This is a genomic window from Acinetobacter sp. ANC_7588, from assembly GCF_056783995.1.
Genome location: NZ_JBWYIU010000004.1, coordinates 1 through 57671, shown reverse-complemented (window position 1 = coordinate 57671; position 57671 = coordinate 1). Strand labels below are relative to the sequence as shown.

59 protein-coding genes, 9 tRNA genes and 2 pseudogenes are annotated in these 57671 nt (G+C 38.2%); 48 read left to right on the top strand and 22 right to left on the bottom strand.

What is annotated here, in order from left to right:
- Positions 1 to 237: 237 nt before the first annotated feature.
- The gene (locus AC1M9J_RS05345; protein WP_180028470.1) at positions 238 to 609 is read right to left on the bottom strand and encodes a hypothetical protein; all 372 of its coding nucleotides are present in this window, start codon (positions 607 to 609) and stop codon (positions 238 to 240) included.
- A 172-nt stretch (positions 610 to 781) separates the two neighbouring features.
- A complete protein-coding gene (gene tenA / locus AC1M9J_RS05340; RefSeq protein WP_481952004.1) occupies positions 782 to 1456 on the bottom strand; it encodes a thiaminase II in 675 nt (224 codons plus the stop codon).
- A gap of 317 nt (positions 1457 to 1773) precedes the next feature.
- Between tenA and AC1M9J_RS05335 the strand changes: the two genes are divergently transcribed.
- From AC1M9J_RS05335 to AC1M9J_RS05320, 4 genes are all read left to right on the top strand, one after another.
- Positions 1774 to 2859: a DUF475 domain-containing protein gene (locus tag AC1M9J_RS05335; protein ID WP_179999088.1), complete on the top strand. Its 1086-nt coding sequence runs from the start codon at positions 1774 to 1776 to the stop codon at positions 2857 to 2859.
- Positions 2860 to 3031: 172 nt separating this feature from the next.
- Entirely contained in the window at positions 3032 to 4396 is a 1365-nt protein-coding gene (locus AC1M9J_RS05330; protein WP_481608651.1) for an MFS transporter, read from the top strand.
- A gap of 51 nt (positions 4397 to 4447) precedes the next feature.
- The gene (gene ssb, locus AC1M9J_RS05325; RefSeq protein ID WP_481591864.1) at positions 4448 to 5023 is read left to right on the top strand and encodes a single-stranded DNA-binding protein; all 576 of its coding nucleotides are present in this window, start codon (positions 4448 to 4450) and stop codon (positions 5021 to 5023) included.
- Positions 5024 to 5176: 153 nt separating this feature from the next.
- On the top strand, positions 5177 to 5581 hold the full coding sequence (locus tag AC1M9J_RS05320) for a hypothetical protein (protein ID WP_481952003.1): 405 nt from the start codon (positions 5177 to 5179) through the stop codon (positions 5579 to 5581).
- Positions 5582 to 5703: 122 nt separating this feature from the next.
- On the opposite strand, the gene AC1M9J_RS05315 is transcribed toward AC1M9J_RS05320, so the two are convergent.
- The 4 genes from AC1M9J_RS05315 to kynU all read right to left on the bottom strand — a co-directional run bounded on the left by AC1M9J_RS05315 (position 5704) and on the right by kynU (position 10391).
- The gene (locus AC1M9J_RS05315; RefSeq protein ID WP_481952002.1) at positions 5704 to 6765 is read right to left on the bottom strand and encodes a porin; all 1062 of its coding nucleotides are present in this window, start codon (positions 6763 to 6765) and stop codon (positions 5704 to 5706) included.
- Positions 6766 to 6929: 164 nt separating this feature from the next.
- Positions 6930 to 7679 (bottom strand): alpha/beta hydrolase, encoded by a 750-nt coding sequence (locus tag AC1M9J_RS05310; protein ID WP_481607223.1) that lies wholly within the window; start codon positions 7677 to 7679, stop codon positions 6930 to 6932.
- A gap of 17 nt (positions 7680 to 7696) precedes the next feature.
- Positions 7697 to 9097, bottom strand: a complete 1401-nt coding sequence (locus AC1M9J_RS05305; protein ID WP_481952001.1) for an amino acid permease — start codon at positions 9095 to 9097, stop codon at positions 7697 to 7699.
- A 40-nt stretch (positions 9098 to 9137) separates the two neighbouring features.
- Positions 9138 to 10391 (bottom strand): kynureninase, encoded by a 1254-nt coding sequence (kynU, locus tag AC1M9J_RS05300; RefSeq protein ID WP_481591876.1) that lies wholly within the window; start codon positions 10389 to 10391, stop codon positions 9138 to 9140.
- 141 nt (positions 10392 to 10532) lie between these two features.
- Between kynU and gigD the strand changes: the two genes are divergently transcribed.
- The 8 genes and pseudogenes from gigD (at position 10533) to ahpC (ending at position 17462) form a co-directional block, all read left to right on the top strand.
- Positions 10533 to 10985: an Lrp/AsnC family transcriptional regulator GigD gene (gene gigD, locus AC1M9J_RS05295; protein WP_092766480.1), complete on the top strand. Its 453-nt coding sequence runs from the start codon at positions 10533 to 10535 to the stop codon at positions 10983 to 10985.
- 518 nt (positions 10986 to 11503) lie between these two features.
- Positions 11504 to 11580: transfer RNA gene (locus AC1M9J_RS05290), tRNA-Met, on the top strand.
- 241 nt (positions 11581 to 11821) lie between these two features.
- Positions 11822 to 12034: a cold-shock protein gene (locus AC1M9J_RS05285; RefSeq protein ID WP_035267602.1), complete on the top strand. Its 213-nt coding sequence runs from the start codon at positions 11822 to 11824 to the stop codon at positions 12032 to 12034.
- A 542-nt stretch (positions 12035 to 12576) separates the two neighbouring features.
- Entirely contained in the window at positions 12577 to 12798 is a 222-nt protein-coding gene (locus tag AC1M9J_RS05280) for a hypothetical protein (RefSeq protein WP_035267598.1), read from the top strand.
- Positions 12799 to 13116: 318 nt separating this feature from the next.
- Entirely contained in the window at positions 13117 to 15201 is a 2085-nt protein-coding gene (locus AC1M9J_RS05275) for a catalase (RefSeq protein WP_481952000.1), read from the top strand.
- 252 nt (positions 15202 to 15453) lie between these two features.
- Positions 15454 to 15869 (top strand): annotated as a pseudogene (locus AC1M9J_RS05270) (uroporphyrinogen decarboxylase/cobalamine-independent methonine synthase family protein); the annotation flags it as partial.
- A gap of 112 nt (positions 15870 to 15981) precedes the next feature.
- A complete protein-coding gene (locus AC1M9J_RS05265) occupies positions 15982 to 16476 on the top strand; it encodes a flavin reductase family protein (protein WP_035267597.1) in 495 nt (164 codons plus the stop codon).
- Positions 16477 to 16898: 422 nt separating this feature from the next.
- Positions 16899 to 17462 carry an alkyl hydroperoxide reductase subunit C gene (ahpC, locus tag AC1M9J_RS05260; RefSeq protein ID WP_481595768.1) on the top strand — a complete coding sequence of 188 codons (564 nt, stop codon included), beginning with the start codon at positions 16899 to 16901 and terminating at the stop codon, positions 17460 to 17462.
- Between the two features lie 45 nt (positions 17463 to 17507).
- Here the strand turns inward: ahpC and AC1M9J_RS05255 are convergent, their stop codons facing one another.
- Positions 17508 to 18431, bottom strand: a complete 924-nt coding sequence (locus AC1M9J_RS05255) for a LysR substrate-binding domain-containing protein (RefSeq protein ID WP_035267593.1) — start codon at positions 18429 to 18431, stop codon at positions 17508 to 17510.
- A gap of 122 nt (positions 18432 to 18553) precedes the next feature.
- Positions 18554 to 19180, bottom strand: coding sequence for an isochorismate family cysteine hydrolase YcaC (gene ycaC / locus AC1M9J_RS05250; protein WP_035267592.1), 627 nt, complete (start codon positions 19178 to 19180; stop codon positions 18554 to 18556).
- A 300-nt stretch (positions 19181 to 19480) separates the two neighbouring features.
- Here ycaC and AC1M9J_RS05245 point away from each other — a divergent pair, with 300 nt between their 5' ends.
- From AC1M9J_RS05245 to AC1M9J_RS05235, 3 genes are all read left to right on the top strand, one after another.
- A complete protein-coding gene (locus AC1M9J_RS05245; RefSeq protein ID WP_035267590.1) occupies positions 19481 to 20350 on the top strand; it encodes a pirin family protein in 870 nt (289 codons plus the stop codon).
- Between the two features lie 448 nt (positions 20351 to 20798).
- Entirely contained in the window at positions 20799 to 22097 is a 1299-nt protein-coding gene (locus AC1M9J_RS05240; protein ID WP_481591878.1) for an FAD-dependent oxidoreductase, read from the top strand.
- An 8-nt stretch (positions 22098 to 22105) separates the two neighbouring features.
- Positions 22106 to 22945 carry an SAM-dependent methyltransferase gene (locus AC1M9J_RS05235; protein ID WP_481595769.1) on the top strand — a complete coding sequence of 280 codons (840 nt, stop codon included), beginning with the start codon at positions 22106 to 22108 and terminating at the stop codon, positions 22943 to 22945.
- 49 nt (positions 22946 to 22994) lie between these two features.
- On the opposite strand, the gene AC1M9J_RS05230 is transcribed toward AC1M9J_RS05235, so the two are convergent.
- From AC1M9J_RS05230 to AC1M9J_RS05220, 3 genes are all read right to left on the bottom strand, one after another.
- Positions 22995 to 23070 (bottom strand) — tRNA-Thr (locus AC1M9J_RS05230).
- 177 nt (positions 23071 to 23247) lie between these two features.
- Positions 23248 to 23475, bottom strand: coding sequence for a hypothetical protein (locus AC1M9J_RS05225; RefSeq protein WP_035267585.1), 228 nt, complete (start codon positions 23473 to 23475; stop codon positions 23248 to 23250).
- 207 nt (positions 23476 to 23682) lie between these two features.
- Positions 23683 to 23773, bottom strand: a tRNA-Ser gene (locus AC1M9J_RS05220).
- 123 nt (positions 23774 to 23896) lie between these two features.
- Between AC1M9J_RS05220 and AC1M9J_RS05215 the strand changes: the two genes are divergently transcribed.
- Positions 23897 to 25777, top strand: a complete 1881-nt coding sequence (locus AC1M9J_RS05215) for a potassium transporter Kup (protein WP_035267583.1) — start codon at positions 23897 to 23899, stop codon at positions 25775 to 25777.
- A 69-nt stretch (positions 25778 to 25846) separates the two neighbouring features.
- Here the strand turns inward: AC1M9J_RS05215 and AC1M9J_RS05210 are convergent, their stop codons facing one another.
- Entirely contained in the window at positions 25847 to 26209 is a 363-nt protein-coding gene (locus AC1M9J_RS05210) for a hypothetical protein (protein ID WP_228133254.1), read from the bottom strand.
- Between the two features lie 300 nt (positions 26210 to 26509).
- Between AC1M9J_RS05210 and AC1M9J_RS05205 the strand changes: the two genes are divergently transcribed.
- Positions 26510 to 27553: a DNA/RNA non-specific endonuclease gene (locus AC1M9J_RS05205; protein WP_481595770.1), complete on the top strand. Its 1044-nt coding sequence runs from the start codon at positions 26510 to 26512 to the stop codon at positions 27551 to 27553.
- Between the two features lie 72 nt (positions 27554 to 27625).
- Positions 27626 to 27871, top strand: a complete 246-nt coding sequence (locus tag AC1M9J_RS05200; RefSeq protein WP_179999072.1) for a hypothetical protein — start codon at positions 27626 to 27628, stop codon at positions 27869 to 27871.
- A 39-nt stretch (positions 27872 to 27910) separates the two neighbouring features.
- On the opposite strand, the gene AC1M9J_RS05195 is transcribed toward AC1M9J_RS05200, so the two are convergent.
- A complete protein-coding gene (locus AC1M9J_RS05195; protein WP_481595771.1) occupies positions 27911 to 28921 on the bottom strand; it encodes an AraC family transcriptional regulator in 1011 nt (336 codons plus the stop codon).
- A 199-nt stretch (positions 28922 to 29120) separates the two neighbouring features.
- On the opposite strand from AC1M9J_RS05195, the gene AC1M9J_RS05190 reads away from it, so the two are divergent.
- Complete coding sequence (locus AC1M9J_RS05190) at positions 29121 to 29756, top strand: sterol desaturase family protein (RefSeq protein ID WP_180028773.1); 636 nt, start codon at positions 29121 to 29123, stop codon at positions 29754 to 29756.
- A 265-nt stretch (positions 29757 to 30021) separates the two neighbouring features.
- Here AC1M9J_RS05190 and hisF read toward each other — a convergent pair whose 3' ends face one another.
- Complete coding sequence (hisF, locus tag AC1M9J_RS05185; RefSeq protein WP_035267573.1) at positions 30022 to 30780, bottom strand: imidazole glycerol phosphate synthase subunit HisF; 759 nt, start codon at positions 30778 to 30780, stop codon at positions 30022 to 30024.
- A gap of 114 nt (positions 30781 to 30894) precedes the next feature.
- On the opposite strand from hisF, the gene AC1M9J_RS05180 reads away from it, so the two are divergent.
- The 4 genes from AC1M9J_RS05180 to AC1M9J_RS05165 are packed head-to-tail and all read left to right on the top strand — an operon-like array spanning position 30895 to position 33257.
- Positions 30895 to 31845: a homoserine kinase gene (locus AC1M9J_RS05180; RefSeq protein WP_481591883.1), complete on the top strand. Its 951-nt coding sequence runs from the start codon at positions 30895 to 30897 to the stop codon at positions 31843 to 31845.
- 25 nt (positions 31846 to 31870) lie between these two features.
- A complete protein-coding gene (locus tag AC1M9J_RS05175) occupies positions 31871 to 32494 on the top strand; it encodes a DUF1294 domain-containing protein (protein WP_481595772.1) in 624 nt (207 codons plus the stop codon).
- 29 nt (positions 32495 to 32523) lie between these two features.
- Positions 32524 to 32916 carry a DUF4870 family protein gene (locus AC1M9J_RS05170; protein ID WP_035267567.1) on the top strand — a complete coding sequence of 131 codons (393 nt, stop codon included), beginning with the start codon at positions 32524 to 32526 and terminating at the stop codon, positions 32914 to 32916.
- Between the two features lie 26 nt (positions 32917 to 32942).
- Positions 32943 to 33257, top strand: a complete 315-nt coding sequence (locus AC1M9J_RS05165) for an antibiotic biosynthesis monooxygenase family protein (RefSeq protein ID WP_035267565.1) — start codon at positions 32943 to 32945, stop codon at positions 33255 to 33257.
- A gap of 2 nt (positions 33258 to 33259) precedes the next feature.
- Here AC1M9J_RS05165 and AC1M9J_RS05160 read toward each other — a convergent pair whose 3' ends face one another.
- The 3 genes from AC1M9J_RS05160 to AC1M9J_RS05150 form a co-directional block, all read right to left on the bottom strand.
- Positions 33260 to 34147 (bottom strand): DMT family transporter, encoded by an 888-nt coding sequence (locus AC1M9J_RS05160; RefSeq protein ID WP_481591884.1) that lies wholly within the window; start codon positions 34145 to 34147, stop codon positions 33260 to 33262.
- Between the two features lie 53 nt (positions 34148 to 34200).
- Positions 34201 to 34932, bottom strand: a complete 732-nt coding sequence (hisA, locus tag AC1M9J_RS05155) for a 1-(5-phosphoribosyl)-5-[(5-phosphoribosylamino)methylideneamino]imidazole-4-carboxamide isomerase (protein ID WP_035267561.1) — start codon at positions 34930 to 34932, stop codon at positions 34201 to 34203.
- A gap of 129 nt (positions 34933 to 35061) precedes the next feature.
- A complete protein-coding gene (locus tag AC1M9J_RS05150; RefSeq protein WP_179999052.1) occupies positions 35062 to 35823 on the bottom strand; it encodes a hypothetical protein in 762 nt (253 codons plus the stop codon).
- A 541-nt stretch (positions 35824 to 36364) separates the two neighbouring features.
- Between AC1M9J_RS05150 and AC1M9J_RS05145 the strand changes: the two genes are divergently transcribed.
- Positions 36365 to 36808, top strand: coding sequence for a helix-turn-helix domain-containing protein (locus AC1M9J_RS05145; RefSeq protein ID WP_481951999.1), 444 nt, complete (start codon positions 36365 to 36367; stop codon positions 36806 to 36808).
- A 50-nt stretch (positions 36809 to 36858) separates the two neighbouring features.
- On the opposite strand, the gene hisH is transcribed toward AC1M9J_RS05145, so the two are convergent.
- Both hisH and hisB read right to left on the bottom strand, forming a co-directional pair.
- Positions 36859 to 37476, bottom strand: coding sequence for an imidazole glycerol phosphate synthase subunit HisH (hisH, locus tag AC1M9J_RS05140; RefSeq protein WP_481951998.1), 618 nt, complete (start codon positions 37474 to 37476; stop codon positions 36859 to 36861).
- A complete protein-coding gene (hisB, locus tag AC1M9J_RS05135; protein WP_035267557.1) occupies positions 37476 to 38069 on the bottom strand; it encodes an imidazoleglycerol-phosphate dehydratase HisB in 594 nt (197 codons plus the stop codon). Before hisB ends, hisH begins: the two co-directional genes overlap by 1 nt.
- Before the next feature lie 93 nt (positions 38070 to 38162).
- Here hisB and AC1M9J_RS05130 point away from each other — a divergent pair, with 93 nt between their 5' ends.
- The 4 genes from AC1M9J_RS05130 (at position 38163) to AC1M9J_RS05115 (ending at position 39908) form a co-directional block, all read left to right on the top strand.
- A complete protein-coding gene (locus tag AC1M9J_RS05130; RefSeq protein ID WP_481588832.1) occupies positions 38163 to 38540 on the top strand; it encodes a GNAT family N-acetyltransferase in 378 nt (125 codons plus the stop codon).
- 172 nt (positions 38541 to 38712) lie between these two features.
- A tRNA-Phe gene (locus AC1M9J_RS05125) sits at positions 38713 to 38788 on the top strand.
- 136 nt (positions 38789 to 38924) lie between these two features.
- Positions 38925 to 39000, top strand: a tRNA-Phe gene (locus tag AC1M9J_RS05120).
- Positions 39001 to 39131: 131 nt separating this feature from the next.
- The gene (locus AC1M9J_RS05115) at positions 39132 to 39908 is read left to right on the top strand and encodes a class I SAM-dependent methyltransferase (protein ID WP_481595776.1); all 777 of its coding nucleotides are present in this window, start codon (positions 39132 to 39134) and stop codon (positions 39906 to 39908) included.
- A 6-nt stretch (positions 39909 to 39914) separates the two neighbouring features.
- Here AC1M9J_RS05115 and AC1M9J_RS05110 read toward each other — a convergent pair whose 3' ends face one another.
- Positions 39915 to 40337, bottom strand: a complete 423-nt coding sequence (locus AC1M9J_RS05110) for a GNAT family acetyltransferase (RefSeq protein ID WP_179999046.1) — start codon at positions 40335 to 40337, stop codon at positions 39915 to 39917.
- 270 nt (positions 40338 to 40607) lie between these two features.
- Here AC1M9J_RS05110 and AC1M9J_RS05105 point away from each other — a divergent pair, with 270 nt between their 5' ends.
- A complete protein-coding gene (locus AC1M9J_RS05105; protein ID WP_481612709.1) occupies positions 40608 to 41075 on the top strand; it encodes a hypothetical protein in 468 nt (155 codons plus the stop codon).
- Between the two features lie 216 nt (positions 41076 to 41291).
- Here AC1M9J_RS05105 and AC1M9J_RS05100 read toward each other — a convergent pair whose 3' ends face one another.
- Together AC1M9J_RS05100 and argH are read right to left on the bottom strand one after the other, a co-directional pair.
- The gene (locus AC1M9J_RS05100) at positions 41292 to 41561 is read right to left on the bottom strand and encodes an oxidative damage protection protein (protein ID WP_035267550.1); all 270 of its coding nucleotides are present in this window, start codon (positions 41559 to 41561) and stop codon (positions 41292 to 41294) included.
- 28 nt (positions 41562 to 41589) lie between these two features.
- Positions 41590 to 43020, bottom strand: coding sequence for an argininosuccinate lyase (argH, locus tag AC1M9J_RS05095; protein WP_051586571.1), 1431 nt, complete (start codon positions 43018 to 43020; stop codon positions 41590 to 41592).
- Here argH and AC1M9J_RS05090 point away from each other — a divergent pair.
- From AC1M9J_RS05090 to AC1M9J_RS05000, 19 genes and pseudogenes are all read left to right on the top strand, one after another.
- Positions 43011 to 44165 (top strand): sensor histidine kinase, encoded by a 1155-nt coding sequence (locus AC1M9J_RS05090; RefSeq protein ID WP_481951997.1) that lies wholly within the window; start codon positions 43011 to 43013, stop codon positions 44163 to 44165. The genes argH and AC1M9J_RS05090 overlap by 10 nt on opposite strands.
- 52 nt (positions 44166 to 44217) lie before the next feature.
- A complete protein-coding gene (locus AC1M9J_RS05085) occupies positions 44218 to 44955 on the top strand; it encodes a LytR/AlgR family response regulator transcription factor (protein ID WP_481590125.1) in 738 nt (245 codons plus the stop codon).
- A gap of 95 nt (positions 44956 to 45050) precedes the next feature.
- Positions 45051 to 45971: a hydroxymethylbilane synthase gene (hemC, locus tag AC1M9J_RS05080; RefSeq protein WP_481952036.1), complete on the top strand. Its 921-nt coding sequence runs from the start codon at positions 45051 to 45053 to the stop codon at positions 45969 to 45971.
- Positions 45972 to 45980: 9 nt separating this feature from the next.
- Complete coding sequence (locus AC1M9J_RS05075) at positions 45981 to 46763, top strand: uroporphyrinogen-III synthase (protein WP_481951996.1); 783 nt, start codon at positions 45981 to 45983, stop codon at positions 46761 to 46763.
- Positions 46760 to 47599, top strand: a complete 840-nt coding sequence (locus AC1M9J_RS05070; RefSeq protein ID WP_481951995.1) for a hypothetical protein — start codon at positions 46760 to 46762, stop codon at positions 47597 to 47599. The genes AC1M9J_RS05075 and AC1M9J_RS05070 overlap by 4 nt, the downstream gene beginning before the upstream one ends.
- A gap of 2 nt (positions 47600 to 47601) precedes the next feature.
- Positions 47602 to 48795: a heme biosynthesis protein HemY gene (locus AC1M9J_RS05065; RefSeq protein ID WP_481590122.1), complete on the top strand. Its 1194-nt coding sequence runs from the start codon at positions 47602 to 47604 to the stop codon at positions 48793 to 48795.
- Positions 48796 to 48804: 9 nt separating this feature from the next.
- Positions 48805 to 49221 (top strand): acyl-CoA thioesterase, encoded by a 417-nt coding sequence (locus tag AC1M9J_RS05060; RefSeq protein ID WP_035267539.1) that lies wholly within the window; start codon positions 48805 to 48807, stop codon positions 49219 to 49221.
- 126 nt (positions 49222 to 49347) lie between these two features.
- Positions 49348 to 49671 (top strand): H-NS histone family protein, encoded by a 324-nt coding sequence (locus AC1M9J_RS05055; protein ID WP_035267603.1) that lies wholly within the window; start codon positions 49348 to 49350, stop codon positions 49669 to 49671.
- Positions 49672 to 49837: 166 nt separating this feature from the next.
- On the top strand, positions 49838 to 50581 hold the full coding sequence (gspN, locus tag AC1M9J_RS05050; protein WP_092766456.1) for a type II secretion system protein N: 744 nt from the start codon (positions 49838 to 49840) through the stop codon (positions 50579 to 50581).
- A complete protein-coding gene (locus AC1M9J_RS05045; protein WP_481595780.1) occupies positions 50581 to 51417 on the top strand; it encodes a type II secretion system protein N in 837 nt (278 codons plus the stop codon). Before gspN ends, AC1M9J_RS05045 begins: the two co-directional genes overlap by 1 nt.
- A 42-nt stretch (positions 51418 to 51459) precedes the next feature.
- Positions 51460 to 53847 (top strand): type II secretion system secretin GspD, encoded by a 2388-nt coding sequence (gene gspD, locus AC1M9J_RS05040; RefSeq protein ID WP_481951994.1) that lies wholly within the window; start codon positions 51460 to 51462, stop codon positions 53845 to 53847.
- Positions 53848 to 53916: 69 nt separating this feature from the next.
- Complete coding sequence (locus AC1M9J_RS05035; protein WP_481951993.1) at positions 53917 to 54591, top strand: FHA domain-containing protein; 675 nt, start codon at positions 53917 to 53919, stop codon at positions 54589 to 54591.
- 59 nt (positions 54592 to 54650) lie between these two features.
- A complete protein-coding gene (locus AC1M9J_RS05030) occupies positions 54651 to 55322 on the top strand; it encodes a phosphoglycolate phosphatase (RefSeq protein WP_180028791.1) in 672 nt (223 codons plus the stop codon).
- Between the two features lie 117 nt (positions 55323 to 55439).
- Positions 55440 to 56933: an anthranilate synthase component I gene (gene trpE, locus AC1M9J_RS05025; protein WP_481951992.1), complete on the top strand. Its 1494-nt coding sequence runs from the start codon at positions 55440 to 55442 to the stop codon at positions 56931 to 56933.
- 98 nt (positions 56934 to 57031) lie between these two features.
- A tRNA-Thr gene (locus tag AC1M9J_RS05020) sits at positions 57032 to 57107 on the top strand.
- 53 nt (positions 57108 to 57160) lie between these two features.
- Positions 57161 to 57244 (top strand) — tRNA-Tyr (locus AC1M9J_RS05015).
- 34 nt (positions 57245 to 57278) lie between these two features.
- Positions 57279 to 57354 (top strand) — tRNA-Gly (locus tag AC1M9J_RS05010).
- Between the two features lie 14 nt (positions 57355 to 57368).
- Positions 57369 to 57443: transfer RNA gene (locus AC1M9J_RS05005), tRNA-Thr, on the top strand.
- A 148-nt stretch (positions 57444 to 57591) separates the two neighbouring features.
- A pseudogene (locus tag AC1M9J_RS05000) lies at positions 57592 to 57671 on the top strand (hypothetical protein); the annotation flags it as partial.

Here is a 57671-nt window from a genome sequence, read left to right as displayed (position 1 = left end):
GCTGAGTGAAGGTGATATATGATAGCGATTTAATTTTGTTCAAGCACAAATGAAGAATAAAACACGACAAATTATGTCGGTAAAATTTCATTGAACAGCAAAAGTCCAATGTAAAGTGCTTTGAGAGCTCCTGCAATCTGATTTTAAATAGATGAACAAGACAGAATCAATTCGCAAATTTGATGTCATGATGAGCCATAGGATGTTAAGTATAAGTGAATTTCGGGTGAATATTGATCAGCAAGCACGTGAATAGTGACGTTCGAAAATAGAGTCCACCTGTTCAAAACATATATGTCTTTCAATAGCATGATGTTGACGTGCGTAAAAATTTACTTCTTTTTCTAAGTGTTGAAGAAAATCGTTATATTCGGCTTCGAAATGTTGTAAATCTAGAAAATCAAAACGTATAGAGCTTGAACAAGAGTATTGTGCAATGAAGTCGAGCATTAAATTTTGAATATGATGATTGGTAAAATAAATGAGATATGTGGCAGCAGATCCACAGTGTGTACATCCTTTTTCTAAATAAACTTCTTCATTATTTAACCAACAGCATTGTAAAGTGAAATATGCACGGATTGCTTCTGTTCCCAGTGAATGTTGCATAGAAAACCTCAAGTAAATTTTATTTATGATAATGAGAATTATTATCAATAATAATTGTGCTTGAAGTTTGCTTTAAAATCCAGTCTTAAATCCATTTAAATCGAAATGAGCCTGAAAGTCGGCAATGCAGTTTAGATCACCGACCTTTAATTTAGTTATACAGGTGATAGCATCATGAGTGATCTAGGCTTAACCATTGACGTTGATGATAAGCACTATCCCAGAATAAATATTCGAGTTCAGCTCCCCGTGTGTAAGCTTGATGCATTTTTTCAATGGTATGTTGATCGCTTTCTGCCGCAACTCGGTCAATAATTTCAATGACTTTGCGTACTTCTTCGTTGAAATGCTCGCCAGCATAAGTGTCAATCCACGCTTGATAAGGATTATTTGCAATATTACGTTTAAGAATGTCTTTGCCCACTTCCGCATAAATCCAATAGCACGGCAGTAATGAAGCTAAAACGACAGGATAACTCTCTGACCATGCAGTAGCTGTCAGAAATGAGGTGTAATGATGGCAAGCAGCAGTCAAAGGTGTATTTTCAAAATCAGCTTTAGTGATGCCAAATTCGTGCATAAAACCATTGTGCAGTTCACGTTCAACCACAATTGCTTCATTAGCGCCTTGCGTAAATTGAATAATGGCATCGGAGTCATATGCTTTAGCACCACAAATAGCCAATGCTCGACCATAGGCAACCAGGTAATGCGCATCCTGAATGACGTAATGGCAGAAAGCTTCTCGATCGAGTGTTCCAAGCGCCAGTTCTTGGTTAAAAGGGAGTGCTAATGTTTTTTGATATAAATCGTAGTTTCGTTGCCAAATGGCTTCTGAAAAACGCATAAATCCATCCTGAATAAAATCATCTCTAGGTATCAGCTAAGATCATATCAATTTGTCGTTACAAAACTAGCTTGAGCGATACATCATCTTCAACAAAAAAATCATACGAAGAACTTTGGATAAATTTTGAAAACTCGTCATAATTAGCACAGTTTAATTGAGTGTCTTTTAGCGCTAGAGATCAGACATTCAATTTATAGAATTTTTACAAATCACTAAGCACAGACTTCACTTAATATTCGTCATATAAAAATCCTAAGTTTATGTTTTGTAAAATTTTTATTGATTCACCTCATTTTTTATAAGGTCGCTAGATTATGTGGAAACATTTTGGTTTCTCTATCGTATTCACGATCGTGTGTCTTGCGCTGTCTGCCTATTGGGGTTATACCCATGGTCCAGAAGCTGGCCTCAAGACCATGTTCACCGTACTGACCATCACTGCAATTTTAGCTGTGATGGAGGTTTCACTTTCTTTTGATAATGCTGTCGTCAATGCTTCAGTGCTTCGTCATTGGGATCACTTTTGGAAAATGCTTTTCCTGACTGTGGGTATTCTCATTGCAGTATTTGGTATGCGTTTAATCTTCCCAATTGTGATCGTCGCGGTCACAGCGGATATGGGCATGATGGAAGTTGTCAATTTGGCATTAAATGACCCTAAAGAATATTCGGCACGACTGATGAATCATCATCCTGAAATTGCAGCATTTGGTGGTGCATTCTTATTGATGGTATTCCTTAACTTTTTCTTGGATGATGGTAAAGACACGCATTGGTTCAAATGGATTGAGCGTCGTTTAGCGAAATTGGCATCTGTACCTGCACTATCTGTATTTGTTGCTTTAGTGGCTTTACTGATCATGGCTGCTAATGTTGATGAAGCTAAACGCTTAGTCGTGACTATGGCGGGTATTTGGGGCATCGTCATTTATATTGGGGTACAAGTACTGAGCCATTTGCTGGGTGGTGAGCCTGAAATTGATGAAAATGGTAATGCAATTGGTCACGATAGTAATGGTGTGCCAACAGGCGTAGTCAAAGCAGGTATCGGCGGGTTCTTGTATTTAGAAGTATTGGATGCATCATTTAGTTTTGATGGTGTGATTGGTGCTTTTGCGATTACCTCAGATGTTGTGGTGATTATGTTAGGTCTTGCGATTGGTGCTATCTTTGTTCGTTCTATTACCATCTATCTCGTTGAGAAAGGCACTTTAGATGCTTACATCTATTTAGAACATGGTGCGCACTATGCAATTGGTGCATTGGCTTTCATTATGATTGCGAGTGGTACAGGCGTACATGTTCCTGAGGTGGTTACAGGTCTGATTGGTGTAGCATTTATTGTTTGGGCAGTGATTGCATCTATTCAATATAAGAAGCGTCAAGCGCTACAAGGCTAGATGAATAAATCAAAAAAGCACAGCACAAGCTGTGCTTTTTTTGGCTTAAGGCTTTTGCCCTAGGGAAAACAGATGGTGTTGATCTTTATTTCAAATAAAATTCATGCCTGTTCATCAGCCGAATATTCTATAATCAAAGTAGACATAGAAATCACGCGATTACCTAAATTTTATGATGAATGCCTTAGAACGCCGTTCCACATTTGCATTGAGCAGCATTTTTGCATTGCGAATGTTAGGTCTGTTTATGATTGTCCCGGTCTTTTCTGTTGCGGGACAGGCTTATGAATATGCAACACCTGCTTTGATTGGTTTGGCCGTAGGTGTGTATGGTTTGACTCAGGCAATACTACAAATTCCTTTTAGTTTGATTGCAGACCGTTATAGCCGAAAGCCGCTGATCGTATTGGGTTTATTGTTGTTTGCCTTGGGTGGTGCAATCGCAGCAATGTCAGACACAATCTATGGTGTGATTATAGGGCGTGCAATAGCTGGGGGTGGAGCTGTCTCTGCTGTCGTCATGGCGTTATTGGCAGATGTTACGCGTGAAGAAAATCGTATGAAGGCGATGGCAATGATGGGGATGAGTATTGGTCTCTCTTTCGTTATTGCATTTAGTTTAGGGCCATGGTTGACCAGCGTGGTGGGTATTTCAGGCTTATTCTGGGTGACCACACTCATGGGATTACTTGCCATTGCAATGCTATTTCTTGTTCCCAAAACAACACGTCATCATAAAAATTTTCAGCAAGGTTATCTCACTCAGCTAAAACAAGTTTTGAAAATGGGCGATTTAAATCGCTTACATGTTTCTGTGTTTGCTTTGCATTTATTGCTGACGGCGATGTTCATTTATGTGCCTTCTCAATTGATTGACTTTGCAGATATTCCTTTAGCTCAGCATGGTTTGATCTATCTTCCCTTATTGGTAATCAGTTTATTTTTTGCTTTTCCTAGTATCATTCTTGCTGAAAAATATCGAAAAATGCGAGGTATTTTTCTGACTGCGATTGCTGGGATCATCGCCGGTTTGATCGTGATGATTTTTGGATTTGAATCGAAATACATTTTGTTGCTTGGTTTAGGTCTTTTCTTTATTGCCTTTAATGTGATGGAAGCACTACTGCCATCTTGGTTATCGAAGGCAGCACCTATCCAATCCAAAGCGACAGCAATGGGTGTGAATGCCAGTGGTCAATTCTTAGGTGCTTTTTTTGGCGGTATACTGGGTGGGCAATTGCTGATGTTAAATAACACTGCTCTAGGCTGGGGGGTACTGACAGGAATTGCCATTCTTTGGCTGTTCATTAGTTTTGGATTAAAGCAGCCACGTTATTTATCATCACTGATTTTGAGTTTGCCCAAAGTCCAAGAAACAGATGAATGGACTTCTCAGTTACTGGCAATTCGTGGTATTGAAGAGGTCGTGGTGATGACTGATCAACAAGTGGTCTATGTCAAAGTTGATAAGCAGCAGTTAGATGACACTGCGCGACAACATTTAACGCACTTGTTGGGTAAAGAGGTAGCCATTTAATCATAACTCTTATAAAGTAAAACATAGAATCGAATAGGAAGATTAGAGCACATGCGCGGCGTGAATAAAGTTATTTTAGTTGGTACTTTAGGTAAAGATCCTGAGACAAAAACATTTCCCAATGGTGGTTCATTAACGCAGTTTTCAATTGCAACAAGTGAATCTTGGACAGATAAAAACTCAGGTGAACGCAAAGAACAAACAGAATGGCACCGTATCGTCTTACATAATCGTTTAGGTGAAATTGCACAGCAATATTTACGTAAAGGTTCAAAAGTTTATATTGAAGGCTCTTTACGTACCCGTCAGTGGACAGACCAAAATGGTCAAGAACGTTACACGACTGAAATTCGTGGCGAACAAATGCAGATGTTAGATTCTAATAATCGTCAGCAAAGTGAAAATGGTGGTGAAGGTTATAATCAACCACGTTTTAATAACAACCAAGGCGGTGGTTATGGCAACCAAGGTGGTTATAACAATAATAATCAAGGTAGCGGTTATGGTAACCAAGCTAGTTATGGTAATAACAACGTTAACCAAGGCTTCCAAAAGCCACAAAATCAACCAGCGCCGAAGCCAATGGCGACAGCACCATCTGATTTAGATGATGATTTACCGTTCTGACACATACCTGAGAGTAGTTTTTGTTAAATTTTAATGTTTTTTATTATTTAACAATGAATTAAATAGTTAAAAACCCTTTGTATAACAAAGGGTTTTTTGTTTTTATGGTGATATAGTAAAACGTTTGTTCATAGTTGAATTAGGGATAGTTGAATGAAACACGGGATTATATTTTTAACTTGTGTGCTGTGTAGCAGCATGAGCTTAGCACAATCACCACAATGGACCATGTTTGATCGGGATGATGGGGGCTGGTCTTATATTGATAAAACGACCATTAAATCACTCGATCAAGCCTCGCATATTTTTGAAATTGATTATAAATATGTTTATGAGCATGGCGTACCCTCATTAAACATCAAACCCAAGGGCTACATACAAGCCGTTCATCAAATTGATTGTCAAAATAAAGCCAGAGCCTATGTCAAAAGCCAGCGTTTTACGCCGCAAGGTAAAGCCGTAGATGATAATAATTCATTCGATACGATTTATTTTGAACCCATGTCAATGCAACTTTCTAAAAATATTAAGTTAATTGAAATGTTATGCATTAAATAAAATTTATTAAAGACTTTGTATAACGCTACAACTTATTGAGATTTGATGCGAATCCATGAGTGATCCTTCAAAGCCTTTTTAAATAACAAGGCTTTGAAGGATAGTTAACCTAAAATTAGAATTTACCATTCATAACGTAAACGGAATAAATGCATATCTGGGGTTTGGAACGTATCATGTGTATATAAACGTTCATAATCAAATCCAAAACCATGGTTAAATCTAGCTGCTATACCAACACCGAGATCACGGCGTTTAAACTCTGAGCCACTGGTATATTCAAGTTGATTTCCCATGATATAGGGCTGAATGAATTTGATACCGTATTCTTCAATCTTGAAGTGCTGTCCCGCATAAAATTCAACGCCATAAGCCTCAGTATTCAGCAATGATTGAAGTTGAAAATCGCTCGATTCACTGTAAGCATCAAAATTTGGAACTAGATTTTTATACCAACCAGCGCCAAAGCTAAGCATCCATTTTCCATCAAAATAAAATAATGAACTTGCCCAAATTTCTTGCTTTAAATCATGTTTATCTTGTTGATTGTTCAGACTAGCATCGTTGTACTTCCATGAGGTCGCCCAACTTAAATTTTTATTTAAATGCACATCAACTGCCAATTCGGCACCATTTTTACGTTGATATTGCACATCCGTATCTGCGACCGTCGTACTATCCTTGAACAAATAGCTGGCATATAAGTTTGCTTTATCCGTTTTGAGCTCATAACGTAAAGTTTTATGAGCTGCTTGCGTACCATCTGTATAAGCGACAGGGCTCCACGTTTGGGGCTGAGCCAAGGTTGAGTAATTCCATAGGTCAGTTTTGGCACCTACAATGTCGTAATAAATACTATAGATTTTTCCAAATTTAACGGTACCGTACGCTGAATCACGCAGACCAATATACGCCTGTTCGGTGGTGATGTTTTCATCAGAGGAACGGTAATGACCGTTCCAATCCAGCATCTTGGGAAGATTGATATAGTTTTGATAGCCTGCAATTAAATGCAAACGTTCATTCCATGCATAATCAGCATTGGCATACATACGGCTATTTGAGCTATAGCCATCTCTGCGATATTTCTGATTTTCGTTAGATCGATCGTAATGATCGAAATTTAAGGCTTGTAGGCGAATACTACCAGACGTGGTGAGTTTTAAACGATCGGATTCACTCACAATTTGCTGTTCATCAATGAGTGTTATCTCGGCAAATGTAAGATTTGAAAAAATAAAGGTGCAGGAAAGCAATAGCTTGTAAAAGCATGGTTTTGACATAGTAACATCCGTGTGACTAAATATAAATTAAGCTGGTGATTCTGCTGATTAAAGCTGAGTAGAAATTAGGTGGTCATTGTCGATTTAAAATATCGTTCCAAAATGGAGTAGTGGTTAGTGTCTACAAAACTCAATAGATGCGTGAATTCAGGCTCTAGTTGCTGTCGAATTTGATAATATTTTTGGCTCTGCCATTTCAGTTCTGGTAACTCATCGAGTCCATACGCAATCGTACAGGGCTTAGCAAAGTGCGTAGAATGTTCAACTGGACTTAAGTTTTTAATGTCTAGCTCAGATAAATTTAGCGCCTTGTTTAAATGTGTTTCTTGAATCGGTTTTAGGTCATAGATCCCACTGAGTAATACTGCTGAACCAATCAGGGGGTGATCTAAATTTAAAGCAGCTAAATGGGCACCGGCAGAATGCCCAACCACAATGACATTGGAGCTGATCCAAGTTTGTTTGTGGATATAATCGAGCGCTTTGCGAATTTGTAGATTAATCAGATTTAAACTACTTAGAGGTGCTAAATCATATTCAACCAACACACATTGAGCATTTTGCTTTAAAACAAATTCAGCAACAAAGGCAAAATCCCTTTTTTCACACCATTGCCAATAACCACCATGTATAAAAATAACAGTAGTATTGGTGGCAACAGGCGTGGGGAAAAAATCCAGTGTAGATCTTCGCTGAAAGTCATACTGTAAATCGGCAATATGATGGTGTTGTTCATAAGTTGCTTGGCTCATTTTTTTAAAATCAGACAAGATCTGATTTTCATCCACCACAGTTTTCGAGTTGTCATAGAGCATGATTTACAGCTCCTTTACTAGGCTTGTTCATTTTCAGTTAATTGATGCTTTAACGATGATTTCTTCATTTGATAGAAAATGATTAACATCACGATAAAAGGCACGCCAAACTGGAGAGTTGATTTAAATTCTTGCGTAAACCATGTGGTAAGCGTGATTGCAAGAATGGCAAACAAACCAATAAAGGAAATATAACGACTACCAGGAATGCTGTATTTGAGGTGGATATTATTTTTTGCTAAGTTCTTTCTAAAGAAATAGTGTGTGGCAAAGATCGCCCCCCAAGTAAATAAAGCTCCAAACATGGACAGTGCAATCATGATTGGAAATGCTGATTCGGGATTAATGCTATAAACAATACTCGCCACGGCAATACCTGTTGCCGAAAGTAGCAAGGCATTGATGGGCACCCCATTTTTACGAATTTTACCAAACAGCTTAGGTGCATCTCCTGAACGTGACAAACTGAATAACATACGCGTTGAGATATATAACATGCTGTTCATTGCGGACAGTGCTGCCACAATCACAATGAAGTTTAAAATATGATCAGCAAAAGGAATGCCGACAATTTGCATAACAGACACGAAAGGACTGGTTGCACCTGGTGCTATCAATTGAGTCCATGGAACGAGAGTGACAATTAAACTCAGCGATAGTAAATAAAATAGAAATAAGCGAATCGCAGTGCTTTTGAAAGCGTATTTAACTGCTTTTTCAGGATCATTGGCTTCACCTGCAGCAACCGCGATCATTTCGATACTGAGATAACTAAAAATAGAAATAATGACACCAATCCAAATACCTTTAAATCCATTTGGCATAAAGCCATCATGTGCAGTGAGATTGTGAGTTAGCGCTTGATGAGGATTTGGATCTTGCGTCAAAATACCTATTGCCAACAGAATAAACACAATGATGGCAAACACTTTGATCGTCGAAAACCAATATTCAACTAAGCCAAATGCTTTGACACTATAAGCATTTACTGCGAGAAGTACGGTTGAAAAAAACACGATCCAAATACCTGAACCGACATGAGGAAACCAAAGTTTCATATAGTCAGCCACGGCGGTAATTTCTGTGCCTACAGCCAACACGATACATGCCCAGTAGCTATAACGAACTAAGAAACCAGAAAGTGGATTTATATAATGTTCAGCGTAAGCACCAAACGAGCCTGAAGTGGGGTGTTGTACAGTCATTTCTGCCAAGCAAGCCATTAGTGCAAAAGCAATTAATCCGCCGATCGCATAGCTTAGAATGACAGCAGGTCCTGCAAAACTAATGGCAAATTTACTACCCATGAATAGACCGGTGCCAATGGCACCGCCTATTGCAATCATGCCCATTTGTTTAGCGGTTAATTTTTTATGTAATCCTGCTTCGCGTGTTTGAATTTTATCGAAGTTACTCATAAGCCCTCCTGGCCATGGTGATATAAAGTGAGTAACTGAATTAAGTTACTTGACCTCGCACCGAATATTTTTCATTTTTCCATTCTTCATTCAGCATCACTTGTTTAAGATGTTGAACAGCATGCCAAATGTCTTCATGGCTTAGGTACAAAGGTGTGACCCCAAATCTGAGCACGGCTGGCTCTCGGTAATCTCCAATCACACCACGTGCAACAAGCGCTTGGACAATGGCATAACCGTGTTCATGGCAATAACTCACATGACTACCACGCTGTAAATGATCGATTGGTGTAATTAACTCAAAACCAAATTCAGCACATTCCTGTTCAACCAATTGAATAAAGAGATCTGTTAAATTTAGAGATTTTTCTCGGATCTTTTGCATGTCAGTTTTTAAGAACACATCTAAACCACATTCGATCAAACTCATGGACAAAATACTTTGTGTGCCACATAAAAAACGACGAATGCCTTGAGCTGGCTCGTAGTGATCAGCCATATCAAAAGGACGTTGATGCCCCCACCATCCTGAAAGAGGTTGCCAAAATTTATTTTGGTGTTTTGCATTTACCCAGATGAGAGCAGGAGAACCTGGTCCACCATTAAGGTATTTATATGTGCAACTTACGGCAAAATCACTTTGGGTCTTGTTTAAATCGATTGGCACAGCACCTGCAGAGTGACATAAATCCCAGATGACCAAAGCGTTATATTGATGAATCGTTTGGTTGACCTGTTCCATGTCATAGAAATATCCTGAGCGGTAATTGATATGTGACAACACCACAACTGCCGTTTGATGGGCTTTCAGAGTGGTTTCTAATTCATCAGGATGTTCGATTAAAACCAGTTGGTAGCCTTTTTGAACAAGGTCAATATAACCTTCAATAATATAGAGGTCAGTCGGGAAGACGTCCTTTTCCGCAATAATCACTTTACGTTCAGGAGCGATTTCAGCTTGGATTTTGACAGCAGCAGAGAGTGCTTTAAATAAGTTGAGTGTGGTTGAATCAGAGATCACCGTTTCGCCTGGATTTGCCCCAATGAGCTGAGCCACCTTATCACCTAACCGAGTCGATAATCCCCACCAATCCGCTTTGTTCCAGCTATTGATGAGATCTTCCCCCCACTCTTGGCTCACCACTTCTTGAGCACGTGTTAAAGCAGATTTAGGGCGTGCACCAAGGGAATTTCCATCTAGATAGATAGTATTCTCAGGTAAAGCAAATTCATTTTTTAAATGTTTCAGTTCGTCTTCAGCATCCCATGCTTTGCATTGATCTAAGGTAATCATTTTTATCCTAACTCGGTCCGTGTTATTTCATTCGATTTTATCACGGTAATTTTTAGTATTTATCCGATAATTATGCTTGAAATTGCATGAAAACTGGATAGTATTCGAATTAAATATAAAAAATCAGGATGATATTTAGGAATGAATTTAGACCTCATTGATCATAAAATTTTAAGACTATTACAACAAAATGCACGACTAAGTCATCAGGAATTGGCAGATTTAGTGAATCTTTCTGCTTCAGCATGCCATCGACGTGTCAAAATTTTAGAAAACAATGGAGTCATCGAAAAATACCAAGCAAAAATTAATTATGAAAAATTGGGTATTCAGGTTGAGGCGATTGTCGAAATTAAACTCAATCAGCTGACCGAATCAGATCATCAGCATTTTCTGAGCCAGATTCGTAATTTTGATGAAGTGATCAATGCTTTTATCATTACAGGGGATTCGAATTACGTTCTCTTTGTGGCCACCAAAGATTTAAATGGGTTTTCCCAGTTTATTATTAATAAGTTAAACAAAATTAAAGGTATAGCCAACATTAATTCTAAAATTATTCTTGAAAAAGTGATCGAGAAGACCTTCATGTGATCATTAATTTTTTTATGAAAAAAGTGAATCCGTATTTTAAAATCAACCTCGAATTGATTTTACAAGCGATGTTTTTTTTATGAGTTAAAACACATAAAACTGCTATTATGGTTCATCTTTTTTTTAAAAATAATTCTATGAACGAACATTACAAATATATATACACTAAATTTAGTTTTTTTGGTTCATTACCTACATATAAGGTGTTTCTGAATGAACAAAATAAGATCGTAAAATGGGTCTTTGCTGATAACTCTTTTATCTATGGGTATATATCTGATTGGGCATTGAATCATTCTGGTTTAGATGTGGGAAAGGCTACTTGGGCTGAAGAGTCGACATTATTACTAAATAATGAAAAATTTAAACTCAATTTGTATAGGTCTTTACATCAAAAATTTAAAACAGAATTATCTGAATAATTTATCTAGTAACGATAATGATTTTATAGTTTTTGATAAAAATAAATTATTTAGATTGCTATATATCTCAAATTAGCGTACAAATGCACTTGTTGATGCGGGATGGAGCAGTCTGGTAGCTCGTCGGGCTCATAACCCGAAGGTCGTTGGTTCAAATCCAGCTCCCGCTACCAATTAAAAACTAATTTAAAAGTTTACAACCTAATTGCGGTCGATCTGTAGTTAGGTTTTTTTATTAAAGAAAATTAAATCAATAAATCAATTAAATATGTGTTATATTGGTTTTCTAGAATTATAATTTTATTGTTTACTAATTTTATTTTGATCTGATATTAATTACATCTTTCATTCTATTAAAAGTCTATCTTCAAAATTATTTTCTAATTATTCATTACATAATATAGGAAATAAATGATGTCTAATTTAACAACTGGTACAGTTAAGTGGTTCAACGAAACTAAGGGTTTCGGATTTATCGCTGTAGATAATGGTCAAGATGTATTTGCTCATTTTAGTGAAATTCGAGCAAATGGTTTCAAGAATCTAGTCGAAGGACAGCGAGTTCAATTTGTTGTACAACAAGGTCAGCGTGGCTTACAAGCAAGTGATATTGTAGCTATTTCATGAACACCTCATTAATTGAGGTGAAAGATCAGTTTGAAGTTAAATATGCAGTGATAGGTACATTTAATACTTCGCAGCATGCTTCGAACTTATCTCAAATAAATATTAAATTTATCACTGTTGATAATGAAAATATAAGACCTAGTTTTGATTTAAATTTTCATAGTTTAAATACTGGTAAAATTTACCAGCTCATTTAAATATTAAAATTAAACCATAAAGTATTTTTTATGGTATAATCGTTGTTGATCGAATCCGTAAGCGAAACGGAAGTGTTTAGATAGAACTTAGAATTGCGTATTCTCAATTTATAGATTTTAATATCTATGATGTCTAAACAGTTAACGCAGAGCATGAACTCGCACCATGCCGATCTTAGAAGTCCACAATCTCATTGTGGGCTTTTTATAATTAAATACATGCTAATGTAAAATTGTAATTTGAATTATAGGCTTGAGCCTCTTCGATATCAGAATCCATACTCTCGATTTAAATATTTAATATTATTTTTAATTTTACATGAGCTCATGAATGAGTAAGTGAAAATGAATATCTCTAATGGCTGGACTACAGCAAAAGCAGTGAATGGTGAAACCATTCGAATTAACATTATCCCATTTCATAAAGTTCAAAATACGATGAGAGGGCAAATTCTTGTAGAAGTTTCTAAACAAGTTGAAGTCGAATCAGGTGAAGTATTTGAAATAAACTTAGATGGCCGATCTTTTTTCTTGGGATTTAATAATCTATATAAGATTATGATTTAAAAATATTTTTCATAAAAGTCTAATGCGAAAAATTAGACTTTTATGGAAATAGAATCATAATACTAGTAACAGAATTATATAGATCACGATTAAGATTTACCCCATACATACCAATGATGATTTTATAAAAAATATCCGAAAATTATGTGAATAAAAGTTGGATAACTCATTTTTTAACATTGTTATTTTTAAGTAAAACTATAATGAGAATATCTTTTTAACATACTAAGATAAATTACTGTACAAATAGTGACCTGTTTAAGTTCAATTTATAAAGCACAACTTATTATCTTAACAACTATGTATAAGGAAAATAACATGAGTAAGAAGAAGATCAGTATCAATGCAAAAATTCAACAGTTTGAACAGGATAGCTATGTCGACCCTAAAGGTAAAACACTTACGACTTCACTAGGGGTTCCTGTAGTTGATAATCAGAATAGTCTTAAAGTAGGGGAGCGTGGTCCTACACTGTTAGAAGATTTTCTATTGCGCGACAAACTAATTCACTTTGATCGTGAGCGTATACCAGAACGTGTTGTCCATGCTCGAGGATTTGGTGCTCATGGATATTTTGAACCTTATAAAGGCAATGAAAAATGGACTAAAGCCAAATTTCTGACTGATACCAGCAATCCTACCCCTATTTTTGCGCGGATATCTACAGTTCAAGGTGGAAGAGGCTCAGCAGATGTTGTTCGTGATGTTCGAGGTTTTTCTATTAAGTTTTATACGCAAGAAGGAAATTATGACTTAGTAGGAAACAATATTCCTGTTTTCTTTATACAAGATGCTATTAAATTTCCTGATTTTGTCCATGCTGTCAAGCCAGAAGATCCGAATGAAGTCCCGACTGGACAATCAGCACATGATACCTTCTGGGATTTCATTTCTTTAAATACCGAAACAGCACATATGACAACTTGGGTGATGTCAGATCGTGCTATTCCTCGTAATTTGCGTTCTATCCAAGGTTTCGGTGTACATACATTCAGACTTATCAATGCGCAAGGCAAAGCTCATTTAGTCAAATTTCATTGGACTCCAAAGCAAGGGGTTGCTCAAGTCGTATGGGACGAAGCATTAAAACTGAATGGCAAAGATCCTGATTTCCATCGACGAGATCTATGGGATGCAATCGAAAATGGAAATTATCCTGAATGGGAGCTAGGAGCTCAAATTTTCACGGAAGAAGAAGCTTCTGAATGGGATTTTGATGTTTTAGATCCAACCAAGCTTGTACCAGAGGAATTAGTACCTGTAACTCCATTAGGCAAATTTATATTGAACCGTAATACAGATGATTTCTTTGCCGAAACGGAGCAAGTTGCTTTTAGCCCAGCAAATATTGTATCTGGTATAGATTTTAGTAATGATCCTTTACTTCAAGGAAGATTATTTAGCTATACAGACACCCATCTACATCGTTTAGGTACAGCTAACTTTAACCAAATTCCAATTAATAAACCTGTATGCCCTTTTCATACCAATAGACGTGGTGGATTTGCTAACCATGAAGTTTACAAGGGAAAAGCAAATTATGAACCAAATTCAGTGGATGATAATTGGCCACGAGAAATTGGGCAGCAAGAAGGGGGATTTAGTTCTTATCCTGAACATGTGGAAGCAAGTAAATTACGTATTCGACCTGAAAGCTTTGCAGATCATTTCTCACAAGCGACACTTCACTATATGAGTTTGAAGAAGCATGAACAACAGCATATTAAAGATGCTTATGCATTTGAACTCTCTAAAGTTCAAGATGAAGAAATTCGTCAACGCGTGGTTGATCGAATTCTAGTAAATATCGATAAAGATCTCGCGACATACGTTGCAAATGAGTTAGGTTTAAAACTGTCTGATAAGCCAGCGATTAAAAAACAAAGTAAAGTTAAAATTTCAGAAAAACTTAGCATTGAGGCTTTCCCTGCACCAGATATTAAACAACGTAAAATTGCAGTACTTGTGCATAATGGTGCAAATGCAACTTCTGTAGATGCCGTGAAAGCATGGGCTGAAAGTGAAAATGCGGTTGCAGAAGTTTTAGCTCCAAGTGCAGCTCCAGTTAAATCTAAAGATGGAAAAGAAATTGCAGTAGATGGTCGACAAAATGGTGAGCCGTCAGTCACATATGACGCAATTGTTGTTATTGATGGCGATAATCTAGAAGCATTTAAGGCTGATGGAGTTGCAAAACACTATGTTCTTGAAACGTTTAAACATCTTAAACCAATTTATTTGCTTGGAGATAAAGAAAACCTTCTCGAATACTTTAGTATCGAACAAGATGATGCTATTTTTTGTAGTAAAACCTTTAAAGATCATCAAGATAAATTTAAGAAAGCGATACAAAATCACAGACTCTGGTCTCGAGAGGATATAGTAGCAAGTATCCCAGCATAAAAATAAGAGAAGCCTAGATACACTATCTAGGCTCTTTTTTTAGGTAGTCATGATAGGTTTATTGATCGAATTATTTTGATTGGTCTTGAGTAAATATACCGTGAATAATCTGACCACAGTTCATCATAGAACTTATAGACTCGTAATTCGAGCGACGTTAGATCGCTACTTGATTGGTTTCTATTTATGACCTTGAGTAATTTGATACAAAGCTAATTTTGATTTGTCTAGAGAATTGCTATTCTTTAGCTAGCGCTTGAAAATTTGAAATGTGAAACCGCCATACATATTTGTAAAAGTACTTCTATGAAAGATAATAAAAATGGGAAACAAACTTTGAGTAATGAACGGTGTCCTTTTGAAACGTCACTCCCGATACTACTAAAATCTAAGTTGGGGCATCATTTCTTTAGAGTGCAAAACTCACATATATCCATGGATCTTATTGAACTGATTCGTGGAAGAAAGTCATGATCGGTGTAATCGATGTGGCAACCAATCAAATTGAAACACTTGACGAAATGGTGAACACTTTGCGTAAAGTTTTGCAATTTGTCGATGCTGATAAGCTATACCCTTCAACCAACTGTGGAATGATACCACTGTCTCGTCACGTGGGACGTGACAAACTTGAAGCCTTAAGTATGGGTTCAGCGATCTTAAACTAAGAAGTTAGTGCTTTAGCTGAGTTTATTTTCTACATTCAAGATGGATCATCTGTGCAATCACCTATATCCTAGGTTCGCACGAGTTTAGCAATTTATATTTGAGAAGAGAAAAATGGTTGAAGCTTCAGACTACAGAAACGCAATGTCTTTATTAACCACTGCAGTCAATATTATTACAACAGCTGGTGAAACAGGACAGCATGGTTTCACGGCTTCTGCTGTATGTAGCGTTACTGATTCACCTGCTACGCTTTTGGTGTGTATGAATCAATCATCCCGATCTCATCAGTATTTTATTGAGAACAAAGTTTTATCTGTCAATGTGCTCAGTTCTCAACATGAGTCTCTTTCAAATGCTTTTGCATCGAGTCAATTGAGTGCAGAACAACGTTTTGGATTAGCCCAATGGGGTAAATTGAAAACAGGTTGCCCGGTTTTAAAGGACGCTTTAGTCAGTTTTGATTGTGAGATTGAGCAAATTCAACGAGTGGGCACACACAGTATTTTTATTTGCCGAGTTGTAGCCATTCAACAAAGCTCGCAAGAGGAAAGTCTTGTCTATTTTAATCGATCTTATCATCAGGTGAGTGCAGAAGAGGAAGTTTAATGAGCTAGAGCAGCAAGATTTTCAATCGTTTCTTATAATGATTATAGAAATAGATCAGCGTTTGATTAATGATCTTGGGAAAGATGGTGAATGGTAAGCCTCGAACAGTGAGCTTTCATAGTGTGAGGTTAAACCCAATGGATATTACTCGAATCGTTTATGATCATACAGAGTGAATGATCTTTCTCTTTGGGATGAAAAAAGAAAAGTATTATTTTCAAAAAATTGAAACCAATTAAATAAGTTTTAAAAAAAATAATCAGTGTTTTATATTTAATTTATTCTCTTAAAGAAATATATTAACTTTTAAATCTAGAAATTCGATTGTTTTTATAAATACTTTCGGTTTTACCAATCCAATCATCTTTTGTATTCTCTATTTCAACGAAGCAACACTCTCACAAAGAAATAGAGGAAAACACATGAGTTTAATCAATACTGAAGTCAAACCATTCAATGCAACTGCTTATCAAAATGGTGAGTTCATTGAAGTTTCTGAGCAAGATTTTAAAGGTAAATGGTCTGTTGTCTTTTTCTATCCTGCAGATTTTACATTTGTATGTCCAACAGAATTAGGCGATCTTGCTGATAACTATGCTGAATTCCAAAAGTTAGGTGTAGAAATTTATGGTGTATCTACAGATACTCATTTCACACATAAAGCTTGGCATGATACTTCAGATGTGATTGGTAAAATTCAGTATCCACTTATTGGTGACCCAACGTGGACATTGTCTAAAAGCTTTGATGTATTGATTGAATCTGAAGGTTTGGCAGATCGTGGTACATTTGTAATTGATCCTGAAGGAAAAATTCAAATTGTAGAGATTAATGCAGGTGGTATTGGTCGTGATGCTCAAGAACTTCTTCGCAAAGTGAAAGCGGCTCAATATGTTCATGCCCACCCAGGCGAAGTATGTCCTGCGAAATGGAAAGAAGGTGATGCTACACTTGCACCATCAATCGAGCTTGTTGGTAAGATCTAAATTAAGTTGAAAAGTAAAGAACCAGCACGATGTGCTGGTTCTTTATTAAGAGGCATAACCTTCTTGATTTTGTGCTGCTTGTCGTAAACCTTCAACCAAGTGGTCGATGAGTTTTTCCATCACGAGTCGTTGTCCTTTACGTGATGCATAAACGAGTTGCACAGTCCCTATATTTGAGCACCAGTCAGGCAAGATGTGTATAAGCCGTCCTGCTGCCAAATCCTTTTGCACTGTAAGATAAGGTAGATCTGCAATACCTAATCCATCCATCACTGAATAATACACACCAGCCAAATCATTACTTTTAATACGTGGTTGTAATGGAATTTCAATGAGATCATGCCCTTCAATTCGGTGCAAATTCCATTGATAGTGTGTTTTTTGAGTTCCTAAAACAATTGTTGGAAAATCATTGATTTCAGTTGGATATTCTAAAACGCGACCCTGTAAAAGCTCAGGGGTTGCCACTAAACAATGAGTGGTTTTGATGACATCACGAACCACGATGGTGGAGTCTTCATTGGCAGAAAAATTAGTTCTGATCGCCAAGTCAATATCATCGTGCAATACATCTACGCGTCGGCTGGTTAATTCCATCTCGACTTGAACTTTTGGATAGCGCTTCAAAAAATCATTGAGTAAAGAGCGAATTTGATAACGCATCATTACGGGTGGGCAACTAATTTTAACTAGACCCTGAGGTTCACTTTTCTGTTTAAGTAAAACATTATGAGCGCAATCAACTTGGTTGATTACTTTTTCACATTCTTGAAAAAATTCTTGACCTAAAGGCGTTACTTTGAAATGGCGAGTAGAACGTTGAATGAGTGTGACATTAAATTTTGCTTCGAGTTCTAAAATACGTCGACTAAGCTTTGATTTAGTTATATTTGACGCGTCACTAGCAGCACTGAAACCGCCGTATTTAACGACCAAATAAAAATAGTAATAGTCATCAAATGAATGCAATTTTCACCTCGACGCCTGATCCGATAAAGTTTAAGCATAGGTTAAACTAAGCCGTTCAAGAAATCATCTTGGGTTTTGAATATGGTAAAAAAAAGCGACCCAAAGGTCGCTTTTATTAAATATTATTTTTTAGTGGTGTTCTTTACATAGCTAACCATTAAGTTTTTATAGTCAGGAATATGCTCACCGAATAAAGCACCTAAACCTTCGATATCATTACGCCAGTCACGATGTAACTCACCTGCAGCACCAAACCATGTCATAAGTTGAGCACCTGCTTGAGACATGCGGTTCCATGCAGCATCGCGCGTAATTTGGTTGAATGTACCAGATGCATCAGTAATCACGAATACATCAAAGTCTTCAGCAAGAGCTGAAAGTGTAGGGAATGCAACACATACTTCAGTCACAACACCAGCGATGATCAGTTGTTTTTTACCTGTCGCTTTAACAGCATTTACAAAATCTTCGTTATCCCAAGCATTGATTTGACCTGGACGCGCGATATATGGAGCATCAGGGAACATTTCAACTAATTCTGGAACGAGTGGACCATTAGGACCATCTTCAAAACTTGTTGTTAAAATTGTCGGCAAGTTAAAGTATTTTGCTGCTGCTGCGAGTGCTAAAACATTGTTTTTAAACTTATCAGGATCGATATCACGTACAAGAGAAAGAAGACCTGTTTGGTGATCGACTAAAAGCACTACTGCATTATCTTTATCTAAACGAACGTAAGGTTTGCCCATTATTATTAGCCTCTATGATGTTAGTAAGTGTGAATACGTATCAATGAACTCGTATTCAGTCACTAGTTATATTAGACTGAAAATGAGATAAATTTGTGACCATTTTTAGGATAATTAGTCTTATTAATAGGAATATTGTAATCATAAATTTCAAATTTCAGTGAATAGTCACATATATGAATTAATTTAGATTATTATAATCATAAAAATAGGAATCTGTGTGGCAGTAAAGCTCTTTTTATTTTCTGTGCAAAGTCTAAAATGAGCGCATGTTCATCCTATCGAATATAGGAGTAAAAGATGAAAAGAGTAATTGGGGTTTATCGTAACCAACATACACATTGGGTTGGTGATGGTCTGCCAGTGCGTAACTTATTTTCTTATGATCGGTTAGGTCAAGCACTTAGTCCTTTTTTGTTATTAGATTATGGTGCACCACATCACTTTGAGCCAACGACACGTCAGTTAGGTGTTGGTTCACATCCTCATCGCGGATTTGAAACAGTGACTATCGCCTACCAAGGTGGTTTGGCACATAAGGATTCCAGTGGTGGTGGTGGTGTTATCGAGGCAGGAGATGTGCAATGGATGACTGCTGGGGCTGGATTGGTTCACGAAGAGTTTCATTCTCCTGAATTTGCTCAAAAAGGTGGAATTCTTGAAATGGCACAGCTTTGGGTCAATCTACCAGCCAAAGATAAAATGACTCAACCACGTTATCAAGCGATCACATCTCATGATATTCCAACAATTACCATGGATGATGATGCTGGTCACATCCGTGTAATTGCGGGTGAGTTTGGTGGTCATTATGGTCCTGCTGAAACATTTACTCCAATAAATGTGTGGGATGGTCAGCTTAAAGCTGAGTATGAAACATTCATACATGTTCCTGTAGATCACAATGTATTGGTTGTAGTGTTGAATGGTGAACTCGTAATTAATGGGACTCAAAAAGTTCTAGACAGTTCAATTGTGATGTTTGCTCGTGATGGTGAGGCAGCAATTCAATTGCAAGCATATAAAGATACACAATTTTTAGTGCTTACAGGTGAGCCACTAAATGAGCCAATTCAAGGGCATGGACCATTCGTCATGAACACCAAAGAAGAAATCATTCAAGCTTTTCATGATTTCAATAATGGTAAATTTGGTGAAATTGCACGTTAATTGGAACGACAAAAGCGGAAATATCATTTCCGCTTTTTTTGTGATCATCATTTTAAAAAAATAAAGGACCTCTATCCCACACAACAGAGGTCCTTATACGCTGTAATTTATATTTATTTTCTAGATCACATTCTATTTGTGCTTCTTATTAATGTGATGTAGTTCTCATTTTCAAAACAATGATAATGCATTTTTTTTAAGCTGTAAACTAAAAAATTAAATTATTGGTGAAAATATCTATTTTGTTTTTAAACATATTTTTTGATTTCTTAAAAAATACAAGTGTATTAAATATTTAGCGTATGACGAATAGTGTAGCAAGAATTTTACGTAAATTTATTTGATTAAAAATTAATCAAAAACAAATAAAATCTGGAAGTTTTTAATAGCAAGTTTCAAAGTGTTCTATCGCATAATTAAAAAAATTTTTAATGCTTGGATCATAATTTTGAAAATTGCAGTGATTGGAAGTGGTATGGCAGGGTTGGCAACTGCGAGAATTCTCAAGGATGCTGGTCACCAGATCACAGTTTTCGAGGCGCTTCCAGGGCGTGGTATGGATAGTTATAGTCTTGAGTATGAAGGTGGGATTATTGATTCGCCATTACGTGTCATGAATCCAATGCTCTGGAAAAATACATTGAGTCTTGCCACACATTTGGGTCTCAACACTTTTCCAGTACGTACATATATGTCATGTAGCTGGTTATTTGAAGATAAAATCGAAACTTGGCTGACAACATCACGTTCACGAATAGGCAACTTTCCAATCATTAACAATCGAAAAGGATTAAAGCAATATGGCATCCGTTTAGTGAAAGGGATGTTACAACTTAGATCTGCATTGAAGCAGTTTTTTAAATCTAAAAATCAAGATATCACTTTAGATGAGTTCGTTAAATATAACCAAATAGAAGAAGTATTTTGGAATGGGGCAGTCATGCCTGTCCTATTTACCATTTGTACATGTGATGCCAAAACAATTGGTGAATGGCCAGCGAAACCATTGTTAATTTTCTTACGCCAACTGACGGATGGAGATGCACTTCTTCGAATTCAAGGTGGGACTCCAGCTTTCGTTGATAAATTGCTGGAAGATATCGATTTAAGAAGTGGGCAGCCTATTACTCGTGTACAAGAGCAGGGTGATTTAGTCTATGTGGAAAATGAAGCAGGTGAATCTGACTTATTTGATCGTGTGATTGTCGCGACACCAACAACAAAAGTTCATGAGTTTTTAGATGCTGAACAGTTTGCGGATGATATTGCACTTCTCAAACAATTTAAGTTTGTTGATGGTGAATTGGTCATTCATACTGATTCAGTGGTAATGCCTGTGAAGCGTAAAGATTGGTGCGTATTGAGTTATATGATGGATCGTAAATTTACTAAACAGCATTTCACTGTTTGGCTGAATTCGATTGAGCCAACATTAGTGGGTAAATCTCCTGTTTTTCAAACTTGGAATCCAGTAATTGAGATTGATCCTAAAAAAGTAATACATAAAGTGAAACTCACTAGAGCTGTTGTAGACCGTCATACTCTACCACTAACGCATGAGTTGAGTGCTCGTCACCAACAACAAGGTCGTAAAGTATTTTATTGTGGCTCTTGGTCATGTGATGGATTGCCAATTTTGGAGTCAGCGGTGACTTCAGCAATGGATATAGCAAAATTACTTGATGCGCCGTTACCATTTTTAGGTTTAAAGCCTAAGGTACAAGTTGCACCAGAGTTAGGATATTAAGGGATTGAATGAAGAAGCTCCAAGCATGGATGAAAGCACCTCAACATAAATATGCAATCAATGCAGCTTTATTGGGGGATCACCGTAATTGTGCTTGGAGTAATTTAGGTCTATGGCAAACTGACCAGTTGAATTATCCACAAGCCTGCGAGTTACTCGCAATAACCCTTGCTCAATCTATTGATTTAAATTCAAAAGATAAATTAATTGATTTAGGTTGTGGGCAAGGTGCTAGCTTAATTTTATGGAAAGAAAAATTTCAAATCGAATACTTGGAAGGAATTGAATTACAACAATATTGTGTAAATCATAGTCGTAAGTTTTTACCACATGTCGATCAGATCTCGCAGGGAACATTTTTAAATTTAGAATCTAGATCATTTGAATTTAAATTTGATGCGGCAATTTGCATCGATGCTGCTTATCACAGTAATTTGAATTTATTTCTTCGTTCTGTAGATGCTATTTTGAATTCAAAAGGACGCTTAGCATTTCATTATCTTGCTTTGAATTCAAAGTTCTATACTTTGAGTCCTCTAGCGCAATTGAAAGTTAAATTATTATTAAAAGCAGCTGACGTTCAACTGAACCATTTGCACTCATTCGATGAAACACAATCAATCTTAGTGCAAACGGGTTTTAGAGATATACATATTCAAGATTTGAGTCACGAGGTATTTGCAGGATTTGCAACGTATATACAGAGTGATATTTTTAAAAATAACATCCAAGCTCATTCGTATCACGTTTTAGATTTGGCAAAAATTAAGATGACAGCAAAGTTGTGTGCGAAACTTTATCAAGAGGGGATCGTGCGATATGTACAAGTGAGTGCAAGTAAAAAATAAATCATCAAAAACAACAAAGCCTCACTAAAAAGCGAGGCTAAGTATAAAATGGTGCCGGCACACGGATTCGAACTGTGGACCTACTGATTACAAGTCAGTTGCTCTACCAACTGAGCTATGCCGGCAACGTGGAGAGAATAATAGCGTTTTTTCACTAAAACGCAAGTCAAAAATTAATCGATTAATTAAAATTGAGCAGGATGAATTGTTTTTGCTTTATTTTTGATCTTCTTTTCTCCTCATTTTATAGTGATGCCCGTCATAGCGTGTACAGGCATCTTGAGAAAATTGTATAGGGTCAACTATTTGTTTTTTAGAATACGATCAAGGTCTTGTGCACACTCTTCAAGAGTATAAGCCATATCAAATTGCATTTGAGGTTTTAACTCTTGTGCTAATTTTCTCCATTGCTCAATTAATCTTAGCGCTTTTTGAATTTTGTGTTTATTCACATCTTTAGCGATAGTGGGTGTGTAGCCACCACGTTTTGCATTTTTAATTTGTTTTACATAGTTGGCGCTGTTATTCATATTATCTCCGGAATAGCAGGTTCTATATTTAAATAGGTGTGCAAAAATCATCTATTTGAATAACGTTGTTAGGTTGTTCAGCTCCTTAAGTATTGTTTTTATTAACTTAACATGATGTTGATGACAGTAAAATGAAGCGAGATACGTGCCAAAATCGAAATATTAGGCGAAAAAAAACCGAATCATGAGATTCGGTTTTTAAAATTCTGGCGGTGAAAGAGGGATTCGAACCCTCGATACGCTATTAACGTATACACACTTTCCAGGCGTGCTCCTTCAGCCACTCGGACACTTCACCAAGGCGTGCGATGATAACTAAAAAAAAAGCAGATGCCAAGTTGAAACAATTGATTTAAAGAAAAAGTTTTTAGCCAGTGATATGATTGCCGAAAAATTCTGTCGAATGCATGAAGACTAAAATATGCAAAGCACTGCAAAAAAAGCCGCACTTCCTGCGGTAACATTGGCAGCATTAGGAGTGGTGTTTGGTGACATTGGAACCAGTCCTCTGTATGCATTGCGTCAATGCTTCCTTACGGCTCATATTGCAATTACTGAGGCAACCGTTCTGGGCATTTTGTCGCTCATTTTCTGGTGCATGATGCTCACCATCAGCTTTAAATATGTCTCAGTCATTATGAAGGCAGATAACAATGGTGAAGGCGGTATTATGTCGCTTCTCGCCTTAAATCTACGTTCAACCCGTATTGCAGATCAACGCAAAATTTATCTGATTGCCTTGGGCTTTATCGGGGCATCACTGTTTTTTGGTGATGGCATTATTACCCCAGCAATTTCTATTTTATCCGCGATTGAAGGTTTAAGTATTGCGACTCCGATGTTTAATCAATGGTTATTACCATTGGCCATCGGTATTTTAACAGCACTGTTTTTAATTCAGCGCCACGGCACGGCGACCATGGGTAAGTTCTTTGGACCAATCACATTATTGTGGTTTGCATCAATTGGACTATTAGGCTTATGGAGTGTTATGCAAACACCGTTCGTGTTGGCAATGATCAGTCCGCATTGGGCGTTTGGCTTTATCATCAACCAACCTTTTGTTGCATTCCTCACGATGGGTGCCGTCATTTTAACGATGACGGGGGGTGAAGCACTATATGCAGATATGGGGCATTTTGGTCGTATGCCTATTAAGCTTGCTTGGTTTGTGATTGTATTGCCAAGTCTAGTTTTTAACTATGCGGGTCAAGGTGCTTTACTTTTACGAGATCCAAATGCAATTGAGAACCCATTTTATCTGTTAGTCCCTGATTGGGCTTTATTTCCAATGATTGGTCTTGCAACCGCTGCTGCCGTGATTGCGTCTCAAGCGGTGATTACGGGCGTATTCTCAATGGTCAATCAAGCGATTCAATTGCGCTATTTACCGCGTTTAACCGTGCAACATACATCTGATGTTGAACAAGGACAAATCTATGTCCCGTTCATCAACTGGGTATTATTTATTTCAGTCATTATTCTCATTTTATTATTTGAAAATAGCGCGAATCTTGCCAGTGCCTACGGTGTAGCAGTGACCATGACGATGCTGTGCGGTACGATTTTAATTTCGATTTTAGCTTATGGCGTTTGGCGCTGGCCTGTTTGGAAAGTAGCCCTTTTTGCTGTGCCTTTATTGATCATCGACCTCATTTTTGTTGCTTCGACTTCTTTAAAAATTGTTGGTGGTGGATGGGTGCCAATCTTGATTGGTGCAATTGTATTTACCGTTTTAATGACGTGGAAAGATGGCCGTCAAATCGTACTTAATAAGCTTGAGTCTGATGCGTTACCTATTGATCTCTTTATTCAAAGTGTCAAGATGAGTGATGAAACGCTGATTGTTCCTGGGGATGCAATTTTCCTCACAGGAACACCTAATATCGTTCCACATGCGATGTTGCACAATATTAAGCATAATAAGGTTCTACACGAACGTAATATGATGATTACGGTCATTACTAAAGATGTACCTTATGTACCTGATATTGAGAGAATTCGTGTAGAAAAGATGGATAATCGATTCTTTAGGATTTTTGTATATTATGGGTTTAAAGACCAACCCAACATTCCAGTCGCGCTGAAAGCGGCATATGAGCAGTTAAATTTTGAATTTGATATGATGCAAATTAGTTTCTTTATTTCACGTGATCGTCTGATTCATACCGTGGGAGAAGGAATGGCGCCATGGCGTGAAAAATTATTTATATCAATGCAGCGGAATACCAGTCCTGTGAGTGATTTCTATTTAATTCCACCAAATCGCGTGGTCGAAATGGGAAGCCAGATCGAAATCTGAGTAAGCGTTTGCTAAAATTTTGGATATAAAAAACCGCCTCAAAGGCGGTTTTTTATTAAGCCTAATACCTTACTCAGCCGCTGGTGCTTCTACAGGCGCTTCTTCAGTTGCATTTACTTCAGGTTGAGCTGGAACTGCAGTTTGTGCTTGAGGAGCAGTTTCTTCTGCTTCAGCAGGTGGTAAGTTTCCAATAGGCGCTTTCGCATCAGCAGGCGCTTGTGTTGTAGCACCTTCAGAAATAACTTTCATCTGACCATTAGCTAATACTTCTTGTAAAGTACCAGGCTGACCATTCACTGTTGTTACGACTTTAGCTTTAGAAAGGCTTTCCAAAGTTTCGCCAGCTTGAACTGGTGGCTCAGCAAATGCACTTGCACTTGCCAAAGATAAACCCATTACTAATGCTGTCAAAGAAGTATGTGCTAATTTCATAGTGTCCTCACTTTCAATTCTTTTAATTTACTAAATAACTTTTATACCATCTCACAAGTAATTGATGTAATTCAATCAAATACACGTAAAACCTTAAAGAGTATTAAAAAACTATTCTATAAAAACAACAATTTGTTACTTATTTTGAGTGATATTTGAACGGAATGCGAAGATCCTTTATTCACTTGAAAATTCACTTGATGTACTTCAAATTCATAGCTTGTTAAGCTGTGGCCGGTTTTGAATAAAGCCCACGCATTGGGCTAGAAGTTGAACACGGAATGAATAGGTAATCTGAGTTTGAATAATATTGTGGTAAAAGCTGTATTAGGTATTGTTGCAGCAGGAAGCTTTGCAATTGCTTTCGGTCAAGAAAAGTTGTCTTCATATCTGCCATTTTCAGGTTCGGTTAATAATACAGCTTGTCTAAATCAATTTTATCGCCAAGAGCCACCTTATTTAATCAAAGAGAGCTTAAGTAAAGATCGCTACCCATTATGCTTTAATGGATTCACCACTATGTATTCTGGTGTCTCAAAAACACCATTATGGGTAGCTGAATATCTGAATCCAGATCGGCTGAGCCAAAAAATAAAAAGAGAAGACAGTTTCCATGAGGAGATTCGTGTAGCAGAAAAGCATCGAGCATTATTATCAGATTATCGTGGGTCGGGATATGACCGTGGTCATATGGCTCCAAATGCTGATATGCCAAATAAAGCTGCACAGTACGACAGTTTTTCTTTAGCAAATATGGTTCCTCAAGCTCCGCAGAATAACCAACAAATCTGGCGAGAAATTGAGGAAGCGACACGTGCAATCGTTACGAAGCAGAAACATGATGTGTATGTGATTACCGGGCCTGTATATAGTGGCAAAAAACTGAAAACCATTGGACGCGGTGTTATTGTTCCAACAGCGGTGTTTAAAGCCGTATATATACCTAAAACAGGTGCTATTGGCGCATATTACGCTCCAAATAATAATTCACTACAGATGCAAGTGGTCAGTGTATGCCAGTTAGAAGAAGTGCTTGGCATGAATCTGTTTCCTCAACTTACATCTGAGCAAAAGCGTAATACTTATAAATTGCCATTAAAAGCCAATCAGGTCAAAGCTCAACAAGCGATAGAGTATTCGCACTGGGATGCCGAAAGCCAATGTGCAGTTGATATCTCAACAGATCAACTCAAAGCGCTGCAAAAAGAGTTTAGTAGTCAAAGCGTACCTGTCAATACAACCGTAACGAATCAAGAGGCTAAGATCGATGAACAAGCACAAGATGCAATCGTGAAAGAGTTGGTTCAAGCGTTGTTGCAATATTTATTACAAATCCTTAAATAAAAAAGCTCGAATTTGCCCTGAAGATTCATTTATCTTCAGGGATTGATATTTATAAACATAAAGAGATTTGCCATGTTTAAGCCTTTTGAAAATGGGACTGAGTCACATTCGATACATGATCTGACGCTTGAAAATGATCTTGATCGTGTGAGTATTTATGGCAACTTACAAATCACCAAAGATCAAGCCGGTTTAGCCGCTGCGAAAGCGTTAAAACAATATTTAGATGCAATGGTCATCTATTTAGAAGATCAAAAAAATTTAGCAGAAAAAATAGAAACGACGGCTGAGAATGAAATAGAAAATCCATTCTTGTGATTCATTAATCATCTTTAGAATGATGACTTAGATTGACAATCATGAACTGCGAATATGATGTTGAATACGCCACTGCTGGGGCGTCATCTTCATCCACTGACGAAATGCGCGTTGGAATGCACTTTGTTCTGAATAACTGAGCAATAACGAAATCTCATGTAAGCTGAGATAAGGATCTTGTAAATATTGAATCGCTAGAAGTTTGCGGACTTCTTGAACGCGCTGCTGATAGGTATCACCTTGATTTTGTAAATGGCGCTGAAGTTGTCTGACTGACATTCCCACTTGTTCTGCGACAGTTTGAATTTGATAATTGTGTCTTTGGATTCCAATCAGAATGGCTTGCTGTAACCGCTCATCGATTTGTGTGTTATTGGGGAGTCGACTTAACAAATCTTGAGCTTGCTGCATCAGGAGTTTTTGTAAAGTTTGATCAGCTTGTTTAATCGGTGATTGTAGGAGCTGGCTTGGAAAAGTAAGCTTGACATGAGGCTGAGAGAATTTTACTTTGCTCTGAAAAAAACGCTCATAAATCGCAACATTTTTTGGTGCTGGAAAGCGAAAGTGAATTTCTTGAATATGTAAATGCTCAATACCCGCATAACGTTTTAGAAATTCAACCAATAATGCCATCGCAATTTCATCCGTGATTTGTGTCGACAAATGCATCGGCAAATCTTCCCAACGTACGCTAAATACGCCTTGCTCCAGATCGACGGCGAGAGGTGTACCATCATAAATTAAACGATGATATTCATGATAACGGGTGAGTGCTTCTGCTAGGTTATCGCATGATAAAGCGATATACGCGATAATGCCTAAATGTTGTGGTTTGACCCATTGAGCAATTTCTAACCCTAACGCAGGTTGTGGGTGTACTTCATAAATTTCATTTAATATTTCACGCCAAATGCTAAAGTCAAAGCGTTCGGCTTGCTGAATACTTGCCAATTTTGCAGGAATAGGGAGACCGTTCTCTTCACAATAATTATGTAAGAGATGTCCAAGTCCACCATGAACCGAGCCTGAATAGTCCTTTATCTGCTGCATGTGATTAATACTTTTCTTGTTTTATCAATTGAAATCACGATGAGTTATTAAGCCTGTTTTTACAGTGCCATACAAGCGCTTTTTCTACCATACGACATTGAAAAATATGTCGTGATTTGTCAATGAAAATTTTATCTTGCGTCAATGGTTGAGAGCTTGAGTTAGATATATTGAAAGAAAAGAAACAGGGATTTTGAACATGATTAAAGGTTTTGTTGCAGGCTTAATCATTGCCAATGGATTTGAATGGGTCGCGCATAAATATGTTCTACATGGTGTACACCGTCCGGGTAAAGCGAGGTTTAGTCCTGTGCCTAAAAATATGGAATCTCATTGGGCACATCACCGTGAAGTTAGAACACAAGATTTCCATGATGAGGGTTATGTAGAGGGAATCTCAAATTGGCGAACAAAAAATGAAATCGTATCATTGGGGATTGTTGCTGCTGTATTTGGAACAGCATTTTATCCAATCTCGAAAGGCATGAGTTTATCCGTGCTTTATAGTGCTTGTAACTACTACTACACGCATCGCAGAGCTCACCTCGAACCTCATTGGGCAAAAAAGAAAATTCCTTGGCACTATGACCACCATATGAACGCCAATCAAGATGCAAATTGGTGTGTCACTAAGCCTTGGTTTGATTACATTTTAGGGACACGCGTCATTTCAACGCCAGATTTGAAGGAAGATAACCCTTTAGGGGTGCAGTTACCGTCTTTTATTTCAAAACGAGTCAATCATATCGTTGAACAATATTTCCCCGCAAAGTGGGTTGAGCAGAAAGCAGCGCGCTCCGATATTTCAAAAAAAGCTTTGGCTATAGTGGAGTAAGTCAGATTAGATCTGGAATTGGCTGAATTGACGTCTGATTTGTCATGTTTGGTCAATAAAATATGTAGCTTTTGTCAAGATTTCGTGCAGATCTGTCATTTATGATATGAGATGAATAAATCGGAGAATGAAAATCTGATGGTAGAACTCTCCAGTTTATCGCTTTGCATAACGAACCAAGCGCTGTTTTTTCTTGGTTTTTAGGGCCTTCGGGCTCTTTTTTTTGCAAAAAAAGAGGCATTTGCCTCTTTTTTATGGGGCATGATTAAAGACGCATTTCAATGCCTTGTTCAGCTAAATATTGTTTTGCTTCCGGGATAGTGTGTTGACCAAAGTGGAAGATAGAGGCTGCAAGCACTGCATCAGCACCCCCTTGTAAAATTCCGTCTGCTAGATGTTGAAGATTACCCACACCACCTGAAGCAATCGTTGGAATCGTTACACGATCATTAATCTGACGCATCAATGCTAAGTCATAACCAGCTTTTGTACCATCTGCATCCATTGACGTAATGAGCAATTCGCCTGCGCCGTATTCTGCCATTTTCACAGACCATTCAATCGCATCGATACCCGTTGGTTTGCGACCACCATGTGTGAAAATCTCCCACTTATTTTCACCCGTTTTTTTTGCATCAATCGCAACTACAATACATTGTGCACCAAAACGTTGAGAGGCTTCTTGAACGAATTCAGGATTAAAGACAGCAGCTGAGTTAATACTGACTTTGTCTGCACCAGCGTTAAGCAATAAACGAATATCTTCAACTTTACGAACACCGCCACCTACGGTCAGTGGTACAAATACAGTTTCAGCCATACGCTCAACCGTACGGTAAGTGGTGTCACGCCCATTAGATGTTGCAGTGATATCGAGAAAAGTAATCTCATCTGCACCTTGTTCGTTATAACGACGTGCTACTTCAACTGGGTCGCCTGCATCACGAATATCAAGGAATTGAACACCTTTTACAACTCGACCGTTATCTACGTCGAGGCAAGGAATAATACGTTTAGCAAGCATAATTTTTTCCAAAAATAACAGCCGATTATGAAACTTACAGACTTTGGTGCTACACCTTGGTAGTCGGAGCAGGTATTCTATCAAAATAATGTAAGTTTTTTCGCAGGTTTTTTTATGTCGGTTTATACCACTTTGACTTTAAAGGAAGTTCAGGATTTTGCTACGCCTTATGGATTAGAGGTGATTGACCTGATTCCGATTCAAGGAGGTATTCAAAATACGAACTATTTTCTAGTTTGTGCAGATCAAACCGAATTTGTTTTAACAATTTTTGAAGATATGGATAAGCAAGGCGCAGGTGAACTCGTCCCTGTACTTGAGCATCTGGGTCATGCAGGTCTGCCTGTGCCTGTACCTTTGAAACATTCAGGACGTTCGATTCAGATCTTAAAAAATAAACCTGCACAAATTGCGCCTAGAATGCGTGGCAAGCATCCTATGCCTTCATCACTTGAACAGGTTCAGTCCATTGCTATTGCACAGGCTCAAATACATGTGGCTCTCGATAACTTTCCCTTAGAGCGCGCAGAGTATCGTAATCATGATTATTGGTTAAGTGTGGCTCAGCAGCTTCGACCTACGTTAAATCCAGCCGATCAAGTATTATTAAATAGTTTGTTAGGTTTATATGACGCTCTTACCGCAATGTACCCTGATCGTCCACGAGGTTTTATCCATTCTGACCTATTTAGAGATAACACTTTATTTGAAGGGGCTACTTTAAAAGGGATACTCGATTTTTATGAGTTGAATAAAGATGAACTTTTGTTTGATATCGCCATTACGATGAATGATTTCTGTACGGAATATCCAAGTGTTCATTTGAATGAGGAAAAGGCCTTAGCATTCTTGGAGGCTTATCAAAGTGTACGTGAAATGACCAGTGATGAAAAATCATGTCTAGAACTCTATTTAGCGATGGCAGCTGGGCGTTTCTGGATGATGCGTTTGCTAGTGGCTCAAAAGAACAAAGAAATGGGGCGTGTTGGCGAAGATATTTTGCAAAAAAATCCTTTAGAAATGCGCAATATGCTGGTTGAACGATTAAAATTTGTAACAGCTTAAAAAATTTAAAAAATCTGGGGGAAATATGCGTGATCAAGGTCGTCTAGTTGAATGGTTTGATGAAAAAGGCTATGGATTTATTCAACCCAATGATTCATCCAAAGATCGCGTTTTCCTTCACATTAAAGATTTTGCCAAACCAGGCCCAAGACCGATTCCAGGTTGTGCTTTGGAGTATATCGTTCAATTGGATGGTCAAGGTCGATTTAAAGCGAAACAAGTAACATACTTAAAAGCGACTCAGGCAAAAAAAGTAAAAACGAAGCCGCGTCATTCACCAGTTACTCAACAAAAAATGCAACCGATGCAAGTATCGATTATTGCTTATATCTTGACGCTTGCTACATTAGTCCTATTGGGGCTATTGAGTATGATGGTGGTGTTGGTCATTTTATTGATGAACCTGATCACCTATGGCTTATATGCACACGATAAAGCGGCGGCTCAACAGGGGAGTCAACGTGTACCAGAAAATACATTACATGTGGTTTCTCTATTAGGAGGATGGCCGAGTGCTTGGCTTGCTCAGCAACGCTTGCGTCATAAAACACAAAAACAACCATTTCGAAAAATTTATTTCTGTACTATAGCGTTTAATATACTGATTATTTTATGGATAATTTCACCATTTAATGGTTTGAAATTATAAAGCCTCAAAAAAATTAAAAAGGTGACTTTATGAATTATACAGCTGATCAAGATCCAAACCGCAGCTTAACGATTTTACTTTATATCCTGTATATCATCGCTATTTTTTCAGCAGGTATTTTGGCGGTTATTGCGCTAATTATTAACTATTGGAAACGATCAAAGGTACAGGGCTCAATTTTTGAAAGTCATTTTACTTGGCAAATTCGTACTTTTTGGTGGTATTTAATTTGGAATATCATCGCGTTCCTGCCGTTTTTGTTCTTATTCTTCACGGGTGACAATCCTAATGCCTTTGCTGGTGTAGCACTGGGTGCAACAACATTCTGTATCGCAGTGATTGGTTTGTCATGGGTTTGGATTGTTTATCGTGCGATCAAAGGAATTATTAAGGTCAATGATAACGAGCCAATGTATCAATAATTAAAACTCATGAATGGGGTGGTGTCATGATTATTGAGCATGTTCATTTAAATATCAAAATGAACCAGAGTGAGGCATTCGAAAATGCTTTTAAATTAGCTAAAGACATTATTTCACCAATGAAGGGGCTAAATGCGGTTCAGCTGATTAAAAATACGAATAATGAACATGCTTATATTTTACTGATTTACTGGAACAAACTTGAAGATCATACGGAAGGTTTTAGGCAGTCAGAGGCGTATTTAAAATGGAAGGAACTCTTGCATCCCTTTTATGCGCCTATGCCTGAAGCACAGTATTTTCAACCATGTATGATGTTAAAGCTAAAAGAGCCCCAATAAGCTTATTCTTTCTTCTTAAATTTTGGTCTCCACTCACTGGTAATTACACCGAGCACAACCAACACGCCACCTAAAATTGAGAGCATAGCTAAACGCTCACCTGCTAATCTCCCAATCAAAGCCGCCCAAACAGGTTCGCCAGAATAAATAATGGCAGCCTGTGAAGGATCAACCACGCGTTGAGCCCAGTTCATGACTAACTGAATGATTGCACTTGCAAGTCCTAATCCTCCAATAATCGCAACGAAGATCCAGTTAAACTCAGGGAGTTGTGTTTCACCCACCAATGGTGCCATTAGAAAACAAATTAACGATGCAAAAATGAGTTGTAATATCGTCACTCGGCGTAAATTGACTCGAGGTGCAAAGTAACTAATGAGAATAATTTCAAGCGCAATCGCAATTGATCCTATCAAGGTAATGATCTGACCAAATTCAAGCCGAATAGCACCAAACCCATTGCCTGTTAAGAAAACTAAACCTACAAAGGCGAGTCCTGCCCCTATCCATGTCATGACATGTGGCCTTTTTTTAAAGAGCAACCACAATAAGATGGGAACCAACGGCACATAAAGTGCTGTCAAAAAGGCAGACTCGCTACTGGTGATGGTCTGTAAGCCAATGGTTTGCGTTCCATAGCCAATTGCAATCACTGTTCCAATGCAAAATCCTGCCCAAATATCTTTAGCACTAAAATATTTACAATATTGAAGTGAGATCAGACCAACAGCCAGCGCAGCTGCTGCAAATCGAAAGGCAACGAAAAGCACTGGTGTGCTGAAGTTCAATCCATATTTGACTGTTATGAAACTGGCACCCCAAATCATCGTAATTGCAATAAGGGCAAGTTGTGGTGTTTTGGTTTTGAGGGTAGGAGATAAATTCAACATATTTTTTAAGTAAGAAAAAAGAGGTCCTAAGACCTCTTTAGAAACATGCGCTATTAGAGCGCTTGTTCATCAAGTAATAATTGAGCTTCACGAAGATTTAAAGTGCCTTCATAAATTGCACGACCAGTAATCGCACCTAAAATACCAGGCTGACCTTTTAAGTTGCGAACGTCGTCAAGATTGGTCACACCGCCTGAAGCGATCACAGGTAAACCTGAATAAGTCGCAAGATTAACTGTTTGTTCGATATTCACACCTTGCATCATGCCATCACGTGCAATATCTGTATACACGATACTAGATACACCAGCATCTGCAAAGCGTTTAGCTAAATCAGTTGCTTTTACGTCAGTTACATTTGCCCAGCCATCAGTTGCGACCATGCCATTGATTGCATCAATACCGACAATGATGTGGCCTGCGAATTTTCTACAAGCTTCCTCAACAAACTCAGGTTCTTTGACTGCTTTTGTACCAATAATGACGAATGATACACCTGCATCTAAGTAGTGTTCGATAGTTTCAAGAGAACGGATGCCACCACCAATTTGAATTGGCAGTTCAGGTTGTGCTTTTGCAATCGCTTCCACAACAGGTTTGTGAATAGGTGTACCAGCGAAAGCACCATTTAGATCAACTAAATGTAAACGGCGAGCACCAGCGTCTACCCAATGTTGTGCTGTTGCCACAGGATCATCAGAGAAAACGGTATCGTCTTCCATACGACCTTGTTTTAAACGGACACATTTACCATCTTTAAGGTCAATTGCAGGGATAATCAGCATGCTTTCGCTCCTTGCCAGTATTCTGGAGTTTATTCGCAGCAATCTTAGCAAAGAAACATCAAATGAGCGAAGTAACAATGAAAAAAAACCGTCAGAACAATGTTGACGGTTTTTAATACGAACTTTGAATTAAATGTATGGTGTTGTATCTAAGTTAGAGATTAGATCAAAGCTAGTTGGTGTGATACTGGTTGGGATTGCACCTAAAGCATTTGTGATCTCTCCCGTGAATCCTACAAGATCACCCACGACAGGAATCGATGACAGAGCATCTGTTACAGGTGCTAAATCATCCAGTAAATTATCCAATGTTCCTGAGACGTCTCCTAATGTTCCTGTGACACTGCCTAAAGGATCATCAATGAGACCAGTCACGAGATCAAGAGGTTTGGTACTTGCGACATAATCTCCCGTTTCACTCACGAATCCCAAAAGATTTGAAGAAGTTTCTCCGACAACATCTACGACAGCACCTAAACCTGGCACTTGGCTTAGCAGGTCGGTCACGGGATCGGCTAAACCAGCGACTTCACCTACAACATTTGAAACATCTTTGATGGTTTGGCCTACAGTTGCAGTAGTGCCATTCAATGCAGTATTAATGCCCCCTAATAGATCTCCCTTCGAAAAATCATCAGCGATAGCGTGTAAGCCTCCGCTTAAATTTCCTAGTAAATTATTTTCAAGATTGAGTACCGATTCCACTGTATCTCCGATCAGTGGCAATTCTGTTAACTTATCCGTTAATGGTTTGGTCAGCGTCCCTACTGTGTCAACAACGGTATCTACAACTGTCGTTACGGTTTCTAGAATAAAACCAACTGCTTTCGTAATTCCCTGTAAAGCAAGGCTTAGAACGCCACTGATTTTTCCAGTAAAAAGTTTAAACATGTGCAGATTGCTCCAAAATATATGTGGTTAGTGTTGGATCTTTGTTGTTTCAGCAAGTTCATAATTAACAAAGAAAAAAATTTCAGACAAATCGAAAAAAAACAATATAAGTGGAATAATTTTGAAGATATGCCGTAAAAACAGCAACTTAATACAACACAAGGGTAATGTTTAAAAATGTTAACAAAATCAATTATTTATTGTGGTTTAATTTGGTGCTTGATAGAATAAATGTACACTTATAATGCATGAATATTATCGAGTAGCATGGTGTAAATACCTAAAATGCCAACTTGTTCGATTCGTTGATTGATTTTGTGAATTTTGTGTATTTTTTTAATGATTAAAATTGGTGCTCATTGTCTTTACATAAGTTAACAATTAATCATTGGGTCAATTTATTTTTCTTTTTAATTCAAACTGAGTAATGAGAAAAATTAGATCACACTTTTATTTGTGAATTATCTATATTGAAAATAATTTCAATTTCATCTGATTTGTTTGGCAATATTAGACTCAACTGCATAGGCTTAATGTTAAATTGAAACTGCAGACAGTGAATAAGATTTGGACAGAAGCGATGGCAGTTCAAGAAGATGATTTATTTAGCGAAGGTGCTAAAAAACTTAGAAAATTGATCAAAGAGAAAAACATTAAACCGACTGATGTGGTGAATGCATTGGGAGTCTCTAAGGAAACACTGTCGAAATGGGTGCAAGAGTCAACTCCTGCTAATGCTCAACATCTAGTTGAATTAGCGAAAGTACTGAGTGCTGCAGAACGATGGGTTTCAGACGCAAAAGATGGTAAAAAATCAGAAAGTTTTAAACAGTATCATTTGAAGGATGAGTTGGCTTTAAAAGATGCAACGCCAGAACAATTAATTTCAGAACTTAAAAGTCGTTATGCTGCGCTGAATCTAAAAGCAGAAATTAAAGTAACTGTTGAGCCAATTGAAGGTGGCTTTGTCGTAAAAGATATTTAGAGTAAAGTCTGAAAAAAAGCTCACTGAAAACAGTGAGCTTTATTATGGCTTTAAATTTTCCACTCTACAAAATTTTTCAACAACTGTAAGCCAGCTGTATGACTTTTTTCTGGATGGAACTGAGTAGCAAACAAATTATCTTTATGGATTGCGGTGCAGAATTCCAAACCGTAGTTACATGTCGCAGCAATGATCTCAGATTGTTTCGGTTCAACATAGAAACTATGTACGAAATAGAAACGAGCATCTTGATCAATGTTGTTCCACATTGGATGGCTTGGATCTGCTTGGTGTACCTGATTCCAACCCATATGGGGAACTTTTAAACCTTCAATATCTGGAAAGCGTTTAACAGCACCATCAAAAATGCCTAATGCATCTGCACCACCATTTTCTTCAGAGTGTTCCAGCAGAGCTTGCATGCCGACACAAATCGCAAGGACAGGCTTGTTGAAAACGGCATTGCGTACAACCTCGTCAATGCCAGCCTCGTGCATACCTTGCATGCAATCACGCATTGCACCAACGCCTGGGAACACAATTTTATCTGCTTGAGCAATCAGCTTAGGATCATTGGTCACATCAACGGTTGCACCAACATGCTCAAGTGCTTTTGCTGCTGAGTGAAGATTTCCCATGCCATAATCAAGAAGGGCAATACGGGTCATTACAAAGTACCTTTGGTTGAAGCTACAGTATTTTCTGCACGTGGATCTACTTCACAAGCCATACGAAGTGCTCGTGCAAATGCTTTAAATACACTTTCAATTTGGTGATGGCTATTTTTACCTTTCAAATTGTCTATGTGGAGTGTCATTAATGCGTGATTCACAAAGCCTTGGAAAAACTCAGAGAATAGGTCGACATCAAAAGTACCAATGCGCGCGCGCGTAAATGGAATGTCCATCCATAAGCCAGGGCGGCCTGATAGGTCAACAACGACACGACTCAAGGACTCATCAAGTGGTGCATAGAAGTGACCATAGCGACGTAAACCTTTTTTGTCACCTAAAGCCTGTGCAAATGCCTGACCAAGGGTAATACCACAGTCTTCTACTGTATGGTGATCATCAATTTCTAAATCGCCGTCGCAATGAATATCGATATCAAATAAACCATGACGCTTGATTTGGTCGATCATATGGTCTAAAAATGGAACACCTGTATTGAGGGTGCCTTGACCAGTACCATCAAGATTCACGCGAACACGAATTTTGGTTTCGTTTGTGTTTCTTACCACTTCACTGATACGTTGCGTCATAGACACGTTCCTCAAAAACGTTAAAAATGATGAATGTAGATTTTCGATGTCACGAAAGTGACAGCATATTAGATTGCTCAGGAGGGTTAATCAATGCCTATAACCGTACATGCAATAACTTCGCTTGATAATGTTGAAGTTCGTGAACAGCTTGAGCGCTTATATGACACCAGTCCAGAATTTAGTGACGGACAAGATGCCATTGAACAACTTGAGCAAAACTTAACTCAGTATACCTTACTTTATACGGCAGAATTTAATACAAAGATCATTGGGGCCATTTGGTCAACTGGACAAGGTGAAAGTCGAACGCTTGAAAATATCGTAGTTCATCCGGCTAACCGTGGACGTGGTGTCGCAGAGCGCTTAGTGAGTGAAGCATGTCGAATGGAAGAAGAGAAAGGCGTTAATCATTTTGAGCCTGGATGTGGTGCAATACATCGTTGTTTAAGTAGTTTGGAAAAAATTTAAAACTATTGTTCGATTTTAAATATTAAAAGTCAGTCAATACTGGCTTTTTTTATTGGATTTGTATGTATTTACATCGAATAATCTAAATGTTGTTTTAAAAACATCCATTTGTTTAAATATCCCAAAAACTTGCTTGACTATATCGAGATGAAACTGTTTAATACGCGACATCGGCGTGATAGCTCAGTTGGTAGAGCAACGGATTGAAAATCCGTGTGTCCCCAGTTCGATCCTGGGTCTCGCCACCATATTCTTTTAAGAATTTGTATTTTCAATCTCTGATCCCATCAGAGATTTTTTTTTGGGTAAAATTTACTCGAACAAATAAAAAATGCATGATTTTTATTGACTATTGAGCTCAGTTACGGCTTAATACACCCCATCGGCGTGATAGCTCAGTTGGTAGAGCAACGGATTGAAAATCCGTGTGTCCCCAGTTCGATCCTGGGTCTCGCCACCATATTCGAAAAATCCTCAACAATGTTGAGGATTTTTTTTGCTTATAAAATAATACAAAATGAATCGAAGTCATTCATCATCCATTTTTTTGATGTGCTAAGGTTGATTTCTCGATCAAATTCAGAATAAAAAATGAAAGACCTATTTTCTGATCAAAGTGAGCTTTATCAACAAGCTCGTCCAAGTTATCCACAAAGTGTGATTGACGAAATCTTCAAATATGTTCAGAACTATGAAATGGCTTGGGATTGCGGGGCAGGTTCAGGACAATTCACCCGCTTATTGGCTCCGCATTTTAATCAAGTCATTGCAACGGATATAAGCGCAGCACAACTTCAGCAAGCCCCAGCAATAGATAATGTAATTTACCGAATTGATAATGCTGAACATAGCAATTTTAAAGCACAATGTTTTGACCTGATTACAGTTGCCCAAGCCATTCATTGGTTTGACTTCGAGTTATTTTTTCAAGAAGTCTATCGAACACTGAAGCCCCAGGGTGTCTTTGCAGTGATTGGATATGGGCTTATTGAAGTGGAGAATGAGGAGCTTCAAAGCTGTATTGAAAAGCTATATCACCAAGTATTGAAAACATATTGGGAGATTGAGCGTCACTATATTGATCTGAAATATCAAACGATTCCATTTCCTTTTGAAGAAATCCCGACCTGTGAGCAGCACATGCATTGTAAATGGCGGATTGATCAATTGATTGATTATTTAAATACATGGTCAGCTTTAAAGAAATATCTTAAACAAAATACGCAAGCCAATAATCAGGCGACACAAATCTTAAGTCAGATGAGCCAATATGCCTTAACTTTGAATAATGATACCGGTCATAAATTTAATATTCGATTCCCAATATTTTTACGGATCGGTAAATTGATAAATGCTCCTGTTTTATAAAATTTCTTAATGGTCGTGAATGAGTCTTTTAGCAAGGCATACAACTTCTTTTTCGTCATATCCCAATTGTTCATAAAAGTTTTGAATATCAATAAATTCTTTTTGCACTAAAAGCTGAACTTCTGGACAACCAAGTGCAATCAATCTTTTTTCCAAATGTTGAATCAACGCTGTAGCAACACCATTCCGTTGATGATTGGGATGTACCGCGAGGTAATTGATCCACCCGCGATGACCGTCGTAACCACCCATTAATGTTGCGATAATGAACTGATCTTTCACAGCCACCAAGAATAAGTCATCTTTTTGTGCAGCCTTCCTAAAAATATCAATTTCCGGATTATTCCATGGTCGTGTTAGATCACATCTTTCCCAGAGTTGAATGATGTCTTCTAAGTCAGTCTCAATATAAGGACGAATGATAAACATGATGCGCTCAAATGGTGGTTAATTTTAATACAGAGATTAGCCTACTCTGATGAAATTGATAACTCATAATCATCTTATGTGTCTATTTTCTGCTTTACATTTATGCAGTCTTTTTTAGATAGCAAGATAAATATCAATAAAAAAGATTTGTCTGTGACGTGAGTCTAACAACTCTTGTTAAGTAAATGATATTTAAGATAAATGGTAGTTGTGTTTGGCTGAAATGTTTTTAAAGATGGCTTTTATTACGTTCAGTGAGAGCGATGGGGAATGAGACAATTTAAGCAAGTTTTGTGGGGAATCTGTGCTTGGGGTCTTTCGAGTATGAGTTGGGCGGCACATCCTAACAATGGGCATTTTAAATTACTGCCAGACGATCAGTTAAGTTTGGTCAATGCTTTAGGTATTGAGGAATCTCAAATTCGTGAAATTACATCTTTTAAATCTCAGGATTTAAACCATTTAGAAAATTTTGTGAGTGATAGAAAAAGGATTCATTATATAAAGGATGAAGAGCAACCTTTTAAAGCGCTTATGGACTTAACATCTATGAACTCTTTACAATTCAATGGACAGGTTTTGGAGCAGCGGTTTGATCTTCAAAATCGGCAGATTTACATTAAATTTGGCCCAATTCGTGTTGACCGAATGGAGATGCAGTTAAATATGGATGGAGTTTACCAATTAGGTCATATTTTAAATCCACCACAAGCACTTCTTTCGTCAGCTAAATTTTGACTCCATTGATATTTATTTGATGTCCCATAAAAAAGGACCTCTATTACGCAGATTCTTTTGGGATTAAAGCCTGTGCACACCTTCTGTGTTTTTCTTGCCTAATTTTTAAAGTAACGCATAAAAAAGAATCCCCAAAGATGGGGATTCTTTTTAGATTAAAGCCTACGCGGACTTCGTCCTTATCTTACGTAAAAAAGAAAAGCAGTGCTTTCTTTTTTACTCAGGCTTTAGGCCTTCAGCTTTTTCTAAAGTTTCATCATTGTTGAAGAACTTTTCACGTTGTTCTTCAAGAAATTTCTTTGCATCAGCTTCAAAGACATTTAAACGTTTTTCATTGATTAAAGTAGTTTGATGCTTTAACCATTCGCCCCATGCTTGCTTAGAAACACTATCAAATAGTTCCTGACCTTTAGGACCAGGGAATGGTGCAAAATCCAAACCTTCCATTTCTTTTTGATACTTACGGCAAAATACTTGGCGAGACATATCAATACTCCAAAAATATAATCAGAAATTAAGCGTAAAGAGCTTCTAAACGCGCATGAGCACGCTCAATTGCTGCTTCAACTTGAGCAGGTGCTGTTCCACCGATGTGGTTACGTGCATTGACAGAAGCTTCTAAAGTTAATGCTTTTTCAAAGACGTCAGCTTGAATTAAATCAGAGAATTGTTGAAGTTGTTCAAGCGTAAGTTCTGATAAATCCTTACCTTCTTGTACGCCAAGCGCAACTGCTTTACCGACGATTTCATGTGCATCGCGGAATGCAACACCATTTTTCACTAAGTAATCAGCAAGGTCGGTTGCTGTTGAGAAACCACGCAGCGCAGCTTCGCGCATTTCAGGAATATTTGGAACAAGTGCAGGAATCATGTCTGCGAAAGCCATCAAAGAGCCTCGAACTGTATCGATAGCATCAAATAGTGGTTCTTTATCTTCTTGGTTGTCTTTGTTATATGCCAAAGGTTGACCTTTCATGAGGGTAAGTAGACTCATTAAGTCGCCATATACACGGCCTGTTTTACCACGAACAAGTTCAGGTACATCAGGATTTTTCTTCTGAGGCATAATCGAAGAGCCTGTGCAGAAGCGGTCAGGAATATTCACAAACTTGAATTGTGCAGATGTCCAAAGAATTAATTCTTCAGACATGCGAGATAAGTGCATCATGATGAGTGATGCCGCAGCATTAAACTCAATACCAAAATCACGATCAGATACAGCATCTAATGAGTTTTCTGCAACTGCTTCAAATCCTAAAAGTTCTGCTGTATAAGCACGATCGATTGGATAAGTGGTACCTGCAAGCGCAGCAGAACCTAAAGGCATGCGATTCACGCGTTTACGGCAGTCAATCAGGCGTTCTGAGTCACGTACCAGCATTTCAAACCATGCCATTAAATGATGTCCAAACGTCACAGGTTGTGCAGTTTGAAGATGGGTAAAGCCAGGCATAATTGTATTTGTATTTTTAGCAGCCAAACCTAGAATGCCTTTTTGCAGTTTGTGTAATAACCCTAGGATGGCATCAATTTCATCACGTACATACAAACGAATATCCGTTGCTACTTGGTCATTACGGCTACGACCTGTATGTAATTTCTTCCCTGTAATCCCAATACGTTGAGTTAATCGAGATTCAATGTTCATGTGAACATCTTCTAAATCAATACGCCATTCGAAGTTGCCAGCTTCAATGTCCGCTTTAATTGCGGTTAAGCCTGCGATGATGTCATCACGCTCTTGTTCAGTGAGTACACCGACTTTTGCCAACATCGTTGCATGTGCGATTGAACCTGCAATATCTTGTTTATAAAAGCGTTGGTCAAATTGGACAGATGCTGTAAATTCAGCGACAAAGGCATCAGTTGCTTCGGAAAAACGACCGCCCCACATACCTGAAGTTTGGGCTTGTGACGGATTAGAGGAATTAGAAGATGTGGTCATGTCGGCTCAGTAAAAGAAAAAGCAGTAATTTTGCATCCAGTATAACAAATTCAAATCAAGATGCCGAAGTCTTGCCTATGGATAATTCTTCAAAAGATAAACAAGAATTTATTGATGCGAATTTCTTTGTACGTATTGGGCAATGGCAATATTTTGCAGAGTTATTTATTGCCAGTATTTTTTTGGCGTTATTGCTGTGCCTAGCAGAGTCACAGTCTTGGTCAAATTTACAGACATCACAAGTGATCAAGTATGTGCTTTATATCAATTGGGTGGTATTGGTCTTTATCGCCGTAATTGATTTGTTTAGGGAGTTTTGGCAAAAATTAACAACTTGGCAGTCTGCAATTTATACATTCGTACTATTAGAACTCATTATCCTATTCACTACTTGTAGTTTGAATTTTCTGTTTTTTTGGGGAAGTAATTTTTCTTTACAAAAAATTTCATGGTTACTTTTATTTGATCATGTGATTTTACATATGAGCTATGGCGTATTGTTGATCACTTTTTGTTTACGATATATCTATGTTCGGGGTGAGTGGTTAAAGCAGCAACAAGGTGAATTGAATGCTCGAATTCAAGCCATGCAAGCAAGAATACATCCACACTTTCTTTTTAATAGTTTAAATAGTGTGGTGAGTCTGATTGGGAGTGATCCAGATAAAGCAGAGCAAATGCTCATCGATCTTTCAAGGTTGTTTAGAGCAAGCTTTCAAGAGCTTAAAATTGTCACATTAAAAGAAGAAATCCAATTGTGTGAACATTATTTGGCGGTTGAAAAGCTAAGGTTGGGTTCGAGATTAAATGTGGAATGGAATATCTTGCAACCAGAGCAGTTGGGCCAAGCAAGTATCCCTTTTTTAACTTTACAGCCTTTAATTGAGAATAGTATCTTTCATGGGGTGGAGAAAAAGTTAATTGATGCAAAGATTGTCATATTGGTTGAAATATTACAAAATCAAGTCACTATAGTCATTACTAACCCTTATATAGCCGATAAAATGGCCAATAGGGAGGGGAATGGTATTGCGATAGAAAACGTGAAACAGCGTTTGAAAGCACACTATGGGTATACGGTACAGTTTAGGAGTCATGCAGGTAATGGAATTTACACGACTGTAGTCCAGTACCAATATAAATAAAATCAAGTTAATACATTAAAATAAGCAACGTTAACTTGAGCAAGGAGGAACAATGGACATCCTAATTTGTGATGATGAGCCACTCGCGGTTGAGCGCTTATCTCGCTTGGTCACTCAATTGGGGCATCAAGTTGTTGCAGCTGCGCACCATGGAAAAGAAGCTTTGACCTTAGTGCAACAATATGAGCCTGATGTAATTTTACTTGACATCCAAATGCCTGAAATGGATGGTTTGACATGTGCTCAGCATCTTTCACAGCTAAACCCAATGCCTGCTATTGTTTTTTGCACGGCCTATGATGAGCATGCTTTGACTGCTATTCAGGCACAAGCGAAAGGCTATTTATTAAAACCGATTATCAAATCAGAATTAGAAAATACACTGAATAATTTAACTAAACTTACTCAAGCTCAAATGTCAAATATAGAACAAAAAGAAAATATGGAAGAAAAACATCAGCGTCAGCAAATCGCTGCGAAAACGTATCGTGGTCTTGAACTCATTCCTATCGAAAATGTTTACTATTTTCTGGCTGATCAGAAATACGTAACAGTACGACACAAAAACGGCAGTGTCTTGATTGATGAGACCTTAAAAGATTTAGAACGTGAGTTTTCAAATAAATTTATACGAATTCATCGAAATGCGCTGATTGCATTGGATTATTTGGATGGATTGGAGTTGGTTGCTTCAGGCCAGTATCAAGTTCGTTGTCGTGAACTTGAAGAGAAATTGGCGGTCAGTCGCCGTCACTTACCTTTGCTTAGAGAAAGAATGCAAAATATTTAGTTGCCTAAAATTATAATGATTGCCGAACAATTTACTTGCAATTTTGGGACAGCAGGGTAAGTTTAGGATGTCTAAAGTTTGGCAGCATTAAAATGATCAAAACCTTAAAAATTGCAACTCGTCAAAGTCCATTGGCTTTATGGCAGGCGGAGCATATTCGTGAGCGACTTGAGACCCTACATGCTGGTCTAAAAGTTGAGTTGGTGACGTTTGTGACCCAAGGTGATAAAATTTTAGACACTCCTTTAGCCAAGATTGGTGGAAAAGGTTTATTTGTTAAAGAGCTTGAGGCTGCATTACTTGATGGTCGTGCAGATCTGGCTGTCCATTCCATGAAAGATGTGCCGATGGCGCTCCCAGAAGGATTAAGTCTTGCCGTGATTTGCGAGCGAGAAGATCCTTTAGATGCTTTTGTTTCGAATACTTATAGCAAGTTTGAAGATTTGCCCCTCGGAGCCAAAGTGGGAACTTCAAGTTTGCGTCGTAAATGTCAAATTTTAAAAGCTCGTCCAGATCTTGAGATTATAGATTTACGTGGAAATGTAGGCACGCGACTATCTAAGCTTGATTCGGGGCTTTACGATGCCATCATTTTGGCAAGCGCAGGTTTAAAGCGTTTAGGTTTAGCACAGCGTATTCGACACACGCTGGATACACAGACGAGTTTGCCCGCAGTTGGCCAAGGCGCATTAGGTCTTGAGTGTCGAGGTGACGATGCACGCGTATTAGAGTTGATTCGACCTTTATTACATGCAGAAACTGATGCGTGTGTTCGTGCAGAACGTGCATTTAATGCTTATTTGGAAGGTGGGTGTCAGGTACCGATTGCGGGATATGCGACTTTAAATGATCAACAGATTCAATTAGAGGGGCGCGTTGGCAGTGTGGATGGTCAAACATTATTGGTTGCTAAAGTAGAAGGTCCAGTTGAAAAAGCTGAAACGTTGGGTGTTTCACTAGCAAAAGCTTTGATTGACCAAGGTGCTGCTGATTTATTAAAAGCACTGTATAAATAAAAAAATGAAATGAAGTTTATCAATACTCGACCTGCAGATCGTGCTAAACCTCTCAATGAGGCACTGGTACGTGCAGGATATGAGCCTATCGAGCTATCTGTACTAGAGTTGGCTGCTGTTCATTGGAGTGATGAACTTGATCAGCTCTTTCAGCAATTAATTTCAGCACAAGTGATTGTGGTCGTCAGTCCAACAGCCGTTGAAGTTGGCATGCAGTTTCTCGAAAAATCGGGACTTAGATTGACCGATTTAAATCATATCAAATGGATTGCAGTTGGCCGGAAAACAGCTGAAGCTCTAAGTCGATATGGTGTTAAAAGTTTAGTTCCAGATGTTGAAACATCTGAAGGAATGTTAAGTCTTCCGGTTTTAACACAAAATGCTGATCTCAAACGTATTGCGTTTTGGCGGGGAGAAGGTGGCCGTCAGTTCATGATGCAGCAGTGTCATACTGCTAAAATTGAAGTACTTAATTTTGTTTTATACTCCCGCTACTGCCCAAGTGATGCTCAAGATAAATTTAAACATCTACTTGAAGCATTCAATGCAAATCCACAACCTTATGCTGTATTGATTAGTAGTGAAGCCAGTTGGAAAAATTGGCTGAGTTTATGCAAAAATTATCCTGTATTTATGCAACACGGTCATTACTTAGTTTTAGCGGATCGGTTATATCAGATCGTGTGTATGTATCAACAGACCTCAAATACTAAATTTCAAATCACTCAAATTGCGGACTTAATGCCAGATACGATTTTGTCGCAGCTTGAAAGTGAACATAGGCACTCATGAAGAAAATTTTATATCTATTCATTTTAGGCTTAATCATTTGGTTGATTAAACTCAGCTATGATCATTTTTCATTACAAGAAAAAGTTGAGTTGCTACAACAAACTCAACATAAATCAGAGCAATTAGTGGCAAGTTTGAATGATCAGTTGGTAGCAATTCAGCGCTCAAATCAGCAGGTTTCGTCTCAATCCAATCCACCTCAGCAAAACAATAATCAACAAGAAATTCAATCTGAAATCAATCCAATCAAACTCTTAAGTCAAAAATTAGAGCTAATTCAATTTGCCTTAGATCAACATGAGTTTGCATATGCACTTGAGCAACTCAATCAACTGGATCAACTGGTTGAGCGCTTGGCTTTGGCAGATACATTGCAGGTTTCAATGCATCGAGCTGTTGAGCATGATCAAAAAATGATTCAACAATATGTTGTGGCAAAAAATATTCAAATTGCTCAGTTAGGTGACTTGCTTGAAAATATTGATGCAAATTTGAAAAATGAACAACAAGTACAGCACCTCACGAGTGATAACTCTTCGCAATCCTCATGGTTTGAGCGTGTATTCAAAGTTGAACGCGTTGATGAACAGATGCCGGTATTACTTAATCGAAGATTAGTTTTAAAAGAAGTTCAATTGAGAGTGTTATTTGCTCAAAGAGCACTACAACAAGGACAATACATTGACTATCAAAATGCACTGACCTCAATTATCGATGAACTGGATCAACTGCCTGATGCTGTGGCAATCAGAATAAAAAATAAAGCGAAACATCTCAAACAAGCACAACTTTTACCTGTCCCTAAATTGAACAGTAAAGCAATTTTAGAGGGCTAATCATGAAACATATTTTTATAGTTTATGCATTAGTTGGTTTAATGATATTAGCCGTGTTAAGTGTGCTGAGTTATCAAGAAGGGCCAGGTTATATTTACATACTTTGGCACGGTATTCAGATTCAAACGAACCTCTGGTTTGTTTCATTTTTTCTTCTATTCGTTGCTTTATCTCTTCATCTTTTATGGTTTTGGGTTGGAAAGATGAGATCAAGAGAGCAGCGTAAAATTCAACAAGTTACAGACTTTTCAAGGTTACATACGTATGAAAAATTAGGTGTTTTGTGGGTTTTGGAGGCCAACACAAAACAGCGAGAATATTTACAACCTGTGTTTGAGAACTCAGGATTACTCAAAGAGGTTATTCAGTCTCGTATATGGTTGAAGCAAGATCGTATTGATGATGCGTTGAGTGTTTTACAACAAAGTCCTGCAGATGCTTTTGAATTGGCTGAACTCCAGCGTATTGAAATTTATTTAGCTCAAGAGCTTCCAGATCAGGCTTTAACCCATTTAGAGTTTTTACATGGTCATATGCTGTCACCTTGGTTAAAAGATCTTGAAGATGCTTATCAGCATAAGTTGAATCATCTATGGGGTAGATTTGCGATTCAATATCCATGGCATTATTTAAAAGCCACGCAATATGGTCATTTAGATTTGGAACATAAAAAGAAATGGCTTTTAAAGCTACTCAATGATTTTGACAACGTTTCAAATACAGATTTAGAGCTTATTCAAATTCGGTATGCTCAAATGAGTGATCAAATTGTGTCGTCTTCATATGGTATTAAATCGTTATGGTTAAAACTTATTTCTCGCATTCCTGAGATGGCTTTTGATGAAACTCAACTTTCTTTGTCTTTATTAGAAGAACGGTTCGATCAGGATATTTTTTATTTATGGTTTCAACAACAATTGTTAAAACAAAATCCTGATTATGAAATGCTTGAAAACCAGATTGATCATTTTGAAATGAAATATCCTGGATTACCGATTTTGAGTTTTTCTAAATGGCATATTTATACTGCGACTCATCGTGAACAGGATGCTGAGGCATTATTGCAATTATATCCTGATCACCCTTTAATGAACTATTTAAGAATTAAATCTGTATTAAAAGGCGATGCTGTATTAACTCAGCAATTGAACAGTGTCTTTGAGACCCATAATAAATTTATTCAATTTAAGTTATGAGAATGATGAATGAAACAAATGAATGAGTACAAAGTCATTACCCATCAAAAAGTCGCTTGGGGTGATATGGATGCTTTTGGACATGTCAATAATGTGATTTATTATCGCTATATTGAAACTGCTCGAATAGAGTATTTGAATCAATTAGAAATCTTAGCGTTAGATATTAATACTGTTGTGGCTTCAAATAGTTGTAAATATCTTAAACCAGTGTTTTATCCTGATTATTTACGCATTGGAACTAAAGTGGTTGAATTGCGTAACTCTGCCTTCAGGATGGAATATACAGTTTGGAGTGAGCAACAGAATGAAATTGTGGCAATTGCTGAGGCCGTTATAGTTTGTGTGGATAAAAATACAATGCAAAAGGTTTTGATTCCAGAGCATATTAGAGAAAAAATAATAGAAATAGACTCGGTTAATTAATGTGTTAAATTATTTGTTTTATTTATGTATATTAAATAACATGATGGATTGATTAAAATAATTTATAACAATAAGATGGCGCTTTATAAATCTAATAATGATATTGAATTTTTTGGAGTAAATGTTATGCCTGATATTAGTAATTTATCTGTTGAAGAGTTAAGAAAGTTAACTGCTGAAGCCCAAGCTTTGATCGAGTCTAAGAAAGATCAGGAAATTGAAGATGCTTATCATCAGATTACTCAAATTGCTGAATCAGTGGGTATGTCTTTAGAGCAATTCATTGAATATGGTGCACAAAAGCGTAAGAAAAGCACGCGTAAATCTGTAGAGCCTCGTTATCGTAATAAAAATAATACTGCGGAGACTTGGACAGGGCGTGGAAAGAAGCCACGTTGGTTGGTTGCAGAGCTTGAAAAAGGTGCCAAATTAGAAGATTTCCTTATCTAATTTCACTGATTTGTCATGTAATGACACTAATATTAAAAAAACCAAGCAAATCTGCTTGGTTTTTTTATAAGTGAATTGGAGAAGTGTAAAATTTATGCATAATACCAAGATAGAAAATTTTCAAACATTTTGCGGTTAATTAGACTTAGATGTTGGTATACATGGAATGATAAAAAAATCAAAAAAAATGGTGTGGTTAAGCGTCGCTATCTTCGCTTTTTTATTATTTGTTTTTTTACAAGTTCCAGCATCGTGGCTCATTGCTAAATTTTATAAAAATAATCAAATTTTAAAAAATGTCAGTGGCAATATCTGGCAAGGTCAAGCAGATTGGCAAAAAGGAAATCTTGCAGGTTCTGTCATCTGGCAAACACGTCCTCTCGATCTGATTTTATTAAGAGCTGGTGCCAACTTAGAAATACATAGTGGTCAGACGCAACTCAACGGTGTGGTGGGTTATGGGCTTGGAAAAAAAATAATTATCAAAAATATGAATGGAAATATTGCCCCTGAAACACTCAAAACATTTGTGGATTGGCAATGGCCTCAGAATAGTATTCAGTTGAAGGATGTAGCATTTCAATTCAAACAAAACGATGGTTTTGCAAAAACCGCCGGAGAGATGCAATGGGGTGGTGGTACGCTAACTTATACCTTTGCCCAGAAACAAGAACGAATGAATATGCCATCTTTAAAAGGGCAATTTTCAGACGAAGCTGGAAAACTGCTCATTGATGTACAAGATCAGCGCGGGCAAAAAATGGCCAACCTTAGTTTAGATCCTGCATTAATGTTGGATGCACAGGTGACCCAAAGATTATTAATGAATGTGCCTTCATATGATGGTAAAGCTGGTTTGGATACCTTTGTTGTCAGTACGAGACAGCCACTGCTGAGTGGAGGCTTCTAATGAAGGGATTCCAAGATAAGTTTTCACAAATTTCATTTAAAGATTTAGATCGAATTGCTCCGCTTACTTTATTTATTCTGATTTTAATCTTAATGTGGAAGCTCGCTTCATTATTTTGGTTGGTGGTTGCACCACCGCAAGTCATGCAAGTTGAGCGAGTCGCATTAGGTTCGCAGCAACCTCCTGTTCCGAATATATCGAGTTTCTCTTTGTTTCAAGAAACAGGTGCGCAAGTGAGTGGTGCTGATGCTAATTTAGCGCTTACGTTGCAAGGGGTTGTGGTTTCGACGCCAAGTAGTCAATCTTCAGCCGTGATTAAAGTGCGAGAGGTTGCTGATCGTTATACCATTGGACAAACTTTGGAAGGAAGTTCTTATCAGCTTTCAGAAGTATATTGGGATCATGTGGTATTGAAACAGCCGAGTGGTGCGACGACTGAGTTGAGATTTACTGGAATAGAGAATCTTAATCAGCCACTGATACCTGATGCACAGCAAAATTCTGCTAACGTAACACCGAATTCTGGTCAAACGACCACTCAAAATGCCATTGGTCAGGCAATCAATCAAATTCAAGAAAATCGTGAACAATACTTAAGTAATATGGGTGTCAACACTGACAGTGGTCAAGGTTATGAAGTCACGGATCGAACGCCTGCATTTTTGAGAAGCAAACTGGGATTAAGACCTGGTGATCGCGTTTTATCCTTGAATGGGCAGTCAGTCGGTCAAGGACAAAGCGATGCACAACTGCTAGAACAGGCTAAACGAGAAGGTAAAGTTCGCATTGAAGTAAAACGAGGTGATCAAGTGATGACCTTCCAACAAGAATTTTAAAATGTGTAAATTTGCATAAAGTATTAGGAAATATAACAAGTTATGGATTTTTTAAATCGAAATCGGTCACTTTGGGCGATGGTCGCAGTAGCACCAGTATTGGCTGTCGCAAGTACCGCTGCGCAAGCGCAAACTTGGAAAATTAACCTGCGTGATGCAGATTTAACTGCATTTATTAATGAAGTGGCAGATATCACGGGAAAAAACTTCGCAGTTGATCCGCGGGTTCGGGGTAATGTGACGGTCATTTCAAATAAGGCTTTAAACAAAGCTGAAGTCTATGATTTGTTCTTGGGTGTGTTAAACGTTAATGGCGTTGTTGCTGTACCTGCGGGTAACACTATCCGCTTAGTCCCTGACAATAATGTAAAAAATTCAGGTGTGCCTTTTGATGCCTCTCGGAACGCACGAGGTGATCAAGTGGTCACTCGTGTCATTTGGCTGGAAAATACTAACCCCAATGATCTAATACCCGCGTTAAGACCACTCATGCCGCAATTTGCGCATTTGGCGGCGGTACAAGGTACAAATGCGCTTATAGTCTCAGATCGTGCGAATAATATTGCACAGCTTGAAACGATTATTCGTAATTTAGATGGAACGGGACAAAACGATATCGAGGCTATTAGCTTGCAGTCTAGCCAAGCTGAAGAGCTGATAGTTTTGTTGGATTCAATGTCTTCTACGGGTGGTGCCAAAGACATTTCAGGTTCTCGAGTACGTATTATCGCAGATGCACGTACTAATAGGATTTTGATCAAGGGTGATCCAAGTACTCGTAAACGCATTCGTCAAATGATCGAAATGCTTGATGTTCCTTCAGCTGATCGCTTAGGCGGTCTAAAAGTATTTAAGCTTAAGTATGCAAGCGCAAAAAATTTGGCTGAAATTTTACAAGGTTTAGTATCTGGTCAGGCGGTGAATAGTACCAGTAATCCAAATAGTTCAAGCTCCAATTCAAGTGCTAGTAACTCATTAATTAATAATACCTCGAGTAATACGTCTTCAAATGGGAGTGTGAATACCCCAGCGATTAATTTGAATAGTGGTTCAAATCAAAATCAACAAGATATTACAAGTTTTAATAGTAATGGCGTGAGTATTATTGCTGATGGTGCACAAAATGCATTAGTGGTAAAAGCAGATCCTCAACTCATGCGTGAAATTGAATCTGCTATTCATCAACTTGACGTGCGTCGTCAACAAATTCTCATTGAGGCTGCTATTGTTGAAGTTGAAGGAAATGACGTAGATCAATTGGGTGTTCAGTGGGCACTAGGTGACATCAGTAGCGGTATTGGTGTAATCAATTTTGATAAAGCGGGTGTAGGGCTGAGTCAATTGGCTTCTGGATTCCTTGGTAATGTAGCTACGGGTGCTGGTTTGATTGGAGCTGGTGCTTCATTGGCCTTAGGTGAATATAAAGAAGGTGCGAATGGATCGCGTAAACTGTATGGCGCACTGATTCAGGCATTAAAGACCAATACTAAGTCGAACTTATTGTCTACACCATCGATTGTCACCATGGATAACGAGGAAGCTTATATCGTTGTGGGTGAGAATGTCCCATTCCAGACAGGATCTGTGACAACGACAGGTGGAACAGCAAACCCTTATACTTCAATTGAGCGTAAAGATGTTGGTGTAACATTAAAGGTCATTCCGCAAATTGGTGAAGGTGGAACAGTTCGTCTTGCTGTAGAACAAGAAGTATCCTCGGTGAAGCCAGATAGTGGTGAGGCGAAAGACTTGGTGACCACTAAGCGTGCCATAAAAACCTCGATTTTGGCTGAAAATGGTCAAACAATTGTACTGGGTGGTCTGATTTCAGATGATACTAAGTTAACGCGTCAAGGCGTCCCAGGTTTAAGCTCGATTCCTGGTTTGGGTAGACTGTTTAGAGCAGATGCAAAGAATAATGTGAAAAGAAACCTACTCGTTTTTATTCATCCAACAATCGTAGGAGATACGGCTGATATTCGTAGATTGTCACAGCAACGCTATGATCGTTTATATAGTTTGCAGTTAGCACTGGATGGTGATGGGACATTTAAGAAGTTACCGGATAATGTTGATGATATCTTCCAACAGCGGTTGCCTGTATCAAGTACTCCTCAACCCGTCAAGCCTATCGTAGTGCCATCACCGCCTCAAGCAGTAGAGCCACAGGTACAGCGTTATACTGCTCCAACAGCTCAGTCTAAGCCAGTAGGGCGTGTGATTGAACGTCCAAATGTCATCGTGACTCAGGATCCTGTGGTGAAATCAACGCGAGTGCTGCCAAAGCCTGTGATTTACAATCAAGTTGCCACAACAAATACAAACAATGCCCAAGTCGTGGTGGAAACCCCTGTCGCGATTGAGCCAAAACAAGATGTGCAAAGAACACAAAATACGGTCACAACCACGATATTGAGACCATCTCGATAACATGCGTTCAATGTGAATCTCGAAAACAGCCATGTTAAAATGTCAAAACTTGAATAATGGATCGAAACTATGACTTGGAAATTACAAACAATTACTGGCGAATTTGCGGGTAAAGAAGTTGATATCGATCGAGACATGTTGGTGGGTCGTCATCAAGATGCAGATATTTTGATTCAGTCTGCAGATGTATCACGCCGTCATGCTGCTTTGTTTCTAAAAGAGCAGGTGCTCACTGTTCAAGACTTAGGTTCGTCAAATGGCACGTTTATTAACGATACAAAAGTTGCTGAAGGCGAAACTATTGTTAAAAATGGCGATATTCTGCAATTCGCTAGCCATAAATTTTCAGTTTTAGCACCTGCGCAATCTGCACAAACATTACAAGATGTTCAGCAGCCTAGCGAAGCAATCGCAACAGCTGAAATTTCTTCAAAGGTTGCAGTAGAGAAGACAGCAGCAGCTGAAATGCTTGAGCAGGGTATGCCTGATCTGAAAGAGCGAGATAGCTCAGTTCAGCTTACTCGAGATGGTATGCCTCAAAATGTAGGAATTCCTAAACCAGCGCCAATTCCTGAGGGAGTTGATGTTAATACAACTGTCAATAAGCATGAAGCGTGTGAGGTAAATATTCCTGCAGCTTGTACGGAAAAAGAGTTGGAAACTCAAAAAAATGCCAATATTGGCTTAATGGCATTATTGGTGTTAGTGATTGTGGCACTGGTTGTCTGGTTTATTTTCAACTAAGTTGCATGTGATTTTTTAAGGCATGCTTTCGCATGCCTTTTTTTGTTAGGTTTAAAATAATGAATATTGCGAATTTGGAACAGCGTGACTTAATTCTTTTTGATCTGGATGGAACTTTGGTTGATTCGGCATTTGATCTATATCGTGCCATGAATATGAGTTTGAATGTATTAGAACTGCCTTTGGTCACAGAATCTCAAGTTCGAAATTGGATTGGCAAAGGGACTTCATTGTTCTGTCAGAGTGTTTTAATGCATCTGACTGGGCGTGTAGAGCCTTCTGAGCATCAACAATTATTGGATACTTTTTTAGAAATTTATAATGCCGAACCGTGCGTGGATACGCGTCCATTTCACGGCATTATCGAATTTTTAGAGTGGGGTCGAGCTCATCAAAAAAAAATGGTGTGTGTCACGAATAAGCCGGAATTACCCGCTAGAAAAATATTGGCTGAATTAAAGATGGATCACTATTTTGTGGATACGGTGGGTGGAGATCGTTTTGAGGTGAGAAAACCAGATCCTAAACCTTTGTTGCATTGTGTTGAGGCCTTTGGAACTGATGTGGCAAATACCTTGATGATTGGTGACTCATCGAATGATGTAGAGGCAGCGCGCCGTGCGGGTATTGATTGTATTGTCGTAAGCTATGGTTATAATCATGGTGAAGATATTCAGTTATGTAAGCCGCAACAAGTTGTTGATGATTTAACTGTGTTGATTTCTAAATAAGTTGTAATAAATAAAGAAGGGTAGAGGAATGAATAGTTTTAATGTTTTTCGATGGCGTCTCTCAGCGCAGACCTTATAGAACATTCAATATGCATCGAAAACTACAGAGAATTCCTCATGACAACGTCAACTCAATTTCAACAACTTCAATCACAAGGTTTTAACTTAATTCCAGTTTATCGCCAACGCTTAGCAGATACTGATACTCCATTGTCAGTATTTGCACGTTTAAAACAACATCAACAAGCCTATTTATTTGAGTCTGTAGAAGGTGGTGAAAACTGGGCGCGTTATTCCATTATTGGTCTAGGTGAGTCAACCGTATTCTCTTGTAATGCAGGACAATTAACAATTCAGAATGCTGACGGTCAAGTCGAATCGTTTGAGTGTCAAGATCCTTTCCAGTATATCCGTGACTTTCAATCGCAGTTCAAAGTGCCATCAAAAGCAGAACTTCCAGATTTGCCTAACTTTACAGGGGGCTTGGTGGGCTATCTAGGTTATGACGCGGTACGTTATATTGAACCGCGTTTAAATAACGTTCCTGATGCTGATCCTGTTGGATTGCCAGATTTATGGCTCATGTTGTCTAAAACAGTTGTAGTTTTTGATAATTTAAAAGACACGCTATTTATTATCGTACATGCGGATACACAGGATGCGGATGCTTTTGATAAAGCACAAAGCCAGCTGGATGAAATTGAATCATTACTTGCCACACCGGTGAGCTTGCAGGCAAAGCCTCACACGGCCCCTCATTTTGAATCATTAACAGGTAAAGAAAAATTCTTAGAATCGATTGAAACTGTTAAAGAGTACATTCGTGCGGGTGATGTGATGCAGGTGGTTCCTGGTCATCGCATGGTATCGGACTTTGATGGTGATCCTTTACAAGTATATCGCGCATTACGTCATCTTAATCCTTCACCATATCTGTTTTTAGTACAAGGAAAGACGCTTAGTGATGAAAAGCCATTTTATATTGTGGGCTCATCACCTGAAATTTTATCGCGTTTAGAAAATGGAGTGGCGACTGTGCGCCCATTAGCGGGCACACGACCACGAGGTAAAACCAAAGAAGAAGATTTAGCGCTGGAAAAAGATTTACTTTCCGATGAGAAAGAAATCGCAGAGCACTTAATGTTGATTGATTTGGGTCGCAATGACATTGGGCGTGTATCAAAAATTGGTAAAGTGCAAGTCACTGATCAAATGGTGATCGAACGTTATTCACATGTCATGCATATTGTTTCTAATGTGCAAGGGGAAGTTGCGGAAGGCGTAGATGCTTTGGATGTTTTTAAAGCAACATTCCCTGCAGGAACACTTTCTGGGGCACCAAAAATTCGTGCTATGGAAATTATTGACGAAGTTGAGCCAGTAAAACGTGGAATTTTTGGCGGTGCTGTTGGTTATTTAGGCTGGCATGGTGAAATGGACATGTCTATCGCAATTAGAACCTGTGTTATTCGCGAAAATAAGGTTTATGTACAGGCTGGTGCGGGTCTTGTTGCAGACTCAAATCCTGATTCTGAGTGGAATGAAACCCAAATAAAAGCTCGCGCAGTGATCAAAGCGGTTGAATTATCATCAAACGGATTGATTTTGTGAGTTTTTAGGGTTTTTTTTGAAAAAAACACTTGCACGGATTTCAAGTTTTGCTAAACTGCACACCGTTCCGATACGAAACGTACGAAACACTAAGAAACGCCGGCATAGCTCAGTTGGTAGAGCAACTGACTTGTAATCAGTAGGTCCACAGTTCGAATCCGTGTGCCGGCACCATCTTAGAGAGTTTAAGTAGTCGAGTAAAGAACAACACTGAAGTAAGTGTAAATGGTGAGATTCCCGAGCGGTCAAAGGGAGCAGACTGTAACTCTGCCGCGTAAGCTTCGAAGGTTCGAATCCTTCTCTCACCACCAATTTTAAAACTTCGATCTAGTGTCTTACCAATATGCGGGAGTAGCTCAGTTGGTAGAGCGGCAGCCTTCCAAGCTGCATGTCGCGAGTTCGACCCTCGTCTCCCGCTCCATCGAAGTATTAAATGCTCTTATAGCTCAGTGGTAGAGCACTCCCTTGGTAAGGGAGAGGTCTCGAGTTCAAATCTCGATAAGAGCTCCAGATATACAGTTTAGTAGAAATTTCTACAAAGTTTTAAAGAAAGCAGGCTTATTAGTCTGCTTTTCAAGTATTTAAAGTGTCATTTTTTGGCGACAGGTCGATACTGAACAATCTTAGAATTGTGTTCGACGTAAACGAGGAAGATCTCATGGCTAAGGCTAAGTTTGAACGTAATAAGCCACACGTTAACGTGGGCACAATCGGTCACGTTGACCATGGTAAAACAAC

Coding starts and splice junctions, on each gene's coding strand:
- ssb (WP_481591864.1), top strand. CDS start 4,448: ATGCGCGGCGTGAATAAAGTTATTTTAGTTGGTACTTTAGGTAAAGAT.
- hisH (WP_481951998.1), bottom strand. CDS start 37,476: ATGACCCGTATTGCCCTTCTTGATTATGGCATGGGAAATCTTCACTCA.
- ycaC (WP_035267592.1), bottom strand. CDS start 19,180: ATGGGCAAACCTTACGTTCGTTTAGATAAAGATAATGCAGTAGTGCTT.
- AC1M9J_RS05100 (WP_035267550.1), bottom strand. CDS start 41,561: ATGTCTCGCCAAGTATTTTGCCGTAAGTATCAAAAAGAAATGGAAGGT.
- hisA (WP_035267561.1), bottom strand. CDS start 34,932: ATGCTGATTATCCCTGCAATTGACCTTAAAGATGGTAAATGTGTCCGT.
- AC1M9J_RS05330 (WP_481608651.1), top strand. CDS start 3,032: ATGATGAATGCCTTAGAACGCCGTTCCACATTTGCATTGAGCAGCATT.
- AC1M9J_RS05105 (WP_481612709.1), top strand. CDS start 40,608: ATGAGACAATTTAAGCAAGTTTTGTGGGGAATCTGTGCTTGGGGTCTT.
- AC1M9J_RS05190 (WP_180028773.1), top strand. CDS start 29,121: ATGATTAAAGGTTTTGTTGCAGGCTTAATCATTGCCAATGGATTTGAA.
- AC1M9J_RS05200 (WP_179999072.1), top strand. CDS start 27,626: ATGTTTAAGCCTTTTGAAAATGGGACTGAGTCACATTCGATACATGAT.
- AC1M9J_RS05035 (WP_481951993.1), top strand. CDS start 53,917: ATGACTTGGAAATTACAAACAATTACTGGCGAATTTGCGGGTAAAGAA.
- AC1M9J_RS05265 (WP_035267597.1), top strand. CDS start 15,982: ATGGTTGAAGCTTCAGACTACAGAAACGCAATGTCTTTATTAACCACT.
- gspN (WP_092766456.1), top strand. CDS start 49,838: ATGATAAAAAAATCAAAAAAAATGGTGTGGTTAAGCGTCGCTATCTTC.
- AC1M9J_RS05310 (WP_481607223.1), bottom strand. CDS start 7,679: ATGCTCTATGACAACTCGAAAACTGTGGTGGATGAAAATCAGATCTTG.
- AC1M9J_RS05235 (WP_481595769.1), top strand. CDS start 22,106: ATGAAGAAGCTCCAAGCATGGATGAAAGCACCTCAACATAAATATGCA.
- AC1M9J_RS05045 (WP_481595780.1), top strand. CDS start 50,581: ATGAAGGGATTCCAAGATAAGTTTTCACAAATTTCATTTAAAGATTTA.
- tenA (WP_481952004.1), bottom strand. CDS start 1,456: ATGCGTTTTTCAGAAGCCATTTGGCAACGAAACTACGATTTATATCAA.
- AC1M9J_RS05165 (WP_035267565.1), top strand. CDS start 32,943: ATGATTATTGAGCATGTTCATTTAAATATCAAAATGAACCAGAGTGAG.
- AC1M9J_RS05280 (WP_035267598.1), top strand. CDS start 12,577: ATGAATATCTCTAATGGCTGGACTACAGCAAAAGCAGTGAATGGTGAA.
- hisF (WP_035267573.1), bottom strand. CDS start 30,780: ATGCTTGCTAAACGTATTATTCCTTGCCTCGACGTAGATAACGGTCGA.
- hisB (WP_035267557.1), bottom strand. CDS start 38,069: ATGACGCAACGTATCAGTGAAGTGGTAAGAAACACAAACGAAACCAAA.
- kynU (WP_481591876.1), bottom strand. CDS start 10,391: ATGATTACCTTAGATCAATGCAAAGCATGGGATGCTGAAGACGAACTG.
- AC1M9J_RS05085 (WP_481590125.1), top strand. CDS start 44,218: ATGGACATCCTAATTTGTGATGATGAGCCACTCGCGGTTGAGCGCTTA.
- AC1M9J_RS05115 (WP_481595776.1), top strand. CDS start 39,132: ATGAAAGACCTATTTTCTGATCAAAGTGAGCTTTATCAACAAGCTCGT.
- AC1M9J_RS05060 (WP_035267539.1), top strand. CDS start 48,805: ATGAAACAAATGAATGAGTACAAAGTCATTACCCATCAAAAAGTCGCT.
- AC1M9J_RS05275 (WP_481952000.1), top strand. CDS start 13,117: ATGAGTAAGAAGAAGATCAGTATCAATGCAAAAATTCAACAGTTTGAA.
- AC1M9J_RS05110 (WP_179999046.1), bottom strand. CDS start 40,337: ATGTTTATCATTCGTCCTTATATTGAGACTGACTTAGAAGACATCATT.
- AC1M9J_RS05055 (WP_035267603.1), top strand. CDS start 49,348: ATGCCTGATATTAGTAATTTATCTGTTGAAGAGTTAAGAAAGTTAACT.
- gigD (WP_092766480.1), top strand. CDS start 10,533: ATGAATTTAGACCTCATTGATCATAAAATTTTAAGACTATTACAACAA.
- AC1M9J_RS05345 (WP_180028470.1), bottom strand. CDS start 609: ATGCAACATTCACTGGGAACAGAAGCAATCCGTGCATATTTCACTTTA.
- AC1M9J_RS05170 (WP_035267567.1), top strand. CDS start 32,524: ATGAATTATACAGCTGATCAAGATCCAAACCGCAGCTTAACGATTTTA.
- AC1M9J_RS05175 (WP_481595772.1), top strand. CDS start 31,871: ATGCGTGATCAAGGTCGTCTAGTTGAATGGTTTGATGAAAAAGGCTAT.
- AC1M9J_RS05320 (WP_481952003.1), top strand. CDS start 5,177: ATGAAACACGGGATTATATTTTTAACTTGTGTGCTGTGTAGCAGCATG.
- AC1M9J_RS05065 (WP_481590122.1), top strand. CDS start 47,602: ATGAAACATATTTTTATAGTTTATGCATTAGTTGGTTTAATGATATTA.
- AC1M9J_RS05090 (WP_481951997.1), top strand. CDS start 43,011: ATGTGGTCATGTCGGCTCAGTAAAAGAAAAAGCAGTAATTTTGCATCC.
- argH (WP_051586571.1), bottom strand. CDS start 43,020: ATGACCACATCTTCTAATTCCTCTAATCCGTCACAAGCCCAAACTTCA.
- AC1M9J_RS05335 (WP_179999088.1), top strand. CDS start 1,774: ATGTGGAAACATTTTGGTTTCTCTATCGTATTCACGATCGTGTGTCTT.
- gspD (WP_481951994.1), top strand. CDS start 51,460: ATGGATTTTTTAAATCGAAATCGGTCACTTTGGGCGATGGTCGCAGTA.
- AC1M9J_RS05075 (WP_481951996.1), top strand. CDS start 45,981: ATGAAGTTTATCAATACTCGACCTGCAGATCGTGCTAAACCTCTCAAT.
- AC1M9J_RS05030 (WP_180028791.1), top strand. CDS start 54,651: ATGAATATTGCGAATTTGGAACAGCGTGACTTAATTCTTTTTGATCTG.
- AC1M9J_RS05225 (WP_035267585.1), bottom strand. CDS start 23,475: ATGAATAACAGCGCCAACTATGTAAAACAAATTAAAAATGCAAAACGT.
- AC1M9J_RS05245 (WP_035267590.1), top strand. CDS start 19,481: ATGAAAAGAGTAATTGGGGTTTATCGTAACCAACATACACATTGGGTT.
- AC1M9J_RS05285 (WP_035267602.1), top strand. CDS start 11,822: ATGTCTAATTTAACAACTGGTACAGTTAAGTGGTTCAACGAAACTAAG.
- AC1M9J_RS05130 (WP_481588832.1), top strand. CDS start 38,163: ATGCCTATAACCGTACATGCAATAACTTCGCTTGATAATGTTGAAGTT.
- AC1M9J_RS05210 (WP_228133254.1), bottom strand. CDS start 26,209: ATGAAATTAGCACATACTTCTTTGACAGCATTAGTAATGGGTTTATCT.
- ahpC (WP_481595768.1), top strand. CDS start 16,899: ATGAGTTTAATCAATACTGAAGTCAAACCATTCAATGCAACTGCTTAT.
- AC1M9J_RS05305 (WP_481952001.1), bottom strand. CDS start 9,097: ATGAGTAACTTCGATAAAATTCAAACACGCGAAGCAGGATTACATAAA.
- trpE (WP_481951992.1), top strand. CDS start 55,440: ATGACAACGTCAACTCAATTTCAACAACTTCAATCACAAGGTTTTAAC.
- AC1M9J_RS05215 (WP_035267583.1), top strand. CDS start 23,897: ATGCAAAGCACTGCAAAAAAAGCCGCACTTCCTGCGGTAACATTGGCA.
- AC1M9J_RS05180 (WP_481591883.1), top strand. CDS start 30,895: ATGTCGGTTTATACCACTTTGACTTTAAAGGAAGTTCAGGATTTTGCT.
- AC1M9J_RS05195 (WP_481595771.1), bottom strand. CDS start 28,921: ATGCAGCAGATAAAGGACTATTCAGGCTCGGTTCATGGTGGACTTGGA.
- AC1M9J_RS05070 (WP_481951995.1), top strand. CDS start 46,760: ATGAAGAAAATTTTATATCTATTCATTTTAGGCTTAATCATTTGGTTG.
- AC1M9J_RS05160 (WP_481591884.1), bottom strand. CDS start 34,147: ATGTTGAATTTATCTCCTACCCTCAAAACCAAAACACCACAACTTGCC.
- AC1M9J_RS05150 (WP_179999052.1), bottom strand. CDS start 35,823: ATGTTTAAACTTTTTACTGGAAAAATCAGTGGCGTTCTAAGCCTTGCT.